Raw genomic sequence first — 57,671 nt, forward strand, 5'->3', positions numbered from 1 at the left:
ACGAGGGTGACGAACTCGTCGTCGAGTGCGGTTTCCGCGAGGCCGTCGCCGAGGGCACCGAGCTCTTCCTGCGGGTCATCAACCAGGGCAGCGGAGAGGTCCTTCTCTACCCGGCCGAGGTCCTCTCCCGGTCCGGCAGGCACCAGCAGCTGCGTGCCCGCGTCCCGCTCCGCGAGATCGCCCTGCTCCCCGAGCACCTGGACGCCGCCACCCCCGACGCCGCGAAGACCATGCGTCGCAACTGGAGCACCCAGATCCGCATCGAGGAGCCCGGGCAGCGCCCGCGGAACGTCAAGACCGTGATCAAGGACGGCGTCGCCGACCTCCAGATCCGCCTGCCCAAGTCCTTCGGTGAGGGCGCCGACCTCAACGAGGTCGCCGTCATCGGCGGCACCAACGGCTACTTCAAGTTCTCGGGCCGTCCGCTGCGTGGCAAGATCACCGACGTCGCGGAGTCCGACGGCACGTTCACGATCCGCGGTACGGCCCCGGCGGACCTGAAGGGCTACCACCTGGTCGTCAGCGCGAAGAGCCGTTTCGACGAGCGCAAGGTCCCGCTGACCGTGCACGCGGACGGCACCTTCGAGGCCTCCTTCCGCCCCTCCCGGATGTCGGGCGCCTCCGGCAACCTGCCGCTGAAGACCGGCCGCTGGGTCTTCCGCCTGGACGGCGCGGAGGAGACCGACCCGCAGCTGACGCTCGTCGCGGACCGGCTCGCTGTGTCGCAGTTCCCCCTGAAGGGCGCCGCGGACGGCCGCGACTACCGGCTGGAGATCCTCTGGCAGGACCACGCGCAGCTCATCTGCCTGCCGGACCTCAACGACCTGGAGCGCGGACCCAACCGCCAGTTCCAGCTCCGCGAGGAGGTGTACGAGAACGCCCGCAGGCTGCCGCTGCGCGACCAGGTCCTGTACATCAGCTACAACGGCAAGCAGTTCTCGGACAGCCCCCGCGCGCTCCACGAGGAGCTGCTGCGGCGGGGCTCGGACGTCGAGCACCTGTGGGCGGTCCGTGACGGCCAGGTCGAGCTGCCCGACACGCTCAAGGCGGTCCGCTTCCAGGGCACCGACTGGTACGAGGCGCTGGCCCGCGCCCGCTACATCGTCACCAACGGCCACCTGCCGCACTGGATCAAGCGGCGCGAGGGCCAGGTCATCGTGCAGGCCTGGCACGGCACGATGCTGAAGAAGATCGGCCTGGACATCAGCGCCCCGGCGTTCGACCCGAACTACCACGCGCGCCTGGTCCAGGAGTCGGCGAACTGGAACATCCTCGTCTCGTCGAACCGCTTCAGCACGCCGATCCTCAAGCGCGCCATGGGCTACGACGGCCTGATCGCCGAGACCGGCTACCCGCGCAACGACTACCTCTACGCCGAGGACCGCGACGAGCGGGCCGAGGCCGTGAAGGAGAAGCTCGGCCTGCCGAAGGACAAGAAGGTCGTGCTGTACGCGCCGACCTGGCGTGACGACCTGTCGCACAGCCGCGGCCACTTCAAGTTCGACCTCCGCGTCGACCTGGAGGACGCCCGCCGCCGCCTCGGCGACGACCACGTCTTCCTCGTGCGCCGCCACTCGAACATCGTGGACCTCGTCCCCGGTGCCGGGAACGGCTTCGTCTTCGACGTCTCGGAGTACCCGGACATCGCGGACCTGTACCTGGCGGCCGACGTCATGATCACGGACTACTCCTCGGTCATGTTCGACTACGCCCACCTCAAGCGTCCGATGCTGTTCTTCACCTACGACCTGGAGCACTACCGGGACCGCCTGCGCGGCTTCTACTTCGACTTCGAGCAGGACGCCCCCGGCCCGCTCATCGGCACCTCCGACGAGCTCATCCAGGCGATCCTCGACATCGACGAGGTCGCGGCCGAGTACAAGGGGAAGTACGACGCCTTCCACCACAACTTCTGCGACCTCGACGACGGTCACGCGTCGGAGCGTCTGGCCGACCTGATGTTCAAGACGGCCCGGGACGGCGCGCCGCTGTAACCCCCGGCACGGAAGAGGGCCCCGGCCCGCAGGTCTCCCTGCGGGCCGGGGCCCTCTCGCCGTTCCGCGCTACTTCTTGTCGACGATCTTCAGCGACAGCTGGCCGTTGCTGGCGAAGTACGGGCGCAGCTCGTGGTGCGGGCCGCCGACACCGGCCACGGCCGCGGGGGCGGCGGCGAGGCGACCGCGCCAGCCGCCGGCCTTCGGCTTGGTCTCGGCGTCGGCCCTGATCGGCGCGCCGGAGGACTTGACGACCGGGTAGCGGAAGGTGAAGACGTTCATCGGGGCGAGGACTTCCGTCGCGAGCTTGCACATGCGGATCCGCGCGGACTCCTGGTCGGGCAGCAGCCACAGCTCCCAGATGTCCTCGGTACCGCTCGTGTGGAGGCGGGCCGCGGCGGCGTTGTCGAGGGTCACCGTGAAGTGTCCGTCGGCGCCGGGCTTCACCGGGAGGGTGAAGTTCTTGTCCGCCTCTTCGCGGTGGACGGCCTCGACGAGGCTGTCGCCGCCGAGTCCGACGCCCCAGGCGGCGGCGTCCACGACGATCGAGGTGGCGCCGGCCCTGACGGTGGCGACCTCGACGTGCTGGGCGCGCACGCGGCTCTGGACGCGCAGGGTGCCGTCCGTGTGCGCGTACGGCAGCAGGAGCGAGAGGGCCGGGCCCTCCGGGCGGTGGTGCTTCATCGACGGGATGTACGTGGTGTCGCAGCCGGTCGAGTGCAGCGGCAGATCGGAGTCGACGGCGCTGATGGTGAGCTCCCAGTCGCCCTCGGCGAGCCTGCCGACCGCGGGGACCAGCGCCTCGCCGCCGACGAAGGGCAGGACGACGTCCTCGGCCTTCTTGCGGACGTCCTTGCAGACCAGCCGGGCGTCGCTGCCGGCGGCCAGGCCGTCGACGCGGACCAGGACGTCGCCCTGCGGGGTGACCGCGGCGGCGGCCTCGCGCGGGACGGCACGGCGGGCTCGCATGGTCTCGACGAGCCGCTCGAAGCGCTCGGCGATGGCGGCCTCCTGGAAGCGGACCACGTTGGCCACGGCAGCCGTGGCCATCTTCCGGCGCAGGTCGTCGTCGGAGATCAGCTTCTCGATGTGCTCGGCGAGCGCTTCCTTGTCGCCGACGGGGACGACGTAGCCGTCCTCGCCCTGCGTGATGATGTTGCGGGGGCCGTGCGGGGCGTCGTAGCAGATCGCCGGGAGGCCGGCCGCCATCGCCTCGACGGTGACGTTGCCGAACGCCTCCCGCTCGGACGGGAGCACGAAGAGGGACGCCTTGGCGAACTCGGGGATGACCGGGGTGGCCGGGCCCATGAGGAAGACCTGGTTGTTGCTGTCGGTCTCGTCGATCTTCCTGCGCAGGTTGGCGTGCTCGGGGCCGGAGCCGTAGATCCGCAGGCTCCAGTCCGGGTGGCGCGGAGCCACCGTGGAGAAGGCCTCGATGACGTCGGCGAAGCCCTTGTGCGGCTTGAGCAGGCCCGCGGCGACGACGATCTTGTTCTCGCCCGTGGACATCCGGCCCTCGTGGGCCGGGATGCAGTTGGGCAGCTCTGCGAGCATGTGCCGCACGCCGGGGACGTGGCGGGCGATGGTCTTCAGCTCTTCCGGCGTCGGCGCGGTGATCGCGTCCATCTTCGGGTACGCGTCCGCGAAGAGGGCGTCCCGGATGTGCGGTCCGTACTGCGCGGGGCGCGAGTGCTCGATCGCGACCTTGAGGTAGTCGCCCTCGGCGTACGCCAGCATGATCGTGATTCTGGGGTTGGCGCTGACCACCACGTCGGCGTCGGTCGTCGCCAGGTACTCCAGCAGCCGCTTCTCCGCGAGGCGGCTGATCCACGGCTTCTTGTCCGACGGGTCGTTCGGGTAGATGTGCGGGAAGACGTCGATCTGCGGGTCGTCCCCGTCGTAGGTGTGCGAGTGCTTCCGGTAGTCGGTCAGGGCGAGGGTCTTCACCCGGGGATCGAGCGGGAAGAACGCCTGGTCGCGGTTGCGGCGGAGCGCCACCAGCTCGACCTCGTGGTTCTCCACGAGGGCCTTGGCCAGGTTGTGGGTGGCGCTCACTACGCCGCCGATGTGACAGCGGTCCGCCAGAAGGAAGGATATTTTCACGCCGAGCCTCGAAGTCTACGGGTGGAGGGCCCCGAACGTAGGGGCCTACGGAACGTGCGTCGAGCACGGAGGTGACGCACCTATAGGTTACGGGGCCGTGACCCTGAGGCGGGGAGGTGCGTCCGCCTCCGTACGGATGCCCCGGGGACGCCGACTCGTAACGCCTTGGTATCGACAGCCGTGACCGGAACCCGACGGTCGGCCCGGCACGTCGTTCTGGGCATGGACACGGAAAACCCGGGCTGCCTCACGGGGGTGGCGCGCGCCATCGCCCTCGTCGTCGTCCTGCCCCTCCGGCTGGTCTGGGACGCTCTCGCCTGGTGTTTCCGGCAGCTGTGGCGCTGGATCCTCGCCCCGGTCGGCCGCGCGCTCGGATGGCTGCTCCACTACGTCGTCGTCATTCCGCTCCGATGGCTGTGGGAGTGGGTCCTCGTCCCGGTCGGCCGTGCGCTGGGATGGCTGCTCCACCACCTGCTCGTGATTCCCCTCCGATGGCTGTGGGAATGGGTCCTCCTCCCCGTGGGCAAGGCCCTCTGGTGGGTCGTCGACCTCCTCGTCGTCACCCCGCTCCGCCTGCTCTGGCGCTATGTGCTCGGCCCCGTCTGCCGCTACGTCGGCGCCGCCCTCGCCTGGGCCTGGCGGATCGCCGGGCGGATCTCGCGGGCCGTCGGCCTGGCGATCCGCTGGGTGCTGTGGAACGCGATCGGCCGCCCGCTCGCCTGGGTGTACCGGGTGCTCCTCACCCCGTTGGGCCACTGGCTGCGCACCTGGGTGTGGGCGCCGCTCGCCTCCTTCGGGCGTGCCGTCCGCACCGCCACCCGCGACGTGTGGACCGCTCTCTTCGGCGGCCCCCGCTGACCCGCCCGCCCACGTCCCGGGCGCCCCGCCCGGGAACCCGAGGTGGCCCGGGCGCGTACTCTGGGTAGTACAACGAACGTCCACGGCGCGGCGCCCGCCCCCGAGATCTCCCCGCCCCGGGCGGGGGTGGTCCGGGCGGGAGCCCACGGGACGCCGAAGAGCTTCCGGGCGGAACGCCACCCGCGCCCGCCCCGCACCGAGGAGAAGAACCACTGGGCAAGCGACAGCCCGAAGGCCCGCCGCCCGCACCGGCGGTGCAGCGCATCCGACTGCGCTACACCAAGCGCGGCCGCCTCCGGTTCACCAGCCACCGCGACTTCCAGCGCGCCTTCGAGCGCGCCCTGCGCCGCGCCGAGGTGCCCATGGCGTACTCGGCCGGCTTCACCCCGCACCCCAAGGTGTCGTACGCCAACGCCGCCCCCACGGGTACGGGCTCCGAGGCCGAGTTCCTGGAGATCGCCCTCACCGAGCGCCGCGACCCCGAGACCCTGCGGGCCCTGCTCGACGAGTCCCTCCCGGCCGGCCTCGACATCACCGACGCCGTGGAGGCCCACACCTCCGGGCTCGCCGACCGGCTCACCGCCTCCCTGTGGGAGCTCCGGCTCGACGGCGTCGCCGTCGACGACGCACGCAAGGCCGTCGACGCCTTCCTCGCCGCCGAGACGGTGGAGGTGCAGCGCAAGACCAAGAACGGCATCCGTACCTTCGACACCCGCTCCGCGGTCGCCGGTCTCGTCGCGGACCGTCCCCAGGGTGATAGGCCCGCCACCGATGCCTGTGCGATACTGCGGCTGGTTGTTCGGCACGTGACACCTGCCGTGCGACCCGACGACGTCCTGTCCGGTCTCCGAGCTGTGGCCGACCTGGCGCCGCCGGTCCCCGCAGCGGTGACCAGGCTGGCGCAGGGGCTCTTCGACGAGGAGTCCGGCACGGTGACCGACCCGCTCGCGCCCGACCGCGAGGCAGTCACGGCCGCCCCATCCACGGCCGCCGCGACCGCCCCGGCGACGGCGCCGGAGGCAGGCCCCGCGTAGGGGACGACGTCGAGCGCAGCCCTGGCACTCGGGAGCCACCTGGGTCGGGCGGCGCACTGACCAGAAGACTTTCGCCAGGCCGTACGCATCGGGTGTACGGAACCGGCGAGCCAGACATTCAGCTCCCGTGCGGCGCCCGCGCCCCGGACGGCGGCACCGCGCACGAAGCGCGTTCGTGCCGCCACCGGAATCCGACGCGGCGCCCGGGAGCGTGACGGGAGAACCGCCCGCATGCTCGAAAACACCAACGAGACCGCCGAGAACAACGACAGCGACGCACCCGGCGACAAGCTGCCGCCGCGCCGCCGGCGCCGCGCCGCTTCCCGGCCCGCCGGCCCGCCGGTGACGGCCGTCGGCGAGACCGCCGAGGCCGTCGCCGAGGTCGTGGAGCCCACCGCGGCCCCCGCCGCCGAGCCGGTCGCCGAGGCCGCCCCGGCCCGGACCCGCCGCCGCGCCACCCGCAAGACCGCCGCCCCGGCGGCCGCCGCCGCGCCGGTCGAGGAGCCCGTGGCCGAGGCCCCGGTCGCAGCCCCCGCCGCCGAGGCGGAGGAGCCCGCCGAGGCCGCCCCCGCCCGCACCCGCCGCCGCGCCACCCGCAAGGCCACCGCGCCCGTGACGGCCCCGGCCGCCGAGGAGACGCCCGCCGAGGAGACCGCGGAGCCCGCCGCCGAGACCCCGGCCGCCGCCGAGCCCGAGGCCGCTCCGGCGCGCCCGCGCCGCCGCGCCACCCGCCGCGCCAGCGCCCCGGCCGCCTCCCCGGCCCCGGTCGAGGAGTCCGTGGCCGAGGCCCCGGCCGCCGCCCCCGCCGTCGAGGCGGAGGAGCCGGCCGAGGCCGCCCCCGCCCGCACCCGCCGCCGCGCCACTCGCCGCTCCGCCGCCCCCGAGGTCACCGCGGACGTGGCGGCCGAGCTCGCCGCGCCGACCTCCGGCGAGGAGCTGCCCCAGGACACCGTCGAGGAGATCGCCTCCCACGGCGCCGACGTCGCCGCCGCCGAGGCCGCCGCCACCCGGGGCCGCGGCCGCCGCCGCGTCAGCACGCCGCAGTTCACCTCCGAGCCGCCCACCGACGAGGAGGCCCCGCGCCGCCGCCGCGCCGAGCGCCCGGCCGTCGCCGTCTTCCAGGCCCCCGTCTTCGCCGAGCCGATGTTCCAGACGCCGGAGACCGCCGCCTTCGCCGCCGCCGCTGCCGCCGATGTCGAGGAGGAGCCGGAGGAGGCCGAGGAGACCGTCGTCGAGACGGTCGAGGCCGTCGAGCCCGCCGACACCGGCTCCCGTCGCCGTCGCCGCCGCCGCGGCGAGCCCGTCGCCGTCGAGCCCGTCCCGTCCACCGTCGCCGACGAGCCCGAGGTCGAGCACGTCGCCGACGAGGCCGAGGAGGAGGCCGAGGAGGCCGAGGACGGCGACGAGTACGGCGACCGCCCCTCCCGCCGCCGCCGTCGGGGCGGCCGTCGCCGCCGCCGCGGCGAGTCCGCCGAGGCGGAGGAGGCCGAGGAGGGCGACGAGTCCGACGAGCCGCACGCCGAGGACGAGGCCGAGGGCGAGTCCGAGGACGCCGACGACGAGTCCGGCTTCGGCGGCTCCAGCAGCTCCCGCCGTCGCCGCCGCCGTCGCCGCCGCAGCGGTGACGCCTCCGGCGAGGCCGAGACCACCGACGAGGACGGCGTCCGCACGGTGGTCAAGGTCCGCGAGCCCCGCCCGGCCCGTGAGAAGGCCGAACCCGGCACCGGCGCGGACGAGGTCCAGTCCATCAAGGGCTCCACCCGCCTGGAGGCCAAGAAGCAGCGCCGCCGCGAGGGCCGCGAGCAGGGCCGCCGCCGGGTCCCGATCATCACCGAGGCCGAGTTCCTCGCCCGCCGCGAGGCCGTCGAGCGCGTGATGGTCGTCCGCCAGAACGGCGAGCGCACCCAGATCGGCGTCCTGGAAGACAACGTGCTCGTCGAGCACTACGTCAACAAGGAGCAGGCCACCTCGTACGTCGGCAACGTCTACCTGGGCAAGGTCCAGAACGTGCTGCCGTCGATGGAGGCCGCCTTCGTCGACATCGGCAAGGGCCGCAACGCCGTCCTGTACGCCGGCGAGGTCAACTTCGAGGCGCTCGGCATGGGCCACGGCCCGCGCCGCATCGAGTCCGCCCTCAAGTCCGGCCAGTCCGTCCTGGTGCAGGTCACCAAGGACCCGATCGGCCACAAGGGCGCCCGCCTCACCAGCCAGGTCTCCCTGCCCGGCCGCTACCTCGTGTACGTCCCCGAGGGCTCGATGACCGGCATCAGCCGCAAGCTCCCGGACACCGAGCGCGCCCGCCTGAAGACCATCCTCAAGAAGATCGTCCCCGAGGACGCGGGCGTCATCGTGCGCACCGCCGCCGAGGGCGCGAGCGAGGACGAGCTGCGCCGCGACGTCGAGCGCCTCCAGGCGCAGTGGGCCGACATCCAGAAGAAGGCCGGCCAGATCTCGACGTCCGCGCCGAGCCTGCTCTACGGCGAGCCGGACATGACCGTCCGGGTCGTCCGCGACATCTTCAACGAGGACTTCTCCAAGGTCATCGTGAGCGGTGACGACGCCTGGGACACCATCCACGGCTACGTCTCGCACGTCGCGCCCGACCTGGCCGACCGCCTCCAGCGGTGGACCAGCGAGGTCGACGTCTTCGCCACCTACCGGATCGACGAGCAGCTGATGAAGGCGCTCGACCGGAAGGTCTGGCTGCCGTCCGGCGGCTCGCTGGTGATCGACAAGACCGAGGCGATGATCGTCGTCGACGTCAACACCGGCAAGTTCACCGGCCAGGGCGGCAACCTGGAGGAGACTGTCACCAGGAACAACCTGGAGGCGGCCGAGGAGATCGTGCGCCAGCTGCGCCTGCGCGACCTCGGCGGCATCGTCGTCATCGACTTCATCGACATGGTCCTGGAGTCCAACCGCGACCTGGTGCTCCGCCGTCTCCTGGAGTGCCTGGGCCGCGACCGGACCAAGCACCAGGTGGCCGAGGTCACCTCGCTGGGCCTGGTCCAGATGACCCGCAAGCGGGTCGGCCAGGGCCTCCTGGAGTCCTTCTCCGAGACCTGCGTCCACTGCAACGGCCGCGGTGTCATCGTCCACATGGAGCAGCCGGCCACGCACGGCGGCGGCGGTGGCGGCAAGCGCTCGAAGAAGCGCGGCCGCGGCGGCGAGGGCCACGACCACGGCCACGAGCACGCCCACGAGACGCACGAGGCGGAGGTCTCCGCGGAGACCGAGGCCGAGGTCGCGGCCGAGCTGGCCGCCCCGGTGGCCGTGCCGGTCCCGATCGCCCCGGACGAGGAGCTGTACGGCAGCGTCGCCGAGGCCGAGGCCGCCGCGACCCGGGGCCGTGGCCGCCGCCGGGTCACCCGCAAGGTGACCGCGCCGGTGACCCCGACCGCCGCCCCCGCCCCGACCCCGATCGCGGAGCCGGAGCCCGTCGTGGCCGAGCCCGTCGCGGCGGAGCCCGCGCCGGAGCCGGTCGCCGAGGCCGTCGAGGCGGCGCCCGCGCCGCGTACCCGCCGCCGTGCCACCCGTCGCGCGACCTCCCCGGTCGTGTCGACGGCCGGCGAGCCGGCCGTCGAGGCCGTCGTCGTGGCGGAGCCCGTCGTGGCCGCGGAGCCGGAGGCCGTGGCGGAGCCGGTCGTGGAGGCCGCGTCCGAGCCGGTCGCCGAGCCCGTCGCCGAGGAGGCCCCCGCGGCCGCCGCGCCGCGAGCCCGCCGCCGGGTGGTCCGCAAGGCCACCGCCCCGGCCGGCGCCCCCGCCGGTGCCGAGGCCGCCGAGATCGTGGTGGCCGCGGCCGCCCCGGCCGAGGAGCCGCAGGCCGAGGCCGAGCAGGAGGGCGAGGCCGCCCCGGCGGCCAAGAAGGCCGCCCGGAAGACGGCGAAGAAGGTCACCGCCAAGAAGGCCGCCACGAAGAAGACGGCGGCCAAGAAGACGGTGGCGAAGAAGACCGCCGCCAAGAAGACCACGGCCAAGAAGGCCGCGGAGAAGACCGCGGCGCCGGCCCAGGACTGAGCCGGTCCCGCCCCGGTGGGCCCCCTTCCGAAGGGGCCCACCGGGGCGGTCCGCACCCGGACGGGCGAATTTGACCCCCTGTGGCAGGCGCCCGTAACCTAGACCGTCGGCGTGTCTATGACGCGTCGCGCCTCTGAGCACCCCCCTCCCGCCCGCCGGGAGAGGCCGCTCGTCCGATCCGGATCGTCGTGGGCCCCCGGGCCCGCGCGTGGGTGGCTGGCGTCAGAGGTCCCGTTCCCGAGTGAGAGAGAGATCCGCGTGTACGCCATCGTGCGCAGCGGTGGTCGCCAGCACAAGGTTGCTGTCGGCGACATCGTTGAGGTTGACAAGATTTCCACCGCCAAGATCGGCGACACGGTCGAGCTCTCGACCCTGCTCGTCGTCGACGGCGACGCCGTGACCAGCGACCCGTGGGTCCTGGCGGGCATCAAGGTCCAGGCCGAGGTCGTGGACCACACCAAGGGCGCCAAGATCGACATCCTGCGCTACAAGAACAAGACCGGCTACCGCCGTCGCCAGGGTCACCGTCAGCAGTACACGGCGATCAAGGTCACGTCCATCCCGACGGCCGCGAAGTAAAGAGGGACTGAGCAATGGCACACAAGAAGGGCGCATCGTCCACCCGGAACGGTCGCGATTCCAACGCCCAGCGGCTCGGCGTGAAGCGCTTCGGCGGTCAGGTCGTCAACGCCGGTGAGATCCTGGTCCGCCAGCGCGGCACCCACTTCCACCCGGGCTCGGGTGTCGGTCGCGGTGGCGACGACACGCTGTTCGCCCTGCAGGCCGGTTCGGTGCAGTTCGGCACCTTCCGTGGCCGCAAGGTCGTGAACATCGTTCCGGTCGCCTGATCGGACGCTTTGCGGAGGCGGACCTCACTTCCCGGCTGGGAAGAGGGTCCGCCTTTCGCGTGTTACTAGATAGACATTCCCGTACATAGCTTTCCCGTACTTCGCTCTTCTGGAGGCACAGAACCATGACCACCTTCGTGGACCGCGTCGAGCTGCACGTCGCCGCGGGTAACGGGGGCCACGGCTGCGCCTCCGTTCACCGGGAGAAGTTCAAGCCGCTCGGCGGGCCCGACGGCGGCAACGGCGGCCGCGGCGGCGACGTGATCCTGGTCGTCGACCAGTCCGTCACCACGCTGCTCGAATACCACCACTCGCCGCACCGCAAGGCCACCAACGGCAAGCCCGGCGAGGGCGGCAACCGCGCCGGCAAGGACGGCCAGGACCTCGTCCTGTACGTGCCGGACGGCACCGTCGTCCTCGACAAGAAGGGCGAGGTCCTCGCGGACCTCGTCGGCCACGGCACGACGTACGTCGCCGCCGAGGGCGGCCGCGGCGGCCTCGGCAACGCCGCGCTCTCCTCCGCCCGCCGCAAGGCCCCCGGCTTCGCGCTGCTCGGCGTGCCCGGCGACCTCCAGGACATCGTCCTGGAGCTGAAGACCGTCGCCGACGTGGCGCTCGTCGGCTACCCCAGCGCCGGCAAGTCCTCGCTGATCTCCGTCCTCTCGGCCGCCAAGCCGAAGATCGCGGACTACCCCTTCACGACCCTGGTCCCGAACCTGGGCGTGGTCACGGCCGGTTCGACCGTCTACACGATCGCCGACGTCCCCGGCCTCATCCCCGGCGCCAGCCAGGGCCGCGGCCTCGGCCTGGAGTTCCTGCGCCACGTCGAGCGCTGCTCGGTCCTCGTCCACGTCCTCGACACGGCGACGCTGGAGTCCGACCGCGACCCGGTCACCGACCTCGACGTCATCGAGGAGGAGCTGAAGCAGTACGGCGGCCTCGACGACCGTCCGCGCATCGTCGTCCTCAACAAGATCGACATCCCGGACGGCCAGGACCTCGCGGACATGATCCGCCCGGATCTGGAGGAGCGCGGCTACCGCGTCTTCGAGGTCTCCGCGGTGGCCCGCACCGGTCTGAAGGAGCTCTCCTTCGCCCTCGCCGACATCGTCGGGAAGGCCCGCGCCGCCAAGCCGAAGGAGGAGGCGACCCGAATCGTCATCCGCCCGAAGGCCGTCGACGACGCCGGCTTCACCGTCACGTACGAGGAGCACGAGGACGTGTACCGCGTGCGCGGCGAGAAGCCGGAGCGCTGGGTCCGCCAGACCGACTTCAACAACGACGAGGCCGTCGGCTACCTCGCCGACCGCCTCAACCGCCTCGGCGTCGAGGACGCGCTGATGAAGGCCGGCGCCCGCGCCGGCGACGGCGTCGCGATCGGCTCCGAGGAGAACGCGGTCGTCTTCGACTGGGAGCCCACCGTCATGGCCGGCGCCGAGATGCTCGGCCGCCGAGGCGAGGACCACCGCCTCGACGCGCCGCGCCCCGCCGTCCAGCGCCGCCGCGACCGCGACGCGGAGCGGGACGACGCGGAGCGCGAGTACGACGAGTTCAACCCGTTCTAGCGGGACCTCGCGAGGGGGAGCGCGACGACGCGGAGCGCGAGGACGACGAGTCCACCCCGTTCCAGCGGGACCTCGACCGTGCCGGGACCCCCGGCGGCTTCGGCCGCCGGGGGTCCCGGCGTGTCCGGCCCCTCGCCGCCGGGGAGCGGTCGGGCTGTCCCACGATCGGGTGAGATTCACGGCGCGGGGCGCGACGACGCACGCGCCCGCGCTCACCCCGGCCCGTGCCCCGGCCGCGCCGCTCCCCGCCCGCCGCGAGCGCCCTCGACGGGCGCCGGCGCGGCCCGCCCGGCGGGCCCGTCCGGGCGGCGAACGCCGAGGTCATGGGCGCGGCCCGGTCCGCTCCCCGGTGGCGGCCCTGCCGTGAGCCGGGCGGTGACCGGCGGCGAAGCCCGTACGGCCCTGCTGTCCGTGATCGCGGACGCGCACCGGATCCGCCGCCTCGGCAGGGGTTCCGTCCCCGTTCTTCACGCCTCGGAGGTGATTTGCCTTCGTTCGGGGGCCTTGCCACTATGTGGCGCCCGACTGTCAACCCCCAGAACGGAAGCCGGGATTGTCGTGAGTGACGCCTTGCTGCCCTACGCGGTGGGTGCCGCGAAACGAGCCCGGCGGGTGGCGGTGCGGATGCGCCGCCGGGTCGAGCGACTGCACACCGCGCCGGCGTTCGGCGGGGGGATCCCGCCCCGGCCCGCGCTCCGACCGCTCCACCTCTCCGTCCTCGGCGGCCGCACCCTGAACGCCGCCCTGATCGCGCCCCCCGGCACCGAGGTCGTCTCCGCCCGGCTCGAACTCGCCCGCGGCGGCCGCGTCCACCGGCTGCCCCTGGAGCTCGAACCGCAGCCCGACGGCACCCTCCTGCTCGCCGCGACCACGGCCCTCCGCTTCACCGACGCCCCCGCCGACGTCTCGGCCGAAGCCTCCGCCGACGTCCCCGCCGGCACGGACGCCGACACCGGCCCGCGCACCGGGGCCGACGCGGGCACGGGCCCCGGAGCCGGCCTCGCCCTCACCGCCGGTCTGTGGCGCGTCGGCACCGTCCTCACCCGCCCCGGCGGGCAGGAGCAGCGCACCGGCGTCGCCGCCGTGCCGCTCCCCGCGACCGACGGCCCCATCGCCCCCGTCTCGCCCGACCCGGCCGGCGGCGCCCACTTCCGGCTGATGCGCTCGGTCGACGGCTTCGCCGTCCTCAAGGTCCGCGCCCCCGCCCACCAGGCCGAACTCGACACCTTCGCCCTCCGCTGGGACCGGATCACCGTCCGCGGCCGGATCGTCGCCCCGCAGGCCCCGACCGCCGCGTACACCGCCCAGGCGGTCCGCAGGGGCGGCGGCGCCGTCGTCCAGGCCCCGCTGGAGTGGGACGGCGACGCCTTCGCCTTCGACCTGCCGCTCGCCGGCATGGTCTCCGGCCGCAAGGCCCTCCGCTGGGACATCCAGCTACAGCAGGGCCGCACCGGCCTCAAGATCGGCCGCCGGCTCACCGACCTGCGCCGGCGCAACCAGGTGATCCGCACCTCGTTCCGGATCATCGCCCTGGAAGACGGCTCGCTCCTCCGAGTGCATGCCTACATCACCTCGGCCGGGGCGCTCGCCGTCTCCTGCGTCGGGTTCGAAGGCGCCCCCGACGGCGCGGAGGAACGCGTATGAAGATCACCATCCTGCTCACCTGGGGCGACGCCATGGGCGGCACCGAGATGGCCGCCTACACCCAGGCCGTCCAGCTGATGCCGCGCCACGAGGTCGAGATCCTCAGCGTGTTCAGGACGGAGGAGGAGCCGTTCCTGCCGGAGGCGAAGGGGGTGCGCATCCGCTACCTGGTCGACCGCACCGGCCGCTCGCCGCGCCCGGTCCGCCCCTCCACGCTCACCGCGGGCGAGTGCGAGGCGCTCGCCAAACTGCCCAGCGAGCTGATCGCGACCGCCTGGGAGCCCACCTTCGACCGGCTCTCCGACATCGAGATGACCGCCGCCCTCTCCGGCCTCGACGCGGACGTCCTCGTCACCACCACCCCCGCCCTGATGGCCGCCGCGGTGACCCTCGCCCCCGCCCGGGTCGCCGTCGTCCACCAGGAGCACCGGGTCTCCCAGCTGCGCGGCGCCACCGGCGAACCGCTCCTCACCCACGCGCCCCGGCTCGACGCCCTGGTCTCGCTCACCGAGCTGACCACCGACTGGTTCGCGGAGTCGCTCGGCACCGCCGCCCCGCGCCTCGCCACCATCCCCAACGCCATGCCCGAGGGGTACCGGCCGCGCTCCGACCTCGGCTCGAAGACCGTCGTCGTGGCCGGCCGGCTGGTCCCGGAGAAGCAGCTCGACCACGCGATCCAGGCCTTCTCCGACGTCGCCGGCGAGCACCCCGGCTGGACGCTGCGGATCTTCGGCGACGGCCCCCAGCTGGCCGCCCTGCGCCGGCTCGTCGAAGGCCTCGGCGTGCACGACCGGGTCGAACTCGTGGGCCGGAGCCGCCGGATGGCCGAGGAGTGGGCCACCGCGGCGGTCTGCCTGATGCCCTCGCGCGTCGAGTCCTTCGGCCTGGTGATGCTGGAGGCCTTCACCGCGGGCGTCCCGGTCGTCGCGTACGACACCCTCACCGGTCCCTCCCAGATCGTCCGCCACGAGGTGGACGGCCTCCTCGTCCCCGCCGACGACATCGCCTCGCTCGGCGCGGCGCTCTCCCGGCTGATGGGCGACGACGAGCTGCGCGCCGGCTACGGCGCCGCCGCCCGCGCCGGGGCCCGCGAGCGCTTCGCCCCGGAGCTCGTCACCGCCCGCTGGGACGAGCTCTTCACCGCGCTCCACGCCGAGGGCCCGGCCACCCGCGCCGCCGCCCGCGCCGACCGCGCCGCCCACCGGGTCGCGGCCGGCGGCAGCCGCAGCTTCGCCGTCTCCGCACCGATCAGCAGGCTCTCGCCCTCCGCCGACGAGCAGAAGGCCCGCGAGGTCATCCTCCAGGCCAAGGACCCCAAGTCCCTGGTCCGTTCGGCCGGCCGGCTCGCCGAGGTCCGCGACGACGTGCCGTCCTGGCGGATGGGCGAGATCAACCTGGAGCTCACCGCCCAGGCCCTGGAGCGGCACGGCGTCCCCTTCGTCCTGCTCCACGACCCCACCACCGTCAGCCACCGCCTCGCCGTCCGCGAGCCCGACCGGGAGCGCGCGCTGCGCGCCCTCGGCACCGAGCTGCACGGGCGGGCGGTCTACGCCGAGCTGGTCGCCCCCCGCACCGCCGCCCCCGGAGCCCGGCTCGCCGAGACCCTCACCCACGCCCCCGACGTCGCCGGCGTCCGGATCTTCAAGCCGCTCGTCAGCGACAGCCGGACCCTCAGGTACGGGCCGGTGTACGGCTGCGGCGTCGAGTTCTGGTCCGAGGAGGAGGACGGCACCGGCTGGTACACCGCCCCCCGCGGCACCACCCTGGTCGGCCCGCGGCTGCCCTCCCTCGACGGGGACGCGCGGATCACCGTGGGCGGCCGGGAGTACCCGACCCTGCGGGTCTTCACCAAGAAGCTCATGTGGAACGTCGACTTCCCCGTCGACGCCGTCTACACCTGGGTCGACGACACCGACCCCGCGTGGCGGGCCAAGCGCGACGCCGCCCGCCGGGAGCAGGGGCTCGCCGCGGACGACGCCCAGTCCGGCGACGTCCGCTTCCGCAACCGCGACGAGCTGCGCTACTCGCTGCGCTCCCTCGCCGCGCACGCCCCCTGGATCCGGCGGATCTTCCTCGTCACCGACGACCAGACGCCGTCCTGGCTGGACACGGCCCACCCGTCGATCGAGGTGGTCAGCCACCGGGAACTCTTCGCCGACCCGGCGTGGCTGCCCTGCTTCAACTCGCACGCCATCGAGTCGCAGCTCCACCGCATCGAGGGGCTGGCCGAGCACTTCCTCTACGTCAACGACGACGTCTTCTTCGGCCGCCCGCTCGCCCCGAACAAGTTCTTCCAGTCGAACGGCAACTCGCTCTTCTTCCGCTCACCGACCGCCGTCCCGCCCGGCGACGTCACCGAGGAGACCGAGGGCTACTTCGTCGCCGCCAAGAACAACCAGACCCTCCTGGAGGCGGCCTTCGGCCGGATCGCCACCCACGGCTTCCTGCACACCCCGCACCCGCTGCGCCGCAGCGTCCTCGCGGAGATCGCCGAGCGCTGGCCCGAGGAGACCGCCCGAACCGCCGCCGCGCCGTTCCGCGGCCGGGACGACCTGTCGATCACCTCCTCGCTCCACCACCACTACGGCTACCTGACGGGCAAGGCGTCGCCCGGCGGCATCTCCGCCGCCTACACCAACATCGGCGACTACAAGCACCACGTGGCGCTCAGCCGCCTCCTCGCGGCCCGCCACCGGGACGTCATCTGCATCGGCGAGTCGGCGGAGGCGGAGGTGCCGCTGGACGAGCAGGACCGGGTGCTGCGCGCCTTCCTGGAGGCGTACTTCCCGGTGCGCTCGCCGTACGAGAAGGGCTGAGGGAGCCGCGTACGCGTGAGGGGGGCGCGTACGTGTCGGGGCGCGTACGCGTGAGGGGGGCGCCCGGCTCGGGCGCCCCCCTCGTCCCGCGTACCGCTACCGCTTCTCGTACGGGCTCGGGACCGGGAAGTACGCCTCCAGGAACGGGGTGATGAGGTCCTTCTGGCCGCCCGCGTCCTGCTCCGTCGAGACCGTGTCGTTGACGCAGAAGACCGCCCGGTCGCGCTGGGCGAGGAGCCGGCCGAGCCGGGTCTCCGTCCAGGGGTGGGTCAGGTCCAGATACGCGTACGGCAGGTCGTTCGAGGGGACCGCGCGGCCGGTGTGGAAGGCGTAGTAGTGGTGGAGCGAGGAGGCGATCGAGATGTCGTCCACGCTGCGGAAGCGGTTCGCCTCGGTGCGCCGGTACTCGTAGGCGAACTCCGTCTCGATCTCGGCCAGCACGCTGCGCCGCAGCGGATGCGGCATGTGCTTCATCTTCTGCACCAGCACGGAGCCGTACCGCTGCTCGATCAGCCGCCGGTTGTTCTTGCCCGCGGCGGCCACCGGCGGGTCGTCGACGCTGCGCTCGCCCAGCGGTACCAGCGCGGGGGAGGGGAAGAACTTGGTGAGCCCGCTGGCGTGGAAGAAGTCCCGGGGGGTCACCTCGCGGCTGAGCATCACGTCGTCGTTGAGGTAGAGGAAGTGCTCGGCCAGCCCGTCGATGTGGTGCAGCTGCGACTCGATGGCGTGCGAGTTGAAGGTCGGCAGCACCTCGGGGGCGCGGAAGATCTCCTTGTGCGAGACGACCCGCAGACCGGGGACGGTGGTGTCCAGCCAGGCCGGCGTCTGGTCGTCGGTGACCAGGAAGACGGTCCGCACCCAGGGCGCGTAGAGGTGCAGCGAGCGCAGCGAGTAGCGCAGCTCGTCGCGGCTGAGATAGCGGGCCGCGTTCGCCGCCTCCGCGTGATAGCCCTCGCCCGCGTACTCGGCGCGCCGCCGCAGCCACTCCGGGTCCGAGCCGTCCACCCAGGTGTAGACGACGTCGACGGGGAAGGTGACCTGGTCGCTGCGGACGACCGCGGTCTCCGCGCGGGCCGGGACGAGCGGGGCATCGCCGGGGGTGGTCCTGGCGCCGGGCCGGACGTCCGTGAAGTCGGTGAAGCAGGACTCCGGTGCCTCCACCAGCGTGCCCTCGCGGGGGAGGCAGGCGGTGATCCTGCCGGGGCGGGGCGCGGTCAGCTCGCCGTTCTCCTCGCGCCAGAACTCCACGTCGCAGCCGTAGGGATCGCCCAGCTTGAGCTGGTGGGTGGGGTCGGCGCGGTACCAGGTCAGCCGCAGGACGGCGGCGGTACGCAGCCGGTGCCAGGTCGCCGCGGCGAAACCGGGCCGGGAGCCGCCGCCGACCGCGCCGTTCCCGCTCACCGCGCTCGCGTAGCCGGGCTCGCGCCCGCACGCGGCGGCGAGGGCGGCGAGCACGGCGGCCCGGTCCTCCTCGCGCACGGCCACCGCGGAGGAGGTGTCCGACTTGCCGGGGACGCAGAAGTGCGGGACGCCGGCGGCGGCGAGGGCGCCGAGCACCGCGTCCAGATTGGCCCGGCGGGCCCGCAGCGGGGTGATGCCCTCGGCGACGAGCGCCACCTTCGGCTCGCGGCCGACACTGATCACCGTGCGGTCGGGACCGGCGGTGAGCGTCGCGTACCGCCGGGCCAGCCGGTTCAGGCGGAGGCGTTCGGCGGCGGCCGTCCCGCCGGCGATGCGCAGCTTCAGGCGGCGGCGCACATCGGCGTCCAGCTGTGCGACGACGGCCCGTCGCACGCGGTCGGGAACGGCTCGGCGGTAGACCCCCAGCAGCCGGGGTGACTCGGGATTTCGCACTGCTGTTTACTCCTCGAACACGAGCATATGCGGAGAGTGAGCAGTCTCAGTATGCAGCCTCCGAGGGCTCCCCCCAGGGCGCGCGAGCAATGCTCACGCGCCCCCTCGTGGCGCTGTGCGCCTGCGTCGGGACGCAGGCGTTTCGACGCTCCGGCGGGCAGCAGGTACGGTGTATTTCCGCGGTGGATGTCCGCGGTGCTCAGCGACAAGGGATGTGGGGAGAGCATGACGTACCTGATCACCGGTGGTGCCGGTTACATCGGCGCGCACGTGGTCCGGGCCATGACGGCGGCGGGGGAGCGGGTGGTCGTCCTCGACGACCTGTCGACCGGATACGCGCACCGGGTGCCGGAGGGTGTACCGCTCGTCGTCGGTTCCACGCTCGACCGCGAGCTGCTCGACCGGACGCTCGCCGAGCACGGCATCACCGGCGTCGTCCACCTCGCCGCGAAGAAGCAGGTCGGCGAGTCCGTCGAACTGCCGCTGCACTACTACCGCGAGAACATCGTCGGCCTCACCGTCCTCCTGGAAGCGGTCGCCGCCGCCGGCGTGCGCAACTTCCTCTTCTCGTCCTCCGCCGCCGTGTACGGCATGCCGGACGTCGACCTCGTCACCGAGGACACCCCCTGCGCCCCGCTCAGCCCGTACGGCGAGACCAAGCTCGCGGGCGAGTGGCTGGTCCGCGCGGCCGGCCAGGCGCACGGCATCGCGACGGCCTGCCTGCGCTACTTCAACGTGGCCGGCGCGGCCACCCCCGAGCTCGGCGACACCGGTGTCTTCAACCTGGTGCCGATGGTCTTCGAGCGACTCGACGCCGGCGAGGCGCCGCGCGTCTTCGGCGACGACTACGCCACCCCGGACGGCACCTGCATCCGCGACTACATCCACGTCGAGGACCTCGCCGACGCCCATCTCGTCGCCGCCCGCAAGCTCGCCGAGTGGGCCGAGGCCGGCGAGCCGCGCGACCTCACCGTCAACATCGGCCGCGGCGAGGGCGTCTCCGTCACCGAGATGGTCGCCCTGATCAACGAGATCACCGAGCACGCCACCGAGCCCGTCGTCACCCCTCGCCGTCCCGGCGACCCGGCCCGCGTCGTCGCCTCCGCCGACCGCATCGCCGCCGAGCTGGGCTGGAAGGCCCGCTACGACGTCCGCGACATGATCGGCTCCGCCTGGGCCGGCTGGACCGCCCGCCGCGGCGCGAACGTCTGACCCGACAGGATCCCGCACGGCCCCCTCGTACCCGGTGTACGCGGGGGCCGTTCGTCGTGCGGGCGCCTCTCACCCGGTGGGTGTGCGCGGGGGCCGTTCGTCGTGCGGGGTCTCGTGCCCGGTGGGTGTACGCGGGGCCGTTCGTCGTGCGGGCGCCGTCTTTTCGGCATGCGCCGTTCATCTCGCGGCGATCTGATGGGCGCATGCGAGACCAGCTCGGCCAGATCATCCGCTTCGGCGTGGTGGGCGGGATCAACACCGGCACCTTCTTCGGCTGCTACCTGCTGCTCCACCCCTGGATGCCGTACTTCGCCGCGTACACCCTCGCCTTCCTGCTCAGCATGGTGGGCTCCTTCTTCCTCAACACCTACTTCACCTACCGCACCCGCCCCACCTGGAAGAAGTTCGCCCTCTTCCCCCTCACCAACGTCACCAACTACGTGGTGCAGAGCGCCGGCCTGTACGCGCTGGTCAGCTGGGCCGGAATGGACGACCGGATCGCGCCACTCGTGGCCGCCGTCGTCGCCATCCCCTTCACCTACGTGATCTCCCGACGGATCCTCGTGAGCCGAGGGCCCGCACCGGAGGGGGCCGGGGCGCCGGAGCACGACGGCGCTCGAAGGCGAGGCGGGCCTGAGCTCGGCGGCACTGAGCTCGCCGGTCCCGCGCCGGCCCGTCCCGAGCCGGCGGCCCGTCCCGAGCGCGGCGGTCCGGAGGGCGGAATGGAGGAGCGGCGGCCGTCCCGGCTCGCGTAGATTGCCCCTCGCGACCGTGCCGGGAGCGCACGGCGCCGGAAACTGCGAGCGAGGACGGCCCAGGTGGCGACGGAGATGGCGACGGTGCAGCAGGACATGAACCGACAGGACGCGACTCCGCAGCCCTCGACCCCGCCGTCCGTGGCCCGCCCGTTCGTCACCGAGGCGCGCCGCATCGTCGTCAAGGTCGGCTCCTCCTCTCTCACCACCGCCGCCGGCGGCCTCGACGCCGACCGCGTCGACGCCCTCGTCGACGTCCTCGCCAAGGTCCGCAGCGGCGGCGAGAAGGAGATCGTCCTGGTCTCCTCCGGCGCCATCGCCGCGGGCCTCGCCCCGCTCGGCCTCACCCGCCGTCCCAAGGACCTGGCCCGCCAGCAGGCCGCCGCCAGCGTCGGCCAGGGCCTCCTCGTCGCCCGCTACACCGCCTCGTTCGCCCGCTACGGCGTCCGCGTCGGCCAGGTGCTGCTCACCACCGACGACACCAGCCGCCGCGCCCACTACCGCAACGCCTACCGCACCCTCGACCAGCTCCTCGCCATGGGCGCGCTGCCGGTCGTCAACGAGAACGACACCGTCGCCACCGACGAGATCCGCTTCGGCGACAACGACCGGCTCGCCGCCCTCGTCGCCCACCTCGTCCGTGCCGACCTCCTCGTCCTCCTCTCCGACGTCGACGGCCTCTACGACGGCGACCCCGCCAAGCCCGGCACGTCCCGGATCGCCGAGGTCACCGGCCCGGAGTCGATCGCCCACGTCGAGATCGGCTCCGCCGGCAAGGCCGGCGTCGGCACCGGCGGCATGGTCACCAAGGTCGAGGCCGCCCGGATCGCCGCCGCCGCCGGCATCCCCGTCGTCCTCACCTCCGCCAGCCGCGCCGCCGACGCCCTCGCCGGACGCGACACCGGCACGTACTTCCAGCGCACCGGCCGCCGCTCCGCCGACCGCCTCCTCTGGCTCGCCCACGCCTCCACCCCGCAGGGCTCCCTCGCCCTGGACGACGGAGCCGTCCGGGCCGTCGTCGAGGGCAAGAAATCGCTGCTCGCCGCCGGTGTCGCCGCCGTCGAGGGCGACTTCGTCGCCGGTGACCCGGTCGAGCTCCGCGACGGCGCCGGCCGCCCCGTGGCCCGCGGCCTCGTCAACTTCGACGCGAAGGAACTCCCCCGGATGCTGGGCCGCTCCACGCACGAACTCGCCCGGGAGCTCGGCCCCGAGTACGAGCGTGAGGTCGTCCACCGCGACGACCTCGTCGTCCTCGGCTGACATCGTCCGCAACCGTGTGCGGAAGCCCGTGCGGAAGCCCTTGCGAAACCACCGCCGAAACGGCTGAAACTCCTGCCATCCGGAAGGGACCTTTACCAAAACCGCCCCATGCGACGGCTCGGACTGGTCAACTTTGTCTCGGGGGTAATGAGCAACGCGGGGTACAGCACCACACGCATCACACAGGAGGCCGCCGGTGAGACGAGCGCGCCCAGGGGCATCGCCCCGCGGGACGGCCGAACGCGCCCTGACGAGTGTCGAGGCCGGAGCCGACTTCGACGCGGCACAGGACACGGCCACGCAAGGCAAGGGCACAGCAGCCGAGACGGGCACGAGGGACGGCGGCGCGGGGGAGCGCCCGCTGTCCAAGCTGTGGCACGTCACGCTCAGCGTGTCCGGCGTCGAGTCACCGCTGCAGGAGGTACGCCGCGGGCTCGAACAGCTGGCCCACGACCACCCCTTCCTGCTGACGAGCCGCTACGCCAACGACCACGCCGAGATCCGGTACTGGGAGGAGGCCCGCGACCTGCACGACGCGGCGGCCGTCGCGCTCCGGCTCTGGGGCGAGCACCGGCAGACGGCGAAGCTGCCCCCGTGGGAGATCGTCGGCCTGGAGGTCATCGACCGGGAGACCTACCACCAGCGGATCGCGGAAGGCTACGGCCCACCCCCCGCCGCCCCGGTCGGAGTCCACCCCTACTGACCGCACGGCGACACGGGACCCGACGGGCAGGCCCCCCAGCTGTCCTTACCGTCGGAGACCTGACCGCCGGGGACCCGACGGTCCGGCCGCCCTCCTAGCCGTCCGTACGGCCGCACGGGCGCGTCTCGCACTGCGGGATGCGCCCGCCGTACGTGCGGGCGGGACCCGCCCGTGCCAGTACCCTGCGGGCATGACCTCGCTCACGCCCCTCGACAACCTCACCCCGGTCACCCGGGCCGCCTACCGGGCCCGTGGCGCCGCCGCACAGATCGCGCCACTGCCGCGTTCGACCAAGGACGAAGCCCTTCTCGCGATCGCGGACGCCCTCGAAGTCCGCACCGCGGAGATCGTCGAGGCCAACGCCGAGGACATCGCCAAGGCCCGCGAGGCCGGCACCAGCGAGTCGATCATCGACCGGCTCACGCTGACCCCGGAGCGGGTCCGCGCCATCGCCGCCGACGTCCGCCACGTCGCCGCCCTGCCCGACCCGGTCGGCGAGGTCGTCCGCGGCTCGACCCTCCCCAACGGCCTCGACCTCCGCCAGGTCCGCGTCCCCCTCGGCGTCGTCGGCATCATCTACGAGGCCCGGCCCAACGTCACCGTGGACGCCGCCGCCCTCTGCCTCAAGGCCGGCAACGCCGTCCTGCTCCGCGGCTCCTCCTCCGCCTACGCCTCCAACACCGCCCTCGTCACGGTCCTCCGCGACGCCGTCGGCGGCGCGGGCCTGCCCGCCGACGCCATCCAGCTCGTCCCCGGCGAGTCCCGCGACTCCGTCCGCGAGCTGATGCGCGCCCGCGGCCTCGTCGACGTCCTCATCCCGCGCGGCGGAGCCTCTCTCATCCGCACGGTCGTCGAGGAGTCCACCGTCCCGGTCATCGAGACCGGCACCGGCAACTGCCACGTCTACGTCGACGCCACCGCCGACCTCGACATGGCCGTCGACATCCTGATCAACTCCAAGGCCCATCGGGTCAGCGTCTGCAACGCCGCCGAGACCCTCCTCGTCCACCAGGACATCGCCGACGCCTTCCTGCCCCGCGCCCTCGACGCGCTGGCCGCGGCCGGCGTCACCGTCCACGCCGACGAGCGGGTCCTCGCCCACGCCGAGGGCACCAAGGCCACCGTCGTTCCGGCCACCACCGAGGACTGGGAGACCGAGTACCTCTCCCACGACATCGCCGCCGCCGTGGTCGACTCCCTCGACAAGGCCGTCGAGCACATCCGCATGTGGACCTCCGGCCACACCGAGGCCATCGTCACCACCTCGCAGGCCGCCGCCCGCCGCTTCACCCAGCTGGTCGACTCCACCACGGTCGCCGTGAACGCCTCCACCCGCTTCACGGACGGCGGACAGTTCGGCTTCGGCGCGGAGATCGGGATCTCCACCCAGAAGCTCCACGCCCGCGGCCCCATGGGCCTTCCGGAGCTCACCTCCACCAAGTACATCGTCACCGGCGACGGTCACATCCGGTAACACCATCCCGCACACCTCCTTTCGGTACGGGCAGGGAGACTTCGCACTCTCCCTGCCCAAATCCACGGAGCCGGTCTACTCTGAATCCGTGCCGGACGACGTGGGGGGCAGGTCCCCGAACGGCTGGGAGCCCGACGACGAGCGCGGAGGCGCCGACGAGGGCCGCTGGGACGTGGTCTTCGACGAGGAGTTCGTCCGGGCCGCCGCGGTCCACGAACCCTCCGCCGTCGAACGCCTCCTCGCCGCGGCCCAGGCCCGCGCCGAAGCCGAGTCCGCCCGCGCCCGGGCCCTCCGCGCCGCGGGGGACGACGACCTCTACGACGAAGGCCGCGACCCCGTCGGCCTCACCTACGAGCCCGACGACATCGGCGACGACGCCAGCCCCTACGGCCGCCACGGCGGAGCCCTGCGCCCCTACCGGGGCACCGCCCGCTGGCACCGCCCGATCGCCTGGCTCCTCGCCCTGCTGATGGGCATCGGCATGGTCGCCCTCGCGTTCACCGCCGTCTACCGGGGCGCCGCCGCCAACCGGCAGGACCAGCTCCCCCCGGCCTCCACCGGCGTCGACCAGCCCCAACCGGCCCCGCCCGCCGCCTCGCCGGCCGCCGCGCCCCCGGTGCCGGCGCTCACCGGCACCCCGGCCACCGCCGCCGCCCCGCGGGCCACCACCCCGGCGACCGACGGCCGCACGCCCCCGTCGGCCCCCGCCGCCCCCCGCACACCCTGACACCACCCGGACGGCCGTCCCGCCCGCCGGCGCCATCACCCCGACGGCGGAATTCTTCCGAACTTGTCGTGTACCTGGGCGTTTACCGAAGCCCTCGCCGACCTACCCTGAAGGTATGGCAGGGCGTGGCGACCCGCCTGAGGGGAATCCCGAGGGACTCCCCGGCGGTGAGGACGAGTACCGAGCCGTCGTCTTCGACGAGGCGTTCGTCCGCGCTGCCCGCCTCCAGGAGTTCTCCGCCCAGGAACGGATGGGTGAGCACGCGCTCGCCGTCCGCAGCCGCCCCGGCGGCAACGGCCGCCGCCGTGGCTCGGGCCAGGCCCTCATGCTGGTCCTGCTGATCGTCCTCGCCTTCGGCATGGCCGTCTACCTCGGCCTCCGCAACCCCTACCAGCCGCCGGCCGACCAGCGCGCCGAGCCGCTCCGCACCACCGTCGTCCCGCTCGCCCCACAGGGCCCCGTGCCCGGCGGCGACCCCGCCCGGCTTCTCGCCCGCAGTCCGGCCGCCGAGTACCGCGCCGGCGCCGCCGGCATCAACTTCCCCGTCGCCGCCCGTACCACCCACTTCTCCGAGGGTCAGGTCGTCACCGCCCTCAGCATCGCCAGGGAATACCTCGTCGCCTCCTCCCTGAACCCCGACGTCCTCGCGAGCCGGACCGTCCGGCCCGCCCGCCTGCTGCTCGATCCCGACCAGCTCGCCCAGTTCGACCGCAGCGTCGCATCACCCGCCGACGACGGCCGGCACGCCGTCGCCGCCTGGGTGATCCGCTTCGACCCCGCCGAGGTCCGCCTCGCCGAGGCCGCGCCCCGCGTCCAGGGCACCCTCCGCTTCGCCGAGAGCACCCCGGACACCCTGGACGTCACCGCCGACCACACCTTCACCTACGCGCTGCGCCCCGCCGACCGGGCCCCGGGCGACGCCACCGCGGCCTCCCTCTTCACGGTCCACCGCACCTTGCACCTCCGCTTCGACCGCGAGGACCTGCGCATGCACCGGGCCGAGCTGCTGACCAGCACCGTCGAGGCAGGGCCGCAGGCATGCGGCACCGACACCGGGGGCGGCCTCAGCCCGCTCCTGGCCGGCGCCGAGGTCCCGGCGAAGAGCGGACCGGCCCTCACCGACCCTTACGCCACCGGCCGCCCCGCGGCCCCCGCGCTCTGCGGAGCGCTCGCCCCCGCCGCGCAGCCCAGGCCCTGACGCCCGGGCCGCGGTCCGGAGCCGAAGCCCCTGACGCTCGGAGACCGCCGTCTGCTCCGCTGCTCCGCTACTCCGCGGAGTCCTGACCGGAGCCGCCCTTGCCGGTGTCCTCGCCCCGGTCCTTCGGAGCGCCGCCGCCGAACACGTTCCGCAGCCGTCCGCCCAGGTCACCCGCGAGGTCACCGGCCCCTCCGGCTATGTCGCCGACGAGCTTGACCAGCGGATCCTTGCTGTCCTTCACCGTCTGCGCGTAGTGCCCGGCCGACTCCCGGAAGGAGTCCGTGACCGAGGTGTCCTTGTCCTCCGAGCGCTTCGGGTAGTGGCCGTCCATCAGCCGCTGGTAGTCCCGGCTCTCCGACCACTTCTTCAGCTCGGCCGCCCGCACGGTGGTGAACGGGTGCGAGCGAGGCAGCACATTGAGGATCTTCAGGACCGAATCCCGCAGGTCACCGGCCTTCTCGTACTCGTCCGCCTGGGCGAGGAACGCGTCCACGTTCATCTCGTGCAGGTGGTTGCCGCCGGCGAGCTTCATCAGACCCCGCATCGATGCCTGGAGGTCCTGCCCCACCAGCAGGCCGGCCCGGTCGGCCGACAGCTCCGACTTGCGGAACCACTCGCGCAGCGCGGTCACGATCGCCGTCACCGCCATGCTCCCCAGCGGGATCCAGGCCACCTTCAGCGCCACGTTCGTGAGGAAGAGCAGCACCGTCCGGTAGACCGCGTGCCCCGACAGGGCGTGACCGACCTCGTGGCCGACCACCGCCCGCATCTCCTCCTCGTCGAGGAGTTCGACGAGCCCCGTGGTCAGCACGATCACGGGCTCGTCCAGGCCGACGCACATCGCGTTCGGCACCGGGTTCTGCGTGACGTACATCGGCGGGACCTTGTCCAGGTCGAGGATGTGACAGGCGTCCCGCAGCATGTCGTTGAGGTGGGAGAACTGCACGTCGCTCACCCGGACGGAGTCGGAGAGGTAGAGCAGTCGCAGACTGCGCTCGGGCAGCAGTCCGCTGAGCGCCTTGAACACCGTGTCGAACCCGCTCAGCTTCCGCAGCGCCACCAGCGCCGAGCGGTCCGCCGGGTGCTCGTAGGCCCGGGAGGAGATACCGGGGAACCGCTTGCGCTGCCTGCTCGGCACGCCGCCCCGCTGGTCCTCGCCGTGGTTGTCGGTCATGAACGCCCCCTGTCCATCCTTACGAGTCGGTACTCGTCCCCCTGACACGACCCACCCTAGGCGAGGGCGCTACCGTGTGCCGGGGGCCTGTGGACAACTCGGACCCTGTGGACAACGAGGGAGTACGACCTCATGCCGGACATCGCCGCGGCGACCGCCGCCCTCACCGGAACCGCCGCGGCGGCGCAGCAGGGCCCGGGCGACACCCTCCGCATCGTCCTGCTGATCTCCATGGTCGGCGGCGCCCTCCTCGCCTGGTTCCTGCTCCGCGGCTACGGCGGCGACGGGAGCACGGACGGGACCCCCGGCGAGACCACCACCGGCAGGACCGGCACCGACGAGACCGTCGGCGAGGCCGCGGGCGGGACCTCCGGCGCGACGGCCGCACCGCCCTCCGACGCCGCCGCGCGAGGGGCGTCGGGAGACGCCGAGGACGCCAACGCCTGAGTCGGCGTGAGAGAGCCGGGACCGCCCGCATACGATGTGCGCGAAGTCTCCGCTCCCACCCCCGATCGGATAGGTCTGCCGAAGATGAGCCTCCACAGCACCGCCGCCAACCTCGTCACGCTTGCTTCCGAGGGCGCCGAGCACGGTGGCAACCACGACAGCCTCAACCCGTACGTCACGGGCGGCGGCGCCTTCGTCGCGCTGATGCTCCTGCTCTGGATCACCACCCGCTTCAACCGCGACCGCTGAGCCGGACGCCGACCGGGAGACCGCTGATCCGGCGCCCGCCGCCGTGCCAGTAGGCTCTGCACGCATGGGAGAGCAGGAAGTGCCTACTGGCGGCCGCGGCAAGCGCCGCCTCGGCGTGATGGGCGGGACCTTCGACCCGATCCACCACGGACACCTGGTGGCGGCCAGCGAGGTCGCCGCCCTGTTCCACCTGGACGAGGTGGTGTTCGTACCGACCGGCGAACCGTGGCAGAAGAGCCACAAGGCCGTCTCGCCCGCCGAGGACCGCTACCTGATGACGGTCATCGCCACGGCCTCCAACCCGCAGTTCTCGGTCAGCCGCATCGACATCGACCGCGGCGGCGCCACGTACACCATCGACACCCTGAGGGACCTGAGCTCCCTCAACGACGACGCCGACCTCTTCTTCATCACCGGGGCCGACGCGCTCTCGCAGATCCTCACCTGGCGAGACGCGGAGGAGCTCTTCGCCCTCGCCCACTTCATCGGCGTCACCCGGCCGGGCCACGACCTCACCGACGACGGACTGCCCGAGGGCGGAGTCTCCCTCGTCGAGATCCCCGCCCTCGCCATCTCGTCCACCGACTGCCGCGCACGGGTCGCGGAGGGCGACCCCGTCTGGTATCTCGTCCCGGACGGCGTGGTCCGCTACATCGACAAGCGCCAGCTGTACCGCGGCGAGTGAGTCCCGGGGAGGGGCACCGGTGAACGATCAGCAGAACCCGTACGACCCGTACCATCCGCAGCCGCAGATCATCGGCTACGACGCGTACGGGCAGCCGGTGTACCAGCAGCAGGCCCAGGCCCCGCAGCAGGCCGCGTACGACCCCTACGCCGGACAGCAGCAGGCGTACGGCTACGACCCCTACGCCCAGCCCCAGGCCCCGCAGCAGCCCTCGTACGACGCCTACCAGGGCGGCGGGCCCCAGGGGGGCTACGTCCAGCCCTCCTACGACCCGTACGAGACCTACGGCGGCGCCGGGCAGCAGTGGCAGGCCGCCGAGCCCGCGGCGCCCGTCGCGGCCGCCCCCGCGGGCGTCCCCGGCCAGCGGCCCGCCCCCGAGCCGCCGCCCGCCGCCCCCATGACGCCCCGGCGGCCCGTACCCGACGCCGACGAGGACAAGGAGTACCGCACCGAGCAGTTCTCCTTCATCGAGGAGCCCGACGAGGACTCCGAGGACGTCATCGACTGGCTCAAGTTCACCGAGAGCCGGTCGGAGCGGCGCGAGGAGGCCCGCCGGCGTGGCCGCAACCGGGTGATCGCCCTCGTGGTCGTCCTCGTCCTCGCCGTCGTCGGCGGCGTGGGCTACCTGTGGTCGGCCGGCATGCTCCCCGGCACCGGCGACACCGGGAAGCAGGGGCAGAACGCCGCCACCGGCCCGCAGCAGCGCGCCACCATCGTGCTCCACCTCCACGACCTCAAGGGCGGCGGCACCTCCACGGCCCTCCTCGTGGACAACTCCACCACCAAGCAGGGCAGCACCGTCCTGCTGCCCAACGCGCTCGCCGTCGCCGACAGCGAAGGCGCCGCCACCACCCTCGGCAAGTCCGTCGAGGAGGACGGCTCCAGCGGTACCCGCGAATCCCTCGACACCCTCCTCGGCGCCAAGATCGCCGGCACCTGGCGCCTGGACACGCCGTACCTGGAGAACCTCGTCGAGTACCTCGGCGGCATCGAGGTCGACACCGACACGGCCGTCCCCGACCCCAAGGGCAAGAAGGGCGCCGACCCGCTCGTCGCCCAGGGCGAGCAGCAGACCCTCAACGGCCGCGCCGCCGTCGCCTACGCCACCCACCGGGCCGCCGGCGAGGCCGAGGCCAAGCAGCTCCAGCGCTTCGGCCAGGTCGTCAACGGCATGCTCCGCAAGATGCCCAGCGACGCGGCGAACGCCGCGTCCGCCATCGAGTACCTCCAGCAGATCGCCGACCCCTCCCTCCCCGAGAAGGACCTCGCCGCCTCCCTCGCCAAGCTCGCCGAGCACGCCAAGACCGGCGCCTTCAAGACGGCGCTGCTCCCGGTCGGTGAGGACGGCTCGCTCGCCGAGGACGCCGGCGACAGCGTGGTCAAGGACATCCTGGGCGGCAAGGTCACGGCCCTCGACGCCGGCGGAGTGCCGCGGGTCTCGATCAAGGACGGAACGGGCGAGGAGGCCGTCGAGGCGGCCAAGATCGTCCTGATCAACGGCGGCTACGCCTTCGTCGGCGGCACCAAGGCCGAAAGCCGGGCGAAGTCCGAGGTCGTCTACGCCGACGACGCGCAGAAGGCCACGGCCGTCGAGGTCGCCAAGACCCTCGGTCTGCCCGAGGACTCGGTCACCAAGGGCAAGCCCGCCGGCACCGCCGCGGTCACCGTCGTCCTCGGCCGGGACTACGAGATTCCGGGCGCCTCGTAATCGTTTACGGGGTCGTCGGCGGTCCGTGAGACCCTGGAGGGGTACCTGACCGCCGACGAAAGCCTGCTTGTGACCGCCACGGATCGCTCCATCGAGCTCGTCAACGCCGCCGCCCAGGCGGCGGCCGACCGGCTCGCTCACGACATCATCGCGTACGACGTCAGCGACGTGCTGTCGATCACCGACGCCTTCCTGCTCGCCTCCGCGCCCAACGACCGCCAGGTCAAGTCGATCGTCGACGAGATCGAGGAGCGGCTCCAGAAGGAGCTCGGCGCCAAGCCGGTGCGCCGCGAGGGCGACCGCGACGCCCGCTGGATCCTCCTGGACTACGTCGACATCGTCGTCCACGTGCAGCACAGCGAGGAGCGCGTCTTCTACGCCCTCGAGCGGCTGTGGAAGGACTGCCCCGAGCTCCCGCTGCCCGAGGACGCCGTCAAGACCCGCGGCAAGGCCGCCGAGCACGCCGAGCTGACCGGTGCCGACAGGGCGGACGGTGAGCTGAGCTGAGCGCCGCCAAGGGCGGCACCGGCCGCCGTATCGTCCTGTGGCGTCACGGCCAGACGTCCTGGAACCTGGAGCGCCGCTTCCAGGGCTCGACCGACATCGAGCTCACGGAAGCCGGTGTCCACCAGGCCCGCCGGGCCGCCCGGCTGCTCGCCGCCCTCCGCCCCGACGCGATCGTCGCCTCCGACCTGAAGCGAACGGCGGCCACGGCCGCCGAGCTGGCCGCGCTCACCGGACTCGCTGTCGCCCACGACGCCGCGCTGCGCGAGACGTACGCGGGGGAGTGGCAGGGGCTCACGCACGACGAGATCGTCGCGCGCTTCGGCGAGCAGTACGCCGCCTGGAAGCGCGGCGAGCCCGTGCGCAGGGGCGGCGGCGAGCTGGAGACCGAGGTGGCCGACCGGGCCGCCCCGGTGATCCTGGAGCACGCCGACAAGCTCCCGCAGGACGGCACCCTGGTCGTGGTCAGCCACGGCGGCACCATCCGGACCGCCATCGGCCGCCTCCTCGGCCTGGAGCCGCACCACTGGGAGGGCCTCGGCGGCCTCTCGAACTGCTCCTGGTCCGTCCTCGGCCAGGGCGCGCGCGGCTGGCGCCTGATGGAGCACAACGCCGGCTCGCTGCCCGAGCCGGTCCTCGGCGACGACACCTGACACACCCCGGGCGTCCGTGCCCCTGAGCCCGGATTTCACTTTCCGGCAGGTCACCGGCTAAAGTTCTTCTTGTTCGCAGCGCCGAGCGCGAAGAACACGAGGGGCTATAGCTCAGTTGGTAGAGCGCCTGCATGGCATGCAGGAGGTCAGGAGTTCAATTCTCCTTAGCTCCACAGTCACCGGATCCCGTCCCCCTGCAAAGGGGGGGCGGGATCTGTTGTTTTGTCACTTCTGGGCGACCGCCCGGCCATGGCAGAATCGGACGGCCGGAGGGGGAACCAGGTCCGGACGGGAGGGTGGCCTTTGGGTGCGCACAGGCGGAAGTGCGACTGGTGCGGCAGCGGCACGCCCATCGTGCGGGACATGGACCCCGTCAACACCGACTACCAGTACTGGTGCGAGGAGTGCGCGCGGGCGCTGATCATAAAGGGCGACCCGATCGAGACCTACCGCGAGCTCGAGGGGGAGCCGATCTACGGCCGGCTCCTCGACGAGCACTGCACCCTCAAGCGCTTCTACTCCTTCGCCACGGCCTGAGGCTCCCGGACCGCGACGGCCTCCCGGCGGGGGCCCGGGATGTGCGGCCGGCGCGTCGCCCGCCACTGCATCAGCGCGTAGCCGGCGAAGACCGCCGTGGCCGTGAGCGGGTAGACCGCCGACATCAGCATCTGACCCGCGTTCTGGTCGAGTTCGGGACGGCCCGGGTCGTGCGGCACCCACCACAGCGCGAACGAGGCGAAGGCCAGACCGACGGCGCCCGTCGTGAACCACGCGCGCGTGGCGCGGTCGTGCAGCAGGATCAGCAGCGGCACGCACCAGACCCAGTGGTGGGACCAGGAGATCGGGGAGACCATCAGCGCCGTGAACGCGGTGACGATCACGGCCACCGCCTTGTCGCCGCGCACCGCGGCCCGGACCGCGAGCGCCATCGCCGCGCCGCCCAGCAGCACCGCCGCCGCCAGCCACCACAGGCCGGGCGCGTCCGTGTGCATCAGCCGTGCGAGCACCCCGCTGAGCGACTGGTTCGCCGTCTCCTCCTTGTGGCCCACCCGGCCCGTCTCGAACAGCGTCCGGGTCCAGAAGGTCTTCGAGTCCGCCGGCAGCGCCACCACCATGGCCAGCGTCGTGACCAGGAAGGCACCGGTCGCGGTCAGCGCGGTGCGCAGCCACTGGTTCATCCCCCGGTCGCGCCGCCACAGCAGCAGGCCCGCGGCGAGGAGCAGCACCACGAAGAGGCCGGGTGTGAGTTTCACCGCGGTCGCCAGGCCGATGCCGATGCCGGCCCACCGGCTGCCCTCGCGGCGCGTGAGGTCCCACAGCACGGCCACCGCGACCAGCAGGTTGATCTGCCCGTACCGCAGAGTCGTCCACACCGGCTCGCACCAGACGACCACCGCCGCCACCCACAGTGCCGTACGCCACAGGTCGGCCCGGCGCGCCGGCGCGGCGAGCGCCGGGCGGACCAGCTGGAGCGAGAGCCGCACCAGGGCCAGGACGAGCAGGAGGTTCCCCGCCGTCGAGAGCGTCCGCATCAGCGGGACGTCCACCAGGGTCAGCGGCAGGAACAGCACGGCGGCGAAAGGCGGATAGGTCATCGCCAGGTTCGCCGAGGTGGCGCGCATCGCGTACAGATCGCCGCCGGCCCGCAGCGTCTCCGCCTCGGCCCGGTAGACCATCACGTCGAGCATGTTCACGTGGGCGACGCGCTGCGCCACCCAGAAGGCGGCGAAGGAGATCAGGCAGGTCGCCGCGGCGGCGACCAGGGGCCACGGCCGGGCGCGGGACGGGGAAGGCGCGGAGGGGGACACAGGGGGCGACCCTACCCGGAGCCTCCGACAGCACCCGAGAAACGGATTTGGAGTTCTGCCCGGCGGCCGGTTACTGTTCTGTCCGTCGCCGCGAGGAAGGCCCGAGAGGGAACCGGGCGGGGACGATCTTGAGGGGCTATAGCTCAGTTGGTAGAGCGCCTGCATGGCATGCAGGAGGTCAGGAGTTCAATTCTCCTTAGCTCCACAGAAGGCAGACGGGCCATCCATACCGGATGGCTCTCCGCGCTTCTGCGGTACGCTGAACACCGCATATGAGGGGCTATAGCTCAGTTGGTAGAGCGCCTGCATGGCATGCAGGAGGTCAGGAGTTCAATTCTCCTTAGCTCCACAGAAAGAAGCGGGTCATCCACACCGGATGGCCCGCTTCGTCGTTCCCGCCACCCCCTGGACATCGATGCGGCCCGTGTGGGCGCTGCGGTACCCTGGCGCCATGCGTGCCGTACGCCTCCTGCTTATCGAGCCGCGCTGATCAGTCCCGACGGGCGGAAAAGATCCCGTCGGAGTCGGCGCGGCGTCCCCTCCTGTGCGAGGGGATTTTTCATTTCGTGGCAGTTCGTGGCAGTGGGCAGAGACGATCGATGGAGCTTCTAGGACCATGACCGAGATCAACACGGCCGCCGAGACGGCGGCCCCGCATCGCTACACGGCGGCCATGGCCGCCGACATCGAGGCACGCTGGCAGGACGTATGGGACGCCGAGGGCACCTACGAGGCGCCGAACCCCTCCGGTGACCTGGCGGGCGACCCCGAGCTCGCCGCCCGGCCCAAGAAGTTCATCATGGACATGTTCCCGTACCCCTCGGGTGCGGGCCTCCACGTCGGCCACCCGCTCGGCTACATCGCCACGGACGTCTTCGCCCGCCACGCGCGCATGAGCGGCCACAACGTGCTCCACACCCTCGGCTTCGACGCCTTCGGCCTGCCCGCCGAGCAGTACGCCGTGCAGACCGGCACGCACCCGCGCGTGTCCACCGAGGCCAACATGGAGAACATGAAGGCCCAGCTGCGCCGGCTGGGCCTGGGCCACGACAAGCGCCGGTCCTTCGCCACGATCGACCCGGACTACTACAAGTGGACCCAGTGGATCTTCCTGCAGATCTACAACTCCTGGTACGACACCGAGGCCGCCCAGGCCCGCCCGATCGCCGAGCTGATCGAGCAGTTCGAGAACGGCACCCGTGAGATTCCGGGCGCCACGCGCGCGTGGGGCGAGCTGTCCGCCGCCGAGCGCGCCGACGTCCTGGGCGAGTACCGCCTGGCGTACGCCTCCGACGCGCCGGTCAACTGGTGCCCCGGCCTGGGCACCGTCCTCGCCAACGAGGAGGTCACCGCCGACGGCCGCTCCGAGCGCGGCAACTTCCCCGTCTTCAAGGCCAAGCTGCGCCAGTGGAACATGCGCATCACCGCCTACGCGGACCGCCTGCTGGACGACCTCGACGGCCTGGACTGGCCCGAGGCCATCAAGCTGCAGCAGCGCAACTGGATCGGCCGCTCCGAGGGCGCCCGCGTCGACTTCCAGGTCGGCGACACCGGCGCCATCACCGTCTTCACCACCCGCCAGGACACCCTGTTCGGCGCCACCTACATGGTCCTGGCTCCCGAGCACGACCTGGTCGAGAAGATCGTGCCGGCCGAGTGGCCCGAGGGCACCCACGCGGTGTGGACCGGCGGGCACGCCACCCCCGCCGAGGCCGTCGACGCCTACCGCAAGCAGGCCGCGTCCAAGTCCGACGTCGAGCGGCAGGCCGACGCCAAGGAGAAGACCGGCGTCTTCACCGGCGCGTACGCGACCAACCCGGTCAGCGGCGAGCGGGTCCCCGTCTTCATCGCCGACTACGTCCTCATGGGTTACGGCACCGGCGCCATCATGGCCGTCCCCGCCCACGACGCCCGCGACTTCGCCTTCGCCCGCGCCTTCGAGCTGCCGATGCGCTGCGTCGTCGAGCCGAGCGACGACCGCGGCACCGACCCGTCCACCTGGGACGACGCCTTCTCCTCGTACGAGGCGAAGCTGGTCGGCTCCGCCAACGCCGAGATCTCCCTGGACGGCCTGGGTGTCGTCGAGGCCAAGGCGAGGATCACCGACTGGCTGGCCGCCCGCGGCATCGGCGAGGGCACCGTCAACTTCCGCCTCCGCGACTGGCTGTTCAGCCGCCAGCGGTACTGGGGCGAGCCCTTCCCGATCGTCTACGACGAGGACGGCGTCGCCCACGCGCTGCCCGAGTCGATGCTCCCGCTGGAGCTGCCCGAGGTCGAGGACTACTCGCCGCGGACCTTCGACCCGGACGACGCCGACACCCAGCCCGAGACCCCGCTCTCCCGCAACGAGGAGTGGGTCGACGTCACCCTCGACCTGGGCGACGGGCCGAAGAAGTACCGCCGCGAGACCAACACCATGCCCAACTGGGCCGGTTCCTGCTGGTACGAGCTGCGCTACCTGGACCCGCACAACAGCGAGAAGCTTGTCGACCCGGCCATCGAGCAGTACTGGATGGGCCCGCGCGAGGGCATGCCCACCGGCGGTGTCGACCTGTACGTCGGCGGCGCCGAGCACGCGGTGCTGCACCTGCTGTACGCCCGCTTCTGGTCGAAGGTCCTCTTCGACCTGGGCCACGTGTCCTCGGCCGAGCCCTTCCACAAGCTCTACAACCAGGGCATGATCCAGGCCTTCGTCTACCGCGACGCCCGCGGCATCGCCGTGCCGGCCGCCGAGGTGGAGGAGCGCGACGGCGCCTACTGGTACGAGGGCGAGAAGGTCAGCCGCGTCCTCGGCAAGATGGGCAAGTCCCTGAAGAACGCCGTCACGCCGGACGAGATCTGCGGCGAGTACGGTGCCGACACCCTGCGCCTGTACGAGATGGCGATGGGCCCGCTGGACGTCTCCCGTCCGTGGGACACCCGCGCCGTGGTCGGTCAGTACCGCCTGCTCCAGCGACTGTGGCGGAACATCGTCGACGAGGCGACCGGCGAGGTCACCGTCGCCGACACCACGCCCGACGACGACACCCTGCGCGCCCTGCACAAGGCGATCGACGGCGTCTCCCAGGACATGGCCGCGATGCGCTTCAACACCGCCATCGCCAAGATCACCGAGCTGAACAACCACCTCACCAAGGTCGGTGGCCCGCTCTCCCGCCCGGTCGCCGAGCAGCTGGTCCTGCTGGTCGCCCCGCTCGCCCCGCACATCGCGGAGGAGCTGTGGCACCGCCTCGGCCACACCGACTCGGTCGTCCACCAGGACTTCCCGGTCGCCGACCCGGCGTACGTGGTGGACGAGACCGTGACCTGCGTCGTCCAGATCAAGGGCAAGGTCAAGGCCCGCCTGGAGGTCTCCCCGTCGATCTCCGACGCCGACCTGGAGGCGCTGGCACTGGCCGACCCGCACGTCGTCACGGCCCTCGGCGGCGCCGAGATCCGCAAGGTGATCGTGCGCGCCCCGAAGCTGGTGAACATCGTGGCCTGAGTGCCGCGCCGGGATGAGGGGTTTCCCCTACGGGCAGGTTGGGGGTTCCGATGGAACCTCCGGCCTGCCCTTTCCGTTTACGGTGGAAGGACCACAGCCGTGGGACGCCGCCGGAGCCTGAGGAGCGACGCACATGGAAGCCGCGATTGTCACGATCCTGGCGCTTCTCTTCCTTTCCTTCGTGGCGCTCGGGGTCTACGCCACCGTGAAGGTGGTCAAGGCCACCAAGCGCGGAGTCGACCGCACCCTCGACCAGGCCCGGCGCACGGTCGAGGACACGACCCTGCGGGCCAAGAGCTTCGGGCAGGCCGGCGTCGCCGCCGAGCTCGCCAGACTGCGGCTCTCGCTGCGCACCTCGATGCGCGCCACCCAGGACGCGCTCCAGGCGGGGGCCGTCGAGGACGCCTCGCTGCGGGAGTCGCTCGACCTCTTCGCCCGGCTCAGCGCGCACGGCCGCGAGCTGGACGAGGACCTCAAGCGCCTGGAGCGGGAGCCGGACAAGGCGTACGTGGCCGGACAGCTGCCCGCGCTGACCGAGCGGACCGAGCGGATCACGGGCTCGGCCGACGCGCTGAGGCAAGCCGCCCGCGACCGGGCCCGGCGCTTCGCCGAGGACGACCTGGACACGCTGAGCGCCCAGATCGACGTGGAGGCGGGCGCGCTGCGCCACTGGACCACCACCGACCGGGAGACGACCGCGCCGGAGCCCGCGCAGGCGGCCTGGTACGAGACGGCCCCGGGACCGCAGAGCCAGGCGCAGACGTGGCCCGAGGGGCAGCCCCAGGCCGATGAGGGACCGCAGGCGATCACCGCGCCCGACCCCCGTACGACGGCGTACCCGTGGGAGAAGACGGCCCGCCCGGAGTCCGCCGGCTGAAGGCCGGGAGTCTGCCCGCCGGCCCTGGCGATCGGCTGTCCGCCAGTCGTGTGCGGGCCTGGCAGCAGGCTGTCCGTACGCCTCGCACGATCCTGGCGACCGGCTGTCCCCGGGTCTGCCCGCCGAGGTCGGGGGAGCCGGGGCGTGCGTCCACCGGGGCTTCTGTGGGATCGTCGGACCGGGTCTGACCGGGGCCGGGCTGCCGAGCGGCGGTCGTGGCGGGTAACCTCCCGCTCATGTCCCGGCATGTCGCGATCGTCACCGATTCCACGGCCTATCTGCCACCCCGGACGATGGAGCGGCACGCCATCACCGCGGTCCCGCTGACCGTCGTCATCGGCGACCGTGCCCTCCTGGAGGGCACCGAGATCTCTGCCAGATCGCTCGCCGAGGCACTGCAGAAGCGGCGGTCCGTCACCACCTCACGGCCCAGCCCCGAGGTCTTCGCGGCCACCTACCGCGAGGCCGCGGAGGCCGGTGCGCGCGGGATCGTCTCCCTCCACCTCTCCGCAGAGGTCTCCGGAACCTACGACGCCGCCGTGCTCGCGGCGAAGGACGCCCCCATCCCCGTACGGGTCGTGGACACCCGCATGATCGGCATGGCCCTCGGATTCTGCGCCCTCGCGGCGGCGGAGGTCGTGGAGGCAGGGGGCTCGCTCGACGAGGCCGTCGCGGCGGCCGAGAAGCGCGCCGGGGGCACCTCCGCCTACTTCTACGTCGACACGCTCGACTACCTGCGCCGGGGCGGACGGATCGGGACGGCACAGGCCCTGCTCGGCTCCGCGCTCGCGGTGAAGCCGCTCCTCGAACTCGACGGCGGACGCATCGAGCTGCGGGAGAAGGTACGCACCGCCTCGAAGGCGATCGCGCGGCTGGAGGAGCTGGCGGTGGAACAGGCCGGCTCCGGTCCCGTCGACATCGCCGTCCACCACCTCTCCGCGCCCGAGCGGGCCGACGCGCTCGCCGAACGCCTCAGGGAGCGGGTGCCGGGGATCGCCGACCTGCATGTCAGCGAGGTCGGCGCGGTCATCGGCGCGCACACCGGGCCGGGGCTGCTCGCCGTGGTCGTCTCGCCGCGCTGAGCCAGGCGGCTCTCACCCTTGTGGGTGAGGGAGTTGTCCACAGAGGCGTCGTTCTCCACGGAAGTCGGAGGGCGACGGCACGGGGGCGCCGCGGTCCCTACCGTCGCTGACATGGATCTTCGTACGGTTTCTTCGGCTTCCTCGGTCTCTTCCTCCTCCTCTGCCTCCTCTGCTTTTTCATCGGTTTCTTCGGCTTCTGCGCGTGCGCGTTCTTCGTCGTCCGCGTCTTCCTCACGGACCGGGCCCGGATCCGCGGGGCCTCGCCGGGGTGCCCCACCGGGACGGGCCCGGCGGCGGGTACGGGTCCGGCGGGTCCTCGCGCCGCCGGGGCCGGCCGGGGGCGAGGCGGGTGTCGTGCGGGAGCGGGGGGACGCGCTGTTCCCGCCTGCCGCGCCCGCCACCGAGCCGGATCCGGTGGCGGTGGTCGAGGAGCGGGTGCCCGTCGTCGTGGGCGAGCGGCGGTGGCGGGCCGCGGTGCGGGAGCGGTTGCCGCTGTGGGTGCAGACGCGGTGCGGGCTCGAACCGAGGTCGCTGGCGGCGCTCGGCGTGGTTCTGGTGGTGGCCGCCTGCGCCGCCGGCGGTTTCTTCTGGGCGGGCCGGCCGGAGCCGGTGCGCGCCCCGGAGGTGGTGCGGGCCGCGCCGGTGGCGGTCTCGCCTCCGGCGGTGCCGGGACCCGGAGCGACGGCGGCGTCGGGGACTCCGTCCCCCTCGGCCGAGGTCGTCGTGGATGTGGGAGGGAAGGTCCGCAGGCCGGGGGTGCTGACGCTGCCGGCCGGGTCGCGCGTCGCGGACGCGCTGCGCGCCGCCGGAGGGGTGCGGGCGGGCGCGGATCTCACGGGGATCAACCGGGCCCGGGTCCTCTTCGACGGAGAACAGGTGCTCGTCGGGGTCCCGGGCACCGTGGGCTCCGGGAGCTCGGGGGGCTCGGGCGGTGGAGGGCCGGGGCCCGGGGCGGGCGCGAGCGGTGTGCCGTTGAGCCTCAACACGGCGACGGCCGAGCAGTTCGACGGACTGCCGGGAGTGGGGCCGGTGCTCGCCCGGCGGATCGTCGACCACCGTACGGAACGCGGGGGGTTCCGCGCGGTCGAGGAGCTGCGCGAGGTCGACGGGATCGGAGAGCGGCGCTACGCGGACCTCCAGCCGTTGGTGCGGCCGTGACCAGGGCCGAGCCGGTGGCGGACGGGCTCCGCGCGGAGGAACCTCCGGAGCGGGGGCCGTCGGAGGAGGTCGACCTGCGGCTCGTTCCGCCCGCGCTGGCCGCCTGGGCGGCCGCCGCCGCGGCCCTGGGCGTGGCCGGCTGGTGGACGGTCGCGGGCGTCGGGCTCTGCCTGGCCGGGGCGGTCGCGCTGCTGACGCCGGCTGTGGCACGGCGGCTGACCGGGGGCTGGGACCCCGCCGCTTCGGGCGGTGGGACGGGCGGCGCTTCGGGCGACGGTCACGGCCGGGGCCGCGCGGGGTCGCCCGGGTGGCGGTTGAGGACCACCGCCTGGGCCGGGGTGCTGCTGTGCGCCGCGGCGGGGGCGGCTTCGGCGGGGCTGCACGCGGCGGACCTGCGGCGGGGCCCGGTGCCGGCGCTGGCACAGGAGTACGGCAGGGCCTGGGCGGAGGTCACGGTGACCTCGGACCCGAGGCTGACCCGGCCCCGGGTGAGCGGGCGGGCTTCGGTGCCGGCGTCGGTGGTGATGGACGCGGAGGTGGTGCGGGTGGACGAGGCGGGCGGTTCGGCCGTGCGGACGCGGGCACCGGTGCTGCTGATCGTGCCGCCGGGGGAGCAGCGGGACGCGTGGCTGCGGCTGCTTCCGTCCACCCGGCTCAGGGTCGGCGCCCGCTTCGCGCCGCCCGGGGAACCGGGGGATCCGTACGCGGCCGTGCTCAAGGCCAGGGTGGGTCCGCCGCGGATCGTGGGGCCGCCGAGCGCGCTCCAGCGGACGGCTGGGGAACTCAGGGCCGGGCTCCGGGCGGCGACCGACGGGCTCGCCCCGGACGCGCGGGCGCTGCTCCCCGGCCTGGTCGTCGGGGACACCTCCCGGATCGGCACCGAACTGCGGGAGGCCTTCGAAGCCACCGACCTCACGCACTTGCTGGCCGTGTCGGGAAGCAACCTGTCGATCGTGTTGCTCCTGCTCGTGGGGCCGCCGGGGCGGGCTCGGCAGGTGGAGCGGGGCGGGCTCGCTCCGCGGATCGGGCTCTCACTGCGGGGGACCGCGGTGGCGGGGGCGGGACTCACGCTGGCGTTCGTCGTGGTGTGCCGACCGGAGCCGAGCGTGCTGCGGGCGGCGGCCTGCGGGCTGGTGGTGCTGCTGGCGATCGCCACCGGCCGCAGACGGTCGTTGATCCCGGCGCTGGCCGGGGTGGTGCTGCTCCTGGTGCTGTACGACCCGTGGCTGGCACGGAGTTACGGGTTCCTGCTGTCCGTGCTGGCCACCGGGGCTCTGCTGGTGGTCGCGCCGGGGTGGAGCGACGGGCTGCGGCGGCGCGGGGTGCCGGGGCGGGTCGCGGAGGCGCTGGCCGCCGCGCTGGCGGCGCAGGCGGTGACCGCGCCGGTCGTGGTGGTCTTCGCGGGCCGGACGAGTCTGGTGGCGATCCCGGCGAACCTCTTCGCGGAGCTGGCGGTGGCGCCCGCGACGGTGTTCGGGTTCGTGGCGCTCGCCGTGGCGCCGGTGTGGGCCGCCGGCGCGAGTGGGGCGGCCTGGGTGGCGGGGTGGCCGGCCGGCTGGATCGCCGGGGTGGCTCGGGCCGGTGCGGAGCTGCCGGGTGCGGAGCTGGCGTGGCCCGGCGGCTGGTGGGGCGGGGCGGCGCTGGCGCTGCTCACGTGCCTGGTGGTGGCGGGGGTGCGACGGCTGCGGCACCGGACCTGGCTGGTGGTCGGGGTGACCTTGCTGCTGGTCCTCGTGGTGGTGCGGCCGGTGCCACTGATGCGGTGGGTGACCGGATGGCCGCCGCCGGGCTGGGTGGTCGCCATGTGCCAGGTGGGTCAGGGCGACGCCGTGGTGCTCGCGGCGGGCAGGGGCACGGGGGTGGTCGTGGACGCAGGGCCGGAGCCGGCGGCGGTGGACCGCTGTCTGCGCGAACTCGGGGTGAGACAGGTGCCGTTGCTGGTACTGACCCACTTCTTCTTTCAGCTGTTCAGATCTGTCTCATGAAGTGTGTGGTTCAGTCTCGCTGAGTTACGTACGAGACAGATGAGCCGAGGCAGTAGAAGGCTCTGGGAAGGGGTGGATGTGGAGCTTGCCTTCGTACAGTCCGAGTTACTGGAGAAGCACTTGGACACCGAGGTGATCTCCGCTGCTGAGGTGGCTGCGCTGCTGAAGAGGCGGGGGGTGCTTGACGGTACGCCGGTCTACCTCGACGAGGAGACGATGATGCCGCTGCCGCCCTTGTGTGACTATGGCCGGTACCTGGCCACTGCCTTGCTGGACGAGTCCACGCTGAAGGACTACGGGCGGGTGATCGGACGGGCGGACAGCCATCTGGTCGGTCTGCAGAGCGGCGTTCTGTCGGCGACGGAATCGGATCTTGTGGCCTATCGTGACGAGCGGACCCGGTGGCAGAGGAAGCCGATCGGCTGGGACGCGTGGAGCAAGGAATCGTTTGTCCTGGACGACTTATACGGCTTCCTGGTCGACCGCGGATTCCTTGCCCAGCGGCCGGTCAGAGTGGTGGCCCGGGGCCGCAACGCGCTGGCACCGCGACTCCGGTCGGGCATGGACATCCGGCACCTGACCCACGAGCAGTACCGGTACTTCCGGGACGTCGGGCTGGGCGGGCAGTTACCTGGCGCTGAGGTTGACCTGCAATTTCGCGGCTGGGCCCCGCTGCGTAATCGGGCCGGATCCGACATGGCCCTGGGATCGGGATCCCGGTGGCGGGAGTGGGCGACGGTGCTGCTTCCCGAGATCGGGCTCTGGCCCGGGATGCCGGGCGGGGCCGCAGAGTTCACTGTTCAGGCCTGTGCGAAGTACGGCAAAGCGCGGACCCTCTACTTCCCGGAGGACACCGTTGCCTCCGCGGAGCTGTTCTGCCTGCTGGAGCGCCCGGACATCGTCCGCAGAGCGGCCCGGGGCCTGGAGCGCAAGGCCCGCGACCTGTTCGTGGTGGGCGAGGTCGACATCGCCGGCGGCCGGCTGAGGGGCGTCCTTGACGGGGTCGTGCGCGAGTTCGAGATCTCGGCGATGCCGCCCAAGATACGGCGGATCACGGTGCACGAGGGCGAGTTCGGCCTGGAGGCGATGACCCTGTTCGTCTGCCGCGGCGGACTGATGCCCGGGGCAGACGCCTGGAAGAGCTACCGCCACCAGGCATGGGACCGGATGATCGCGCTCGCCGACGAGGCGACGCCGCTTCTGCCGAGACGGCGATGGAGGTGGCACGACCTGAGGCACACCTACGCCCTGCAGCTGCTCACCTACCTGGAGAACTTGATGGACGGCGAGGAGCCCGATCTGCAGGCCCGCCGCCGTCGGCACCGCTCTTACCTGAGCGGGCATATCCGGCACAACCCGCTGCTGATCGTCAGCCGCAGACTCGGGCACGCCAGCCCGGAGACCACCTATCAGTACCTTCAGTACACCGATGACCTGATCGACGAGTTCGAGGCCGCGTTCGCCAGCTGGGTCGGGGACGACGAGGCGACCTACGCCGAGATCGCCTCACACGCCCTGTCCGGCGAGAAGGGCGGCCGCTGATGCCGCCGAAGTCACGCAGGTCAGGCCGCACCAAGCAGGAGAGTCAGCGACTGAGGGCAGCTCTGGCGAACCCGGTCCCGGCGGGTGGTGTCGGGCTTCGCGTCACCGACGCGCCCGGCTATCCGCTGGCCGTCGACCCGGCGGAATACAACTGCTCCCTGCTGGCAGCACAGTTGGCGGACGAGTGGATCGAGTACGTGGCGGCGACCGGCATGACGTTCCAGGCCAAGGTCTATGCCCAGGCGGTCAACCGCTTCTGCGAGTACGTGGATACGCACCACGGCGAGGCGGCGGCGAAGACGTCGCTCGCTGACTCAGATCTGTTCACGTCCCTGGTCGGATGGGAGTTGTCCCTGCCCAAGGAGTACGCCGAGGGCTCGACCCGGCCGCGCCTGATCTCCGGTGCGCTTCGTACTCTGATCGTGCGCCGGGACGACCACCGCGAACGTCACGTTGCACCGGAGCTGGCCCGGCTGGCTCGAGGAGCCGCGCTCATCGGCTGGGGCGAGACGACGGAGCGGGACGAGTTCACACGCAAGGAGAAGCGAGCCCTGGTCAGGGCGGCCTGGCAGAGCGTCCACGCCACGCGCACGCGGCTACGCGACGGGTGGGCCCTGGCCGAGCAGGGACGGCGTCCCTCCGAGGGCAGCTGGACCAGCATCGCCGACCTGCTCTGGGGGCTGTCCCGCGACGAGATCACTCCGGACGACATTCGCCGCAACCTCCCGCTCCCGGGCCAGTGGCCGGCCGAGTTGCTGGCCTTTGCTGCCGGAGACGGAATCCTCGTTCCGAACAACGCGCGGTTCTCGCTCTGCTGCAAACTGTTTCTCCAGCTCTACCCCGCCGCCCGCGACCTGCACGCCTTCAGGATTCTGCTGATGGACGCCACCGGACACGCTTCCGAGGAGGTCACCTCGTTCGGCGAGTCCGAGGTGGAGTTCCTGCCCAAGGGCGTCCGGCTCACCCTGCGCAAGAACCGTGCCGGGCTGCTGCGGCACCGGGCTTTCCGCGACCGACCCGCCTCCGACGCACCCGAGGACGGGGACCTCATCGTGAACTGGCCGCGACGTGAGGCCAGCGAGGTGGTCCGCCAACTGCTGGAGGTCACTGAGCGGGTCCGCGCCAAGGCCCCGCACGTCACAGACACGCTGTTCGTCAGCGCATCCGTCCGGGGCTCGTTCACCGCGGTCTTCGGCCGCTGGAACCCCCAGGTCAGCGGCGCCTCCTTCGGCCACTGGCTGGATGCCATGGGAGTCGAGATCGCAGGCGACCGCAACATCGGCCGCCTGCGCAAGTCCGTCAAGGTCGAGAAGGCCATCGTCAGCGAAGGCCGCATCAGCGACGCTGCCGACGACCACACCGAGGAGACCTTCGCCAGCCACTACGCCCAGGGCACCACGTTGCGGATCATGTCCGGCCGCACCATCACCACCGCCCAGCAGCACTGGCTCGACCAGGCCCTCGCCCGCGTCGACGGCCCCACCGTCGTCGCCCCCAGCGACGACGAGGACCCCGGCCGAGACCAACTGCAGGAAGCAGGGCTGTCCCCTGACGAGGCCGAGGCCATCATGACGGGCCAGCTCGACATGGGCGTCTCACATTGCAGAAACCCCTACGAGTCGCCCTTCAGCCCGCCCGGCGAACTCTGCGCGGTGGCACCACTGCGCTGTCTGGAATGCCGCAACGCCTGGATTCTCCCCTCCAACCTGCCCCAGCTACTCCTCTTCGAAGATCACTTGAAGCGACTGCGCACGCGCCTGGCACCGCCGGTCTTCACCCGCCTCTGGGGGCAGAGCTGGGTGAACCTCCGCGCCGTCATCGCCGACCGCACGGACGAGGAAAAGATCCAGGCCCGCAAGCACATCGACGCCGGCGAAGCCGTGCTGGACCTGCCCCTGAACGCGAACACGGAGTTCGACACATGAGCCTCGTCCTGCCCCATCAGCGACGCCCCTCTCTCTTCCGTGACGACGAACCCGTCATCCAGGGACGCGTGTTGATGCACGGAGCCAACGTCCCCCGCTTCGGTGACACCGACACCTGGGACTTCAACGGCGTCCTCAAACGACCGGCCAACCTCACACCCGGCAACTGGAAAGTCCACTTCAGTCAGGAACTGGTGCATCCCTACTGGAATCTGCTGGCCCGTGAGTTCCTGATGCTCCTGGCCAACCAGCGTCACATGGCGGTGCTCAGCGCCGGTGTCGCCCTGGATGGCCCCTCCGACCCCCGGAGCCTGATCCACATCGCCTCGCACCTGCGGACGACGGCGCGATGGGCACGTGAGACGGGCATCTCACCGTATCCGGACGCCTGGGCTGTCGAAGACCTGCAGCAGCGCGTCAAGGACATGGCCCTCGGCGAGTCCTCCGCTCACACCATCCGCAGTCATGTGGCGACACTGAAGAGTCTGGCGGCGGCCGAGCCCCTGTTAAGTCTTCCCTGGCCGCACGGGGATCCGTGGCCGGGCAGGAGCGCACGCCAAGTTGCACAGGTCAGCACCGAGCAGAAGCTCTCAACTCCCGCTGTCCCGCCGGAGACGTGGTTTCCGCTGGTCCGATCGGCCTGGGCCTACATCCATCAGTTCGCTCCAGATGTTCTGCGGGCCGACCGCCGGCTGCGTGAGCTCCGTGCAGCCGCACGGCGATCCATGCACGGCCTCGATGCACGCCTCGAGAAGTGGCTTGCCGACGGCCGGAACCAGATCCCTCTCCACAGCCCGGCATCCCACTACGGCGACTTCGAGGTGAACTGGCGGATGCTGACGCTCCTGCTCGGCTACGACGACACGAAGATCAGGGCCTTCGACAGGCTCGCCGGCATCCGCAGAAAGCGCCGAGATCTGGTCCTGGAGGTGGTGGCCGCAGGGCGGGCGACGACGCATGGGCTGACCGGAGAACTGGTACAAGTCACCCGGGAAGACGGCAGCACGGGCCCCTGGCACCCCGGCATCGACCCCAGAACCTTGGTCAACCTGAAGACGGCGTTGCGCGATGCGGCGTTCGTGCTGGTGGTCGGATTCTCCATGATGCGCGACTCGGAGATCCACGAGATCTTGCGAGGATCCGTCGTCGAGCACTACAACGCTCCAGCGGTCTCCTCCACCAAGATCAAGGGAACCTCCAGTCGGCCCGGAAAGCACTGGTGGATCGCCGACCCCATCGTCGAGGCCCTCGCGGTCGCAGAAGAGGTGTCCCTCCACCCCGAACGCGTCTTCGCCTCCGTTCACTCCACCCGGCAGGACGACGGCACCGGAGACAGTGTCGACATGCTCGCCTCGTTCGTGCGGGTCGTGAACGCGGGCCGGTCCTGGTCGGGCCTCGACGAGATCCCCACCACCTACATCCGTCCTCACATGTTCCGCAAGACCATGGCGATGCTCACCGACCAGTTCCCCGGCTCCGAGATCGCCACTGGCATCCAGCTCAAGCACATGGCCGCCCGAGCCCTGGCCAACGCCACCACCCGCAGTTACGCGGCCTCCGACGACAACTGGGCCAAGTACCTCGAAGACGCCCTCGACAACGTCAAGTTCCGCAAGATCAAAGACCTCTATCAGCAGCACACTGCAGGCGAGGAGATCGGATTCGGCCCAGGCGCCGAGCGGGTCAAGGACGCATTCGACCAGATCGCGGAGACGGTCAAAGCCCGAATCGGCGACGCCCGCACCGCCGACACACTCCTGCGAACCACCCGAATCCACATCCGCTTCGGCATGCTCAACAACTGCACCGCCGACCACACCAACCCCGTCGGTGCCGTCTGCCTCGAAAACGCGATCATCCCCGACGGCCACATCGGCCCACTCGACTGGCGATGCCGGCCTGACCGATGCGCCAACAGCATGATCGGCCCCGAGCACCTCCCGATCTACGACTCCCACCAGCGCAAACAACTGGAGATCATCAACAACCCGGTGATCCCGACTGTCCGTCGAGACCTCGCCGAGCGCGAACTCGACATCGCCCGCAACGTCCTCGCGATGGCGGAGGAAGCTCAGTGACCGACACCGCCGGCACCCTCCGGGACGAGGTCAGCCCCAAAACCGCCGCTGCATTGCGGGCAGCCATGACCCGTCTCTTCGAAGGACGCCCCCAGCGCACAGACGGCCGCCTCACGAAAGAGAACCTCTACAAAGAAGCCCAGGTCAGCCGCGCGACGATGAACCGCGCGCACGCCGTCCTGGCCGAGTGGGACGCCTACGTCGCCACCCATGGAAAGAAGACGGCGGGTGAAGCACAACGCGACGCGGCCATCACGGAACTCAAGCGACGCCTCACCAAGAAGACCCAGGAGTGCACGCTCCTGGAGAACAAGTTGAAGGCCGCAGCCACCGCTATCGCCGCCCTCTACCACGACAACGAAGCCCTTCGACAGGAGTTGAACCGCGACGTCTCAGCCTCCGTCACGCCCATCCGGCCTCGCGGCCCCCGCCAACGACGCTAGCGCCCTGCTCAAGCGTCCATCGTTCCTCATCCCGCATGTCTCATGAGACACATCGAGCGCGAAGAACATGCCCACGCCGATCATGTGGCCGGCCTGCCGGGGGTGTTGAAGGGGCGGGCCGTGGGGGCGATCCAGGTCACGGGGCTCGACGAGCCGCCCGGCCAGGCGGAGTTCGTCCGTCGGTCGGCGGGCGCCGCCGGGGTGCCGGTGGTGCGGGCGGAGCCGGGGGAGCGGCGGCGGGCCGGGGCGTTGGAGTGGCGGGTGCTGTGGCCGCCGGCGGGGCCGGGGCCGGCCGGCGGCGGACCGAACGACGCCAGTGTCACGCTCCTCGTCCGTGGGCCGGGCGGGGTGAGTGTGCTGCTCCTCGGGGATCTGGAGCCGCCGGCGCAGCGCGCCCTGTGGCAGGCCCATCCGGAGCTGGGGGCGGTGGACGTGCTGAAGGTGGCCCACCACGGGAGCGCGCACCAGGACCCCGGTCTGGCCGCGAGGGTGCGGCCGCGCCTCGCACTGGTCTCGGCGGGGCGGGACAACCCGTACGGCCATCCGTCGCCGCGGACACTGGCCGCGTTGCGGGCCGGTGGGGCGCGGGTGCTGCGGACCGACCGGGACGGGGCGATCGCGGTGGCGGGTGCGGGGAGCGGCCTGGTCGCCGTGGCGCGGGGGTGGTGAGCGACGGTCCGCCGGCGGAAGGGCCTTTGCGACGAGGCCCATGTAAAGAACTGCTTGTAAAGGAATCTTTCTATAGATAGCTTTAGAACATGCGGGAGAACAGTGCGGAACAGCCCGGGGGCGAGAAGGCCCACAGCATCAAGCTGACCGATCCCCGGGCCCTGCGGGCCTACGCCCACCCCCTGCGGCTGACCCTCGTCGGGCTGCTGCGCAGGCACGGGCCCTTCACCGCGACCCGGGCCGCCGAGCTGACCGGGGAATCGGTGGCCAGCTGCTCGTACCACCTGCGGATACTCGCCAAGTACGGGCTCGTGGAGGAGGCTCCCGGCGGACGCGGCCGGGAGAAGCCCTGGCGGGCCACCGCCCGGTACACCGAGTGGCCCGGTTACAGCGACGACCCCTCGGTCGCCCAAGCGGCCGACGAGCTCAACGTGGCCGTCGCCGAGCGGTACTTCGGACGGTTCGTCCAGGTGCTGGAGAGCCGGGCGGGCATCTCGAAGGAGTGGCGGGAGGCCGAGCTGTTCGGCGACGCCCTGGTGTACCTCACCCCCGCCGAGCTCGCCTCCCTCGGTGAGCGGATCGACGCACTGCTCGGGGCCTACGCGGACCGCGAGGGCGACCCGGCCCTCCGGCCCCCGGGCGCGCGGCCGGTCAGCTTCATGAAGATCGCCTATCTGGACCCGGACGGCGGAAACGACGAAGAGGAGGAGTGACGGGGATGGCCCTCACCGCGCGGGTTCCGGCGCTGCTGCGCGAGCGGACGTTCCGCCGCTACTGGACGGGACAGACCGTCTCGCTCGTCGGTGACCAGATATCCCTCATGGCACTGCCGCTCGCCGCCGTGCTCGTGCTCGGCGCCGACGCCGCGCAGATGGGCTGGCTGAAGACCCTCGAACTCCTTCCGGCCCTGCTGCTCAACCTGCCCTTCGGGGCCTGGGTCGACCGCCGGGCCGACCGGCGGCGCATCATGATCGCCACGGACCTGGGGCGGGCCGCGCTGCTGCTCACCCTGCCCGTCGCCTACGCGCTCGACATGCTGGCGCTCGGCCAGCTCTACGCGGTCGCCCTCGGGGTGGGCGCCCTCTCGGTGCTCTTCGAGGTCTGCAACTCCACGATCTTCGCGTCCCTCGTTCCCGCCGAGCGCTTCGTCCAGGCCAACTCGCTGGTGAACGGAAGCCGTTCGATGGCCTGGCTCGCCGGGCCCAGCGTCGGCGGCGTCCTGGTGCAGGTCCTGACCGCACCCCTGGCGCTGCTGGCGGACGCCCTCACGTATCTGGTGTCGGCCGGCTTCCTGGCCAGGATCCGGCCCGACGAGCCCGCTCCGGCGCCCGTGGCGAAGGGACACTTCACGGAGGGCATCCGCTGGGTGGTGCGGGAGCCGTCGATGCGGGCGCTCTTCGCCGCCGCCGGCACCATCCAGTTCTTCAACTTCATGTTCCACACCCTCTTCGTCCTCTACGTCACCAAGGACCTCGGTCTCGGCGCGGGACTGCTCGGCCTGGTGCTCGGCACCGGGGCCGTCGGCGGTCTGCTCGGAGCGGCGTGCAGTGGAGCGGTCGTCCGCCGGATCGGCATCGGCGGCTCCCTCGTCGCCGGCACCCTGGGCTTCACCCTGCCGCTGGTCCTCATACCCGCCGCCGACGGGCCGCTTCCGCTCGTGGTGGGCGTGCTCTTCGCCGCCGAGTTCCTGTCCTGCGCCGGAGTCATGATCGTCGACGTGGCCGCCGGATCCCTCCAGATGGCCCTCATACCCGAGACCATGCGGGCCCGGGTCATGGGCGCCTTCCGCACCCTCAACCACGGCTTCCGCCCGATCGGCGCCCTCGCCGGCGGTGTGCTGGGCACGGCGATCGGCGTCCGTCCCACCCTGTGGGTCGCCACCGTCGGCGCCGTATTCGCGGTCCTGTGGCTCCTGCCCTCACCACTCCCGCGGATGCGTGAACTGCCCACCCGGGAGACGGAACCGGACGCCACCACCCCCTGACGCCGACCGGGCGGGCAGACTGCCCGTATGACCGATCATGAAGAGACCGCGGGGCTGTCGGACACCTCCGTGCGGCGCTACCTGGAGCGCATCGGGGCCCGGCGGCCGGACCGGGCCGACGCCGAGGCGCTGCGGGAGCTGCACCTGAGGCACCTGCTCACCGTGCCCTTCGAGAACCTGTCCATCCACCTCGGACAGGACATCGTCCTCGACGAGAAGGCGCTGGTCGACAAGGTGGTCGAGGCCCGGCGGGGCGGGTTCTGTTACGAGCTGAACGCCGCCTTCGCCGCTCTGCTCCGGGCGCTCGGCTACCGGGTCGAGCTGCTCCAGGCCCGGGTCCTCGGCCCGGACGGCCGGGTGGGGATCCCGTACGACCACATGGCCCTGCGGGTGGAGACCGCCGACGGGGAGCTCCTGCTGGCGGACGTGGGCTTCGGGGACCACAGCCACCATCCGCTCGCCCTCGACGAGCGAGGGGAGCAGTCCGACCCCTCGGGGACCTTCGTGATCGTGGCGGTCCCGGGGGCGGAAGGGGACCTCGACGTGGTGCGGGACGGGAAGCCGCAGTACCGGCTGGAGCCGCGACCGCGAGAGCTCGCGGACTTCACCGCGGGCGCCTGGTACCACCGGACCTCGCCGGAGTCCCACTTCACCCGCGGGGTGATCTGCTCGCTGCTCACCGAGGACGGCCGGGTCAGCATCGGGGGCCGGAAGCTGTACCGGACCGTGGCCGGCGAGCGCGTCGAGCGGGAGTGCGGGACGGACGAGGAGCTGCGCGAGGCGTACCGGGAGCTGTTCGGCATCACGCTCGACGAACTGCCCGTCGTACCGGGGCCGGGCAAGCGGAAACCGTAATTCGGACGTGTCGGAAGGAAGAGCGCGTTTGCCTCGAACACCTCAAGGGTGATCGAATACGAACTCGTTGCATAGTGAACGAGTCGCACGGGGGTGCGTTGAGGATGTTCGGTGGTCTCTTCGGGAAGCGCGGGAACGGCATGGCCGGCGGGCGGGGCGGTGCCCTCGCAGGGGTCGCCGTGCCCGCCTCGGCCGGGGTGCTGAGCTGCCGGGTGCTCGACCCCGTGCACGAGCCGCTGCGACAGGCGGAGTTCGCGCTCACCGACACGGCCGGCCGCAAGGTGCTGGGCGGGGAGACCGATCCGTACGGCACCCTCCTCGCCACGGTTCCGGCCGGCGAGTACCGGATCGCCGTCACCTCGGACGGGTACACCCCGCACCACGCCGCCGCCGTGGTGGAGCAGGGCGCCCACGCCGACCTCGGCGACGTCCTGCTCCAGGTCGCCCCGCAGCCACCGCTGCCCGAGCCGGGTGACTGGGAGATCGACCCCACCCACTCCCAGATCGGCTTCACGGCCCGGCACATCGGACTGGCGCGGATCCACGGCCGGTTCAACGGCTTCGCCGGCGCGATACGCATCGCCGACCGCATGGAACACTCCGCGATGCACGTCGTCATCGACGCCGCCTCCATCGACACCGGCGTCCAGATGCGCGACGACCACCTGCGGTCGAGCGACTTCCTCGACATCGGAGTCCACCCGACCATCGAGTTCTTCAGCGAGCGTTTCAGCCACCGGGGCGGCACCCGCTGGAACGTCACCGGAGCGCTCAGCCTCCACGGCGTCAGCCGCACGGTCACGCTGGACACCCAGTACCTCGGCCTCGGCAGCGGTCTCGAGGGCGAGCCGCGCTGCGCCTGCCGGGCCACCACCGAACTCCACCGCGAGGACTTCACCCTCACCTGGCAGACCCTGCTCGCGCGGGGCATCGCGGCCGTCGGCTCCAGCATCTCCATCGATCTGGACGTCCAGATCGTGCCGAAGGGCGGCCGTTAGGGGACCCGGCCGGTCAGGGGGCCTCCAGCCAGCCCTCGTACTCGGCGGCGAAGGAGTCCAGCGCCGACGGGTCGAGCCGGCCGCCCGGGTCCTCGACCACCACCAGCCACTGCGCGTCCTCGGCGTCGTCCTCGCCGGCCAGCGCGTCCCTGACCAGCTGCGGCTCCTCGGCCACCCCGAAGCGGCCGGCCAGCTCCTCGGCCACCTCCTCGGCGGCGTCGCGGTCGGGGAGCACCAGTACGTGTCGTTCACTCACCCGCCCATTCTCGCCCGGGCGGCGCCGGAGCCTCACCGGGGTCCGCTGTCGGTGGGCCGTGGGATGCTGGATCGCGATGGCCACCAGAAAGACTTCCAGCGACGACCTCCTCGGCCCCGTCACGCTCGCCGTGGGCCAGGAGGACCTGCTCCTCGACCGCGCCGTCCGGGAGGTGGTGGCGGCCGCCCGCGCCGCCGACGCCGACACGGACGTACGGGACCTCACCCCCGACCAGCTCCAGCCCGGGTCGCTCGCCGAGCTCACCAGCCCCTCGCTCTTCGCCGAGCGCAAGGTGCTGGTCGTGCGCAACGCGCAGGACCTCTCCGCGGAGACCGTCAAGGACGTCAAGGGGTACCTCGACGCGCCGGTCGAGGACATCACGCTCGTCCTGCTGCACGCGGGCGGAGCCAAGGGCAAGGGACTCCTCGACGCGGCCCGCAAGGCGGGGGCGCGGGAGGTGGCCTGCCCGAAGACGACGAAGCCGGCGGAGCGGCTGACCTTCGTCCGGCAGGAGTTCCGGACGCTCGGGCGGTCCGCCACGCCCGAGGCGTGCCAGGCGCTCGTCGACTCCATCGGCAGCGACCTGCGGGAGCTGGCTTCCGCGGTCACGCAGCTGACGGCGGACGTCGACGGGACGATCGACGAGGCGGTCGTCGGCCGGTACTACACCGGCCGGGCCGAGGCGTCGTCCTTCAACGTGGCCGACCGGGCCGTGGAGGGACGGGCGGCGGAGGCGCTGGAGGCCCTGCGCTGGTCGCTCTCGACCGGGGTCGCGCCCGTGCTCATCACGAGCGCGCTCGCGCAGGGGGTGCGGGCGATCGGGAAGCTGTCGTCCGCGCGCGGAGGGCGGCCCGCCGACCTCGCGCGCGAGCTGGGCATGCCGCCGTGGAAGATCGACCGGGTGCGGCAGCAGATGCGGGGCTGGACCCCGGACGGCGTCGCCATGGCCCTGCGGGCCGTCGCGGAGGCGGACGCGGGGGTGAAGGGCGGCGGGGACGACCCCGAGTACGCCCTGGAGAAGGCGGTCGTCGCGGTGGCGCGAGCCGCGCGGGCGGGTCGCGGGGGGCGCTGACGGGGCGGGCGGTCTGCTCTGGCGGGGCGGCTTTCCTGTCGGGGCGGTTCCGGGTGGAGTGCGGCGCGGTGGTCCGGTGCGGTGGTCCGGTGCGGGGGCGGCCGGTTCGCGGGTGCGGGTCGTCGTGGGTCGCCGTCTGCGAGGCCCCCCACCCCACCCCTTCCCGAAACCCTGCCGGGGGCTGACGGGCCGAGGCCGCCCGGACCGGTCCGCCGGACCCTACGGGCCGTGCCCGCGCGCCGGTGATGCGCGCCGGGCCTTTTGGGGCCCACAGGCCCGGGCCCGCGATGGTTACTGCGCTCGCGCAGCGCACGAGGCTCAGGCCCGCGGCGCGCGACGGGCGCGCGGTGGGGCCGCACTCCACCGTGGCCGGTCCGCGAAGCGTGCTGCGCGCGCGTGGCCCACAAGGCTCGGGCCTGCGGCGCGCTACGGGGTCGAGGTGGGGCCCTCAACGTGGCCGGTCCGCGAAGCGTGCCGGGCTCGTGAGGCCCACCAAGATCGGGCCCGCGGTGCGCGACGGCTCAGCGATGCGTTCCGGGGTCACGGGGCGCGCCTGGCTCGTGGGGCGAGTGCCCGGCGTGCCCGGCTCGTGGTGCGCGTGCCCGACTCGTGGTGCGCGTGAAGCCCGCGAGGCTCGCCGCGCGCGCCCGGTTCGTGATGCGTGCCGCGCTTGTCAGGTCCGCCGGGATGGGGCTCGCAGGGCAGGTGGCCGTCAGGCCAGGCTTCCGTGCGGAGGCCGTCCGTGGCTGCCGGGGCCGGCGGAAGGTGGGCAGCACGAAGGCCCCGGGCGTCCTGGGGAAGGAGCGGCCGGGGCCTTCGGGTTACCGCCTGTGGTCCCGTACACGCGTGGCGAACGCGTTTCGCGTACGGGCCGGGTGGCCGGGCGGGAGCGGTAGAGAGGGTCCGCTGGGTCCCGTACGGCCGGAGTACTGCCTGAGATCAGAAGATCCGGACTCAGCCCTGGAGGGAGGCAACCTTGATCGCCAGCGCCGACTTCTTGTTGGCGGCGGCGTTCTTGTGGATGACACCCTTCGAGACGGCCTTGTCGAGCTGACGCGAGGCGGCACGGGTGGCCACGGTGGCCTTCTCGAGGTCGCCGGCGGCGACAGCCTCACGGGCCTTGCGGATCGCGGTCTTGAGCGACGACTTGACGGCCTTGTTGCGCAGGCGCGCCTTCTCGTTGGTCTTGTTCCGCTTGATCTGGGACTTGATGTTCGCCACTGAGAGAGCCTTTACAGGTTCGATGTTTCTTCAGGTATGTGCCACGCAGCTGAGAGGGCACACGAGACACAGCCGTCCACGTTATCAGGCGCCCGCGCAAGCGCCCAAACGGCGGCCCGGGCCGCCCGAACCGGACGCCTGGCCGCGGGCATGGGACGATGGGGGCTACGTATCCGTTCCGAACATCGCCCGAGACGAGAACCCTGCGTGCCCGCGACTCCTACCAACGTGCCCGAGCCGAGCCGTACCGACCCGGCTCTGATCCGCAACTTCTGCATCATCGCGCACATCGACCACGGCAAGTCCACGCTCGCCGACCGGATGCTCCAGCTGACCGGTGTGGTCGACCAGCGGCAGATGCGCGCCCAGTACCTCGACCGGATGGACATCGAGCGTGAGCGCGGCATCACGATCAAGTCCCAGGCGGTCCGGCTGCCCTGGGCCCCCACGGAGGGGCCGGAGCAGGGACGTACGCACATCCTCAACATGATCGACACCCCCGGGCACGTCGACTTCACGTACGAGGTGTCGCGGTCGCTGGCCGCCTGCGAGGGCACGATCCTGCTGGTCGACGCCGCCCAGGGCATCGAGGCGCAGACCCTCGCCAACCTGTACCTGGCGATGGAGAACGACCTCACGATCGTCCCGGTCCTCAACAAGATCGACCTCCCGGCCGCCCAGCCGGAGAAGTTCGCCGAGGAGCTGGCCAACCTCATCGGCTGCCAGCCGGAGGACGTCCTCAAGGTCTCCGCCAAGACCGGCCTCGGCGTCGAGGCACTGCTCGACCGGGTCGTCAAGGACGTGCCGGCGCCCGTCGGTGTCGCCGACGCGCCCGCCCGCGCGATGATCTTCGACTCCGTGTACGACTCGTACCGCGGCGTCGTGACCTACGTCCGTGTCGTCGACGGGCAGCTCAACAAGCGCGAGCGCATCAAGATGATGTCGACCGGCGCCACCCACGAGTTGCTGGAGATCGGCGTCTCGTCCCCCGAGATGACGGCGTCCGACGGTCTCGGCGTCGGCGAGGTGGGCTACCTCATCACCGGCGTGAAGGACGTCCGCCAGTCCAAGGTCGGTGACACGATCACCTCGCAGTCCAAGGGCGCCACCGAGGCGCTGGGCGGGTACAAGGACCCGAAGCCGATGGTCTTCTCGGGGCTCTACCCGCTGGACGGCTCGGAGTACCCCGACCTCCGCGAGGCCCTCGACAAGCTCCAGCTCAACGACGCCGCGCTCGTCTACGAGCCGGAGACCTCCGCGGCCCTCGGCTTCGGCTTCCGCGTCGGCTTCCTCGGCCTGCTCCACCTGGACGTGATCCGGGAGCGCCTGGAGCGCGAGTTCGGGCTCGACCTCATCGCCACCGCCCCCAACGTGGTCTACCGCGTGGTCATGGAGGACGGCAGCGAGCACACGGTCACCAACCCGAGCGAGTTCCCCGAGGGCAAGATCGACGACGTGTACGAGCCCGTCGTGCGCGCCACGATCCTCGCGCCCAGCGAGTTCATCGGCGCGATCATGGAGCTCTGCCAGACCCGCCGCGGCACGCTCATCGGCATGGACTACCTCTCCGAGGACCGGGTCGAGATCCGCTACACCCTGCCCCTCGCCGAGATCGTCTTCGACTTCTTCGACCAGCTGAAGTCGAAGACCCGCGGCTACGCCTCGCTGGACTACGAGCCCACCGGCGAGCAGGCGTCCAGCCTGGTCAAGGTCGACATCCTGCTGCACGGCGACAAGGTCGACGCCTTCTCCGCCGTCACCCACAAGGACGCCGCCTACGCCTACGGCGTGCGGCTCGTCGCCAAGCTGCGCGAGCTCATCCCGCGGCAGGCGTTCGAGGTGCCGATCCAGGCCGCCATCGGTTCCCGGGTCATCGCCCGCGAGACCATTCGCGCCATCCGCAAGGACGTCCTCGCCAAGTGCTACGGCGGTGACATCTCCCGTAAGCGGAAGCTGCTGGAGAAGCAGAAGGAAGGCAAGAAGCGGATGAAGATGGTCGGCTCCGTGGAGGTCCCGCAGGAGGCGTTCATCGCCGTCCTGTCGAGCGACGAGTCCGGCGGCAAGAGCAAGAAGTAGCCACCCCGGCCGAAGCGAACGGGTCCGCGTGCCACCGGCGCGCGGACCCGTTCGTTATCCACAGGCCCTTACGTACCGGACCTCGGCGCTCTAATCTGAAGCCCCCCGAAGGTTACTCGCGAGTTAGTTACGCCTCAGCAGTCGTCGTACCCGTACTCGCGCCCAGTCGTAGTTGCACCGACCACCGCACCGCCAACAGGCAATGCCGCCGCCCGGAGGACGACGTGAGCGACAACCAGACCCAGATCGACAACCGGCCGCCCTCCGTCGCGGCGCTCTTCCTCGAACGGGTCGAGCGCACCCCCGACGCCGAGGCGTACCGCCATCCGGTGCCCGCCGCCTCCGGCTCGGGACCGGACGACTGGAAGTCGCTCAGCTGGGGCCAGGCCGCGCAGCGCGTCTTCGCCATCGCCGCCGGCCTGATCGACCTCGGCATCCGCTCCGAGGAGCGGGTCGCCCTCGCCTCCGCCACGCGGGTCGAGTGGATCCTCGCCGACCTCGGCGTGATGTGCGCCGGCGCCGCCACCACCACGGTCTACCCGCAGACCAACGCCGACGAGTCCGCCTTCATCCTCGCCGACTCCGAGTCGAAGGTGCTCATCGCCGAGGACGCGGCCCAGCTCGCCAAGGCGGTCGAGCGCCGCGCCGACCTGCCCGGCCTCCACCACGTCGTCGT

44 protein-coding genes, 3 tRNA genes and 2 pseudogenes (2 of these 49 running past the window's edge) are annotated in these 57,671 nt (G+C 72.2%); 43 read left to right on the forward strand and 6 right to left on the reverse strand.

All coding sequences use genetic code 11. The annotated features are described in order from the left end of the window. Window positions 1-1,994: the 3' portion of a CDP-glycerol glycerophosphotransferase family protein gene (locus tag ACFYT9_RS01705; RefSeq protein WP_387280501.1), read on the forward strand. It extends 1,594 nt beyond the left edge of the window; the window shows 1,994 of its 3,588 coding nt (coding positions 1,595-3,588); its start codon lies beyond the left edge, outside the window; it ends in the stop codon at window positions 1,992-1,994. A 69-nt stretch (window positions 1,995-2,063) separates the two neighbouring features. Here the strand turns inward: ACFYT9_RS01705 and ACFYT9_RS01710 are convergent, their stop codons facing one another. Next, window positions 2,064-4,049 (reverse strand): glycosyltransferase, encoded by a 1,986-nt coding sequence (locus ACFYT9_RS01710; protein ID WP_389160253.1) that lies wholly within the window; start codon window positions 4,047-4,049, stop codon window positions 2,064-2,066. A gap of 270 nt (window positions 4,050-4,319) precedes the next feature. On the opposite strand from ACFYT9_RS01710, the gene ACFYT9_RS01715 reads away from it, so the two are divergent. The 8 genes from ACFYT9_RS01715 (at window position 4,320) to ACFYT9_RS01750 (ending at window position 16,879) form a co-directional block, all read left to right on the forward strand. Then, window positions 4,320-4,955: a hypothetical protein gene (locus ACFYT9_RS01715; protein ID WP_389160255.1), complete on the forward strand. Its 636-nt coding sequence runs from the start codon at window positions 4,320-4,322 to the stop codon at window positions 4,953-4,955. Window positions 4,956-5,209: 254 nt separating this feature from the next. Beyond that, window positions 5,210-5,989, forward strand: a complete 780-nt coding sequence (locus ACFYT9_RS01720) for a TIGR03936 family radical SAM-associated protein (RefSeq protein ID WP_389160258.1) — start codon at window positions 5,210-5,212, stop codon at window positions 5,987-5,989. Between the two features lie 231 nt (window positions 5,990-6,220). Next, the gene (locus tag ACFYT9_RS01725; protein ID WP_389160261.1) at window positions 6,221-10,006 is read left to right on the forward strand and encodes a ribonuclease E/G; all 3,786 of its coding nucleotides are present in this window, start codon (window positions 6,221-6,223) and stop codon (window positions 10,004-10,006) included. Between the two features lie 258 nt (window positions 10,007-10,264). Continuing rightward, window positions 10,265-10,585, forward strand: a complete 321-nt coding sequence (gene rplU / locus ACFYT9_RS01730) for a 50S ribosomal protein L21 (protein ID WP_128979761.1) — start codon at window positions 10,265-10,267, stop codon at window positions 10,583-10,585. A gap of 14 nt (window positions 10,586-10,599) precedes the next feature. Further along, window positions 10,600-10,854, forward strand: coding sequence for a 50S ribosomal protein L27 (rpmA, locus tag ACFYT9_RS01735; RefSeq protein ID WP_030494090.1), 255 nt, complete (start codon window positions 10,600-10,602; stop codon window positions 10,852-10,854). 125 nt (window positions 10,855-10,979) lie between these two features. Next, a complete protein-coding gene (gene obgE, locus ACFYT9_RS01740; RefSeq protein WP_376605782.1) occupies window positions 10,980-12,419 on the forward strand; it encodes a GTPase ObgE in 1,440 nt (479 codons plus the stop codon). A gap of 558 nt (window positions 12,420-12,977) precedes the next feature. Next, window positions 12,978-14,063, forward strand: a complete 1,086-nt coding sequence (locus ACFYT9_RS01745; protein ID WP_389160265.1) for a hypothetical protein — start codon at window positions 12,978-12,980, stop codon at window positions 14,061-14,063. Next, window positions 14,060-16,879 carry a stealth conserved region 3 domain-containing protein gene (locus ACFYT9_RS01750; protein WP_389160267.1) on the forward strand — a complete coding sequence of 940 codons (2,820 nt, stop codon included), beginning with the start codon at window positions 14,060-14,062 and terminating at the stop codon, window positions 16,877-16,879. The genes ACFYT9_RS01745 and ACFYT9_RS01750 overlap by 4 nt, the downstream gene beginning before the upstream one ends. A gap of 96 nt (window positions 16,880-16,975) precedes the next feature. Here ACFYT9_RS01750 and ACFYT9_RS01755 read toward each other — a convergent pair whose 3' ends face one another. Then, a complete protein-coding gene (locus tag ACFYT9_RS01755) occupies window positions 16,976-18,733 on the reverse strand; it encodes a stealth family protein (protein WP_389160270.1) in 1,758 nt (585 codons plus the stop codon). 225 nt (window positions 18,734-18,958) lie between these two features. On the opposite strand from ACFYT9_RS01755, the gene galE reads away from it, so the two are divergent. From galE to ACFYT9_RS01790, 7 genes are all read left to right on the forward strand, one after another. Beyond that, a complete protein-coding gene (gene galE / locus ACFYT9_RS01760; RefSeq protein ID WP_376595632.1) occupies window positions 18,959-19,945 on the forward strand; it encodes a UDP-glucose 4-epimerase GalE in 987 nt (328 codons plus the stop codon). Between the two features lie 203 nt (window positions 19,946-20,148). Beyond that, window positions 20,149-20,700 carry a GtrA family protein gene (locus ACFYT9_RS01765; protein WP_389160273.1) on the forward strand — a complete coding sequence of 184 codons (552 nt, stop codon included), beginning with the start codon at window positions 20,149-20,151 and terminating at the stop codon, window positions 20,698-20,700. 96 nt (window positions 20,701-20,796) lie between these two features. After that, entirely contained in the window at window positions 20,797-21,960 is a 1,164-nt protein-coding gene (gene proB, locus ACFYT9_RS01770; protein ID WP_387270616.1) for a glutamate 5-kinase, read from the forward strand. Between the two features lie 196 nt (window positions 21,961-22,156). Continuing rightward, on the forward strand, window positions 22,157-22,663 hold the full coding sequence (locus ACFYT9_RS01775) for a hypothetical protein (RefSeq protein ID WP_387270603.1): 507 nt from the start codon (window positions 22,157-22,159) through the stop codon (window positions 22,661-22,663). Window positions 22,664-22,853: 190 nt separating this feature from the next. After that, a complete protein-coding gene (locus tag ACFYT9_RS01780) occupies window positions 22,854-24,137 on the forward strand; it encodes a glutamate-5-semialdehyde dehydrogenase (RefSeq protein WP_387270601.1) in 1,284 nt (427 codons plus the stop codon). An 88-nt stretch (window positions 24,138-24,225) separates the two neighbouring features. Beyond that, a complete protein-coding gene (locus ACFYT9_RS01785) occupies window positions 24,226-24,864 on the forward strand; it encodes a hypothetical protein (protein ID WP_376595636.1) in 639 nt (212 codons plus the stop codon). A 115-nt stretch (window positions 24,865-24,979) separates the two neighbouring features. Next, window positions 24,980-26,062 carry a hypothetical protein gene (locus ACFYT9_RS01790; RefSeq protein ID WP_387270599.1) on the forward strand — a complete coding sequence of 361 codons (1,083 nt, stop codon included), beginning with the start codon at window positions 24,980-24,982 and terminating at the stop codon, window positions 26,060-26,062. A gap of 67 nt (window positions 26,063-26,129) precedes the next feature. Here the strand turns inward: ACFYT9_RS01790 and ACFYT9_RS01795 are convergent, their stop codons facing one another. Next, window positions 26,130-27,236 (reverse strand): M48 family metallopeptidase, encoded by a 1,107-nt coding sequence (locus ACFYT9_RS01795; RefSeq protein WP_389160277.1) that lies wholly within the window; start codon window positions 27,234-27,236, stop codon window positions 26,130-26,132. Window positions 27,237-27,368: 132 nt separating this feature from the next. Between ACFYT9_RS01795 and ACFYT9_RS01800 the strand changes: the two genes are divergently transcribed. From ACFYT9_RS01800 to ACFYT9_RS01835, 8 genes are all read left to right on the forward strand, one after another. Further along, window positions 27,369-27,683 (forward strand): hypothetical protein, encoded by a 315-nt coding sequence (locus tag ACFYT9_RS01800; RefSeq protein WP_389160627.1) that lies wholly within the window; start codon window positions 27,369-27,371, stop codon window positions 27,681-27,683. A gap of 84 nt (window positions 27,684-27,767) precedes the next feature. After that, window positions 27,768-27,932 (forward strand): hypothetical protein, encoded by a 165-nt coding sequence (locus tag ACFYT9_RS01805; protein ID WP_389160279.1) that lies wholly within the window; start codon window positions 27,768-27,770, stop codon window positions 27,930-27,932. Between the two features lie 64 nt (window positions 27,933-27,996). Then, window positions 27,997-28,617 (forward strand): nicotinate-nucleotide adenylyltransferase, encoded by a 621-nt coding sequence (gene nadD / locus ACFYT9_RS01810; protein ID WP_376595640.1) that lies wholly within the window; start codon window positions 27,997-27,999, stop codon window positions 28,615-28,617. Window positions 28,618-28,636: 19 nt separating this feature from the next. Then, window positions 28,637-30,325: an LCP family protein gene (locus ACFYT9_RS01815; RefSeq protein WP_389160281.1), complete on the forward strand. Its 1,689-nt coding sequence runs from the start codon at window positions 28,637-28,639 to the stop codon at window positions 30,323-30,325. Window positions 30,326-30,394: 69 nt separating this feature from the next. Continuing rightward, on the forward strand, window positions 30,395-30,832 hold the full coding sequence (gene rsfS, locus ACFYT9_RS01820) for a ribosome silencing factor (RefSeq protein ID WP_360307388.1): 438 nt from the start codon (window positions 30,395-30,397) through the stop codon (window positions 30,830-30,832). Then, complete coding sequence (locus tag ACFYT9_RS01825) at window positions 30,829-31,482, forward strand: histidine phosphatase family protein (protein WP_376595674.1); 654 nt, start codon at window positions 30,829-30,831, stop codon at window positions 31,480-31,482. The genes rsfS and ACFYT9_RS01825 overlap by 4 nt, the downstream gene beginning before the upstream one ends. Window positions 31,483-31,582: 100 nt before the next feature. After that, window positions 31,583-31,655, forward strand: a tRNA-Ala gene (locus ACFYT9_RS01830). Window positions 31,656-31,785: 130 nt separating this feature from the next. Continuing rightward, window positions 31,786-32,019 (forward strand): hypothetical protein, encoded by a 234-nt coding sequence (locus tag ACFYT9_RS01835; protein ID WP_158987222.1) that lies wholly within the window; start codon window positions 31,786-31,788, stop codon window positions 32,017-32,019. On the opposite strand, the gene ACFYT9_RS01840 is transcribed toward ACFYT9_RS01835, so the two are convergent. Beyond that, the gene (locus tag ACFYT9_RS01840) at window positions 31,998-33,290 is read right to left on the reverse strand and encodes a glycosyltransferase 87 family protein (protein WP_389160284.1); all 1,293 of its coding nucleotides are present in this window, start codon (window positions 33,288-33,290) and stop codon (window positions 31,998-32,000) included. The two genes, ACFYT9_RS01835 and ACFYT9_RS01840, sit on opposite strands and share 22 nt — an antisense overlap. A 132-nt stretch (window positions 33,291-33,422) precedes the next feature. Between ACFYT9_RS01840 and ACFYT9_RS01845 the strand changes: the two genes are divergently transcribed. From ACFYT9_RS01845 to ACFYT9_RS01920, 16 genes and pseudogenes are all read left to right on the forward strand, one after another. Beyond that, window positions 33,423-33,495: transfer RNA gene (locus tag ACFYT9_RS01845), tRNA-Ala, on the forward strand. A gap of 71 nt (window positions 33,496-33,566) precedes the next feature. After that, a tRNA-Ala gene (locus tag ACFYT9_RS01850) sits at window positions 33,567-33,639 on the forward strand. Between the two features lie 267 nt (window positions 33,640-33,906). Continuing rightward, window positions 33,907-36,774: a leucine--tRNA ligase gene (leuS, locus tag ACFYT9_RS01855; RefSeq protein ID WP_376595643.1), complete on the forward strand. Its 2,868-nt coding sequence runs from the start codon at window positions 33,907-33,909 to the stop codon at window positions 36,772-36,774. Between the two features lie 133 nt (window positions 36,775-36,907). After that, on the forward strand, window positions 36,908-37,651 hold the full coding sequence (locus tag ACFYT9_RS01860) for a hypothetical protein (protein WP_389160288.1): 744 nt from the start codon (window positions 36,908-36,910) through the stop codon (window positions 37,649-37,651). A gap of 236 nt (window positions 37,652-37,887) precedes the next feature. Then, window positions 37,888-38,733, forward strand: a complete 846-nt coding sequence (locus ACFYT9_RS01865; RefSeq protein WP_389160290.1) for a DegV family protein — start codon at window positions 37,888-37,890, stop codon at window positions 38,731-38,733. Window positions 38,734-39,087: 354 nt separating this feature from the next. Continuing rightward, on the forward strand, window positions 39,088-39,891 hold the full coding sequence (locus ACFYT9_RS01870) for a helix-hairpin-helix domain-containing protein (RefSeq protein ID WP_389160293.1): 804 nt from the start codon (window positions 39,088-39,090) through the stop codon (window positions 39,889-39,891). Window positions 39,892-39,905: 14 nt separating this feature from the next. After that, window positions 39,906-41,846 (forward strand): annotated as a pseudogene (locus ACFYT9_RS01875) (ComEC/Rec2 family competence protein); the annotation flags it as partial. Between the two features lie 108 nt (window positions 41,847-41,954). Continuing rightward, window positions 41,955-43,418 (forward strand): hypothetical protein, encoded by a 1,464-nt coding sequence (locus tag ACFYT9_RS01880; protein WP_389160296.1) that lies wholly within the window; start codon window positions 41,955-41,957, stop codon window positions 43,416-43,418. Next, window positions 43,418-45,343: a hypothetical protein gene (locus ACFYT9_RS01885; RefSeq protein ID WP_389160298.1), complete on the forward strand. Its 1,926-nt coding sequence runs from the start codon at window positions 43,418-43,420 to the stop codon at window positions 45,341-45,343. The genes ACFYT9_RS01880 and ACFYT9_RS01885 overlap by 1 nt, the downstream gene beginning before the upstream one ends. Continuing rightward, on the forward strand, window positions 45,340-47,421 hold the full coding sequence (locus ACFYT9_RS01890; protein ID WP_389160300.1) for an integrase: 2,082 nt from the start codon (window positions 45,340-45,342) through the stop codon (window positions 47,419-47,421). Before ACFYT9_RS01885 ends, ACFYT9_RS01890 begins: the two co-directional genes overlap by 4 nt. Continuing rightward, on the forward strand, window positions 47,418-47,864 hold the full coding sequence (locus ACFYT9_RS01895; RefSeq protein WP_389160302.1) for a hypothetical protein: 447 nt from the start codon (window positions 47,418-47,420) through the stop codon (window positions 47,862-47,864). The genes ACFYT9_RS01890 and ACFYT9_RS01895 overlap by 4 nt, the downstream gene beginning before the upstream one ends. Window positions 47,865-47,930: 66 nt before the next feature. Further along, window positions 47,931-48,533, forward strand: a pseudogene (locus ACFYT9_RS01900) (ComEC/Rec2 family competence protein); the annotation flags it as partial. A gap of 89 nt (window positions 48,534-48,622) precedes the next feature. Next, the gene (locus tag ACFYT9_RS01905; protein ID WP_389160304.1) at window positions 48,623-49,246 is read left to right on the forward strand and encodes a helix-turn-helix domain-containing protein; all 624 of its coding nucleotides are present in this window, start codon (window positions 48,623-48,625) and stop codon (window positions 49,244-49,246) included. A gap of 5 nt (window positions 49,247-49,251) precedes the next feature. After that, the gene (locus tag ACFYT9_RS01910; RefSeq protein WP_389160307.1) at window positions 49,252-50,517 is read left to right on the forward strand and encodes an MFS transporter; all 1,266 of its coding nucleotides are present in this window, start codon (window positions 49,252-49,254) and stop codon (window positions 50,515-50,517) included. 27 nt (window positions 50,518-50,544) lie between these two features. After that, window positions 50,545-51,372, forward strand: coding sequence for an arylamine N-acetyltransferase (locus ACFYT9_RS01915; protein ID WP_389160310.1), 828 nt, complete (start codon window positions 50,545-50,547; stop codon window positions 51,370-51,372). Window positions 51,373-51,476: 104 nt separating this feature from the next. Next, entirely contained in the window at window positions 51,477-52,370 is an 894-nt protein-coding gene (locus ACFYT9_RS01920) for a YceI family protein (protein WP_387270575.1), read from the forward strand. 13 nt (window positions 52,371-52,383) lie between these two features. On the opposite strand, the gene ACFYT9_RS01925 is transcribed toward ACFYT9_RS01920, so the two are convergent. Beyond that, window positions 52,384-52,626, reverse strand: coding sequence for a hypothetical protein (locus ACFYT9_RS01925; protein WP_387270573.1), 243 nt, complete (start codon window positions 52,624-52,626; stop codon window positions 52,384-52,386). A gap of 76 nt (window positions 52,627-52,702) precedes the next feature. On the opposite strand from ACFYT9_RS01925, the gene holA reads away from it, so the two are divergent. Continuing rightward, window positions 52,703-53,698 carry a DNA polymerase III subunit delta gene (gene holA / locus ACFYT9_RS01930; protein WP_376595672.1) on the forward strand — a complete coding sequence of 332 codons (996 nt, stop codon included), beginning with the start codon at window positions 52,703-52,705 and terminating at the stop codon, window positions 53,696-53,698. Window positions 53,699-54,652: 954 nt separating this feature from the next. On the opposite strand, the gene rpsT is transcribed toward holA, so the two are convergent. Beyond that, window positions 54,653-54,919, reverse strand: coding sequence for a 30S ribosomal protein S20 (gene rpsT, locus ACFYT9_RS01935; protein WP_093876150.1), 267 nt, complete (start codon window positions 54,917-54,919; stop codon window positions 54,653-54,655). Between the two features lie 207 nt (window positions 54,920-55,126). On the opposite strand from rpsT, the gene lepA reads away from it, so the two are divergent. Continuing rightward, a complete protein-coding gene (gene lepA / locus ACFYT9_RS01940; RefSeq protein WP_376599114.1) occupies window positions 55,127-56,995 on the forward strand; it encodes a translation elongation factor 4 in 1,869 nt (622 codons plus the stop codon). A gap of 224 nt (window positions 56,996-57,219) precedes the next feature. Further along, window positions 57,220-57,671: the start of an AMP-dependent synthetase/ligase gene (locus ACFYT9_RS01945; RefSeq protein WP_376599116.1), read on the forward strand. Its footprint extends 1,426 nt past the window's final position; 452 of the gene's 1,878 nt are visible here — the first part of the coding sequence; its start codon is at window positions 57,220-57,222; its stop codon lies beyond the right edge, outside the window.

This window comes from Streptomyces sp. NPDC004435, assembly GCF_042873895.1.
Taxonomy (GTDB): domain Bacteria; phylum Actinomycetota; class Actinomycetes; order Streptomycetales; family Streptomycetaceae; genus Streptomyces.

Bases quoted from the DNA above. Each gene is read 5' to 3' on its own strand.
- ACFYT9_RS01715 (WP_389160255.1), top strand. From the start codon at position 4,320: ATGGACACGGAAAACCCGGGCTGCCTCACGGGGGTGGCGCGCGCCATC.
- ACFYT9_RS01725 (WP_389160261.1), top strand. From the start codon at position 6,221: ATGCTCGAAAACACCAACGAGACCGCCGAGAACAACGACAGCGACGCA.
- rpmA (WP_030494090.1), top strand. From the start codon at position 10,600: ATGGCACACAAGAAGGGCGCATCGTCCACCCGGAACGGTCGCGATTCC.
- obgE (WP_376605782.1), top strand. From the start codon at position 10,980: ATGACCACCTTCGTGGACCGCGTCGAGCTGCACGTCGCCGCGGGTAAC.
- ACFYT9_RS01750 (WP_389160267.1), top strand. From the start codon at position 14,060: ATGAAGATCACCATCCTGCTCACCTGGGGCGACGCCATGGGCGGCACC.
- galE (WP_376595632.1), top strand. From the start codon at position 18,959: ATGACGTACCTGATCACCGGTGGTGCCGGTTACATCGGCGCGCACGTG.
- ACFYT9_RS01765 (WP_389160273.1), top strand. From the start codon at position 20,149: ATGCGAGACCAGCTCGGCCAGATCATCCGCTTCGGCGTGGTGGGCGGG.
- proB (WP_387270616.1), top strand. From the start codon at position 20,797: ATGAACCGACAGGACGCGACTCCGCAGCCCTCGACCCCGCCGTCCGTG.
- ACFYT9_RS01780 (WP_387270601.1), top strand. From the start codon at position 22,854: ATGACCTCGCTCACGCCCCTCGACAACCTCACCCCGGTCACCCGGGCC.
- ACFYT9_RS01790 (WP_387270599.1), top strand. From the start codon at position 24,980: ATGGCAGGGCGTGGCGACCCGCCTGAGGGGAATCCCGAGGGACTCCCC.
- ACFYT9_RS01795 (WP_389160277.1), bottom strand. From the start codon at position 27,236: ATGACCGACAACCACGGCGAGGACCAGCGGGGCGGCGTGCCGAGCAGG.
- ACFYT9_RS01800 (WP_389160627.1), top strand. From the start codon at position 27,369: ATGCCGGACATCGCCGCGGCGACCGCCGCCCTCACCGGAACCGCCGCG.
- ACFYT9_RS01805 (WP_389160279.1), top strand. From the start codon at position 27,768: ATGAGCCTCCACAGCACCGCCGCCAACCTCGTCACGCTTGCTTCCGAG.
- nadD (WP_376595640.1), top strand. From the start codon at position 27,997: ATGGGAGAGCAGGAAGTGCCTACTGGCGGCCGCGGCAAGCGCCGCCTC.
- leuS (WP_376595643.1), top strand. From the start codon at position 33,907: ATGACCGAGATCAACACGGCCGCCGAGACGGCGGCCCCGCATCGCTAC.
- ACFYT9_RS01860 (WP_389160288.1), top strand. From the start codon at position 36,908: ATGGAAGCCGCGATTGTCACGATCCTGGCGCTTCTCTTCCTTTCCTTC.
- ACFYT9_RS01865 (WP_389160290.1), top strand. From the start codon at position 37,888: ATGTCCCGGCATGTCGCGATCGTCACCGATTCCACGGCCTATCTGCCA.
- ACFYT9_RS01885 (WP_389160298.1), top strand. From the start codon at position 43,418: ATGCCGCCGAAGTCACGCAGGTCAGGCCGCACCAAGCAGGAGAGTCAG.
- ACFYT9_RS01890 (WP_389160300.1), top strand. From the start codon at position 45,340: ATGAGCCTCGTCCTGCCCCATCAGCGACGCCCCTCTCTCTTCCGTGAC.
- ACFYT9_RS01905 (WP_389160304.1), top strand. From the start codon at position 48,623: ATGCGGGAGAACAGTGCGGAACAGCCCGGGGGCGAGAAGGCCCACAGC.
- ACFYT9_RS01910 (WP_389160307.1), top strand. From the start codon at position 49,252: ATGGCCCTCACCGCGCGGGTTCCGGCGCTGCTGCGCGAGCGGACGTTC.
- ACFYT9_RS01915 (WP_389160310.1), top strand. From the start codon at position 50,545: ATGACCGATCATGAAGAGACCGCGGGGCTGTCGGACACCTCCGTGCGG.
- ACFYT9_RS01920 (WP_387270575.1), top strand. From the start codon at position 51,477: ATGTTCGGTGGTCTCTTCGGGAAGCGCGGGAACGGCATGGCCGGCGGG.
- holA (WP_376595672.1), top strand. From the start codon at position 52,703: ATGGCCACCAGAAAGACTTCCAGCGACGACCTCCTCGGCCCCGTCACG.